The sequence below is a fragment of the Anaerococcus porci genome, assembly GCF_034090325.1.
Taxonomy (GTDB): domain Bacteria; phylum Bacillota; class Clostridia; order Tissierellales; family Peptoniphilaceae; genus Anaerococcus; species Anaerococcus porci.
This window is the reverse complement of sequence record NZ_JAXDSU010000043.1, coordinates 1-43,228: the sequence shown is the minus strand read 5'-3', so window position 1 is coordinate 43,228 and position 43,228 is coordinate 1. Positions and strand designations below refer to the sequence as shown.

Annotated in this window: 40 protein-coding genes; 5 read left to right on the top strand and 35 right to left on the bottom strand. The window is 30.6% G+C overall.

Translation table 11 applies throughout. The features are described 5' to 3' along the window. Positions 1–236 precede the first annotated feature (236 nt). The 16 genes from SOR60_RS04750 to SOR60_RS04675 all read right to left on the bottom strand — a co-directional run bounded on the left by SOR60_RS04750 (position 237) and on the right by SOR60_RS04675 (position 17,650). The gene (locus tag SOR60_RS04750) at positions 237–692 is read right to left on the bottom strand and encodes a redoxin domain-containing protein (protein ID WP_176269960.1); all 456 of its coding nucleotides are present in this window, start codon (positions 690–692) and stop codon (positions 237–239) included. A gap of 13 nt (positions 693–705) precedes the next feature. Then, on the bottom strand, positions 706–1,080 hold the full coding sequence (locus SOR60_RS04745) for a RidA family protein (protein WP_320595350.1): 375 nt from the start codon (positions 1,078–1,080) through the stop codon (positions 706–708). A gap of 101 nt (positions 1,081–1,181) precedes the next feature. Next, positions 1,182–2,282 (bottom strand): tetratricopeptide repeat protein, encoded by a 1,101-nt coding sequence (locus tag SOR60_RS04740; RefSeq protein WP_320595349.1) that lies wholly within the window; start codon positions 2,280–2,282, stop codon positions 1,182–1,184. After that, positions 2,283–2,996 carry a hypothetical protein gene (locus SOR60_RS04735; protein ID WP_320595348.1) on the bottom strand — a complete coding sequence of 238 codons (714 nt, stop codon included), beginning with the start codon at positions 2,994–2,996 and terminating at the stop codon, positions 2,283–2,285. Next, the gene (gene argS / locus SOR60_RS04730) at positions 2,996–4,702 is read right to left on the bottom strand and encodes an arginine--tRNA ligase (RefSeq protein ID WP_176269957.1); all 1,707 of its coding nucleotides are present in this window, start codon (positions 4,700–4,702) and stop codon (positions 2,996–2,998) included. Before argS ends, SOR60_RS04735 begins: the two co-directional genes overlap by 1 nt. 14 nt (positions 4,703–4,716) lie before the next feature. Next, positions 4,717–7,062 (bottom strand): endonuclease MutS2, encoded by a 2,346-nt coding sequence (locus tag SOR60_RS04725; protein ID WP_320595347.1) that lies wholly within the window; start codon positions 7,060–7,062, stop codon positions 4,717–4,719. Then, entirely contained in the window at positions 7,062–9,281 is a 2,220-nt protein-coding gene (locus SOR60_RS04720) for a peptidase U32 family protein (RefSeq protein WP_320595346.1), read from the bottom strand. The genes SOR60_RS04725 and SOR60_RS04720 overlap by 1 nt, the downstream gene beginning before the upstream one ends. Then, positions 9,281–9,802: a cell division protein ZapA gene (locus SOR60_RS04715; protein ID WP_320595345.1), complete on the bottom strand. Its 522-nt coding sequence runs from the start codon at positions 9,800–9,802 to the stop codon at positions 9,281–9,283. Before SOR60_RS04715 ends, SOR60_RS04720 begins: the two co-directional genes overlap by 1 nt. A gap of 8 nt (positions 9,803–9,810) precedes the next feature. Then, positions 9,811–12,189 (bottom strand): phenylalanine--tRNA ligase subunit beta, encoded by a 2,379-nt coding sequence (gene pheT, locus SOR60_RS04710; protein ID WP_320595344.1) that lies wholly within the window; start codon positions 12,187–12,189, stop codon positions 9,811–9,813. Between the two features lie 8 nt (positions 12,190–12,197). Continuing rightward, positions 12,198–13,220 (bottom strand): phenylalanine--tRNA ligase subunit alpha, encoded by a 1,023-nt coding sequence (gene pheS, locus SOR60_RS04705; RefSeq protein ID WP_320595343.1) that lies wholly within the window; start codon positions 13,218–13,220, stop codon positions 12,198–12,200. 219 nt (positions 13,221–13,439) lie between these two features. Next, positions 13,440–14,168 (bottom strand): TrmH family RNA methyltransferase, encoded by a 729-nt coding sequence (locus SOR60_RS04700; protein ID WP_320595342.1) that lies wholly within the window; start codon positions 14,166–14,168, stop codon positions 13,440–13,442. Then, entirely contained in the window at positions 14,168–14,521 is a 354-nt protein-coding gene (gene rplT, locus SOR60_RS04695) for a 50S ribosomal protein L20 (RefSeq protein WP_154540797.1), read from the bottom strand. Before rplT ends, SOR60_RS04700 begins: the two co-directional genes overlap by 1 nt. Before the next feature lie 12 nt (positions 14,522–14,533). Beyond that, the gene (gene rpmI, locus SOR60_RS04690) at positions 14,534–14,734 is read right to left on the bottom strand and encodes a 50S ribosomal protein L35 (protein WP_154540795.1); all 201 of its coding nucleotides are present in this window, start codon (positions 14,732–14,734) and stop codon (positions 14,534–14,536) included. A 9-nt stretch (positions 14,735–14,743) separates the two neighbouring features. Further along, positions 14,744–15,283 (bottom strand): translation initiation factor IF-3, encoded by a 540-nt coding sequence (gene infC, locus SOR60_RS04685; protein ID WP_154540827.1) that lies wholly within the window; start codon positions 15,281–15,283, stop codon positions 14,744–14,746. A 163-nt stretch (positions 15,284–15,446) separates the two neighbouring features. Beyond that, the gene (locus SOR60_RS04680; RefSeq protein ID WP_320595341.1) at positions 15,447–16,268 is read right to left on the bottom strand and encodes an alpha/beta hydrolase; all 822 of its coding nucleotides are present in this window, start codon (positions 16,266–16,268) and stop codon (positions 15,447–15,449) included. A 5-nt stretch (positions 16,269–16,273) separates the two neighbouring features. Beyond that, entirely contained in the window at positions 16,274–17,650 is a 1,377-nt protein-coding gene (locus SOR60_RS04675; protein WP_154540791.1) for an NAD(P)/FAD-dependent oxidoreductase, read from the bottom strand. A gap of 95 nt (positions 17,651–17,745) precedes the next feature. On the opposite strand from SOR60_RS04675, the gene SOR60_RS04670 reads away from it, so the two are divergent. From SOR60_RS04670 to SOR60_RS04655, 4 genes are all read left to right on the top strand, one after another. Next, positions 17,746–18,390 (top strand): SdpI family protein, encoded by a 645-nt coding sequence (locus SOR60_RS04670; protein ID WP_320595340.1) that lies wholly within the window; start codon positions 17,746–17,748, stop codon positions 18,388–18,390. A 73-nt stretch (positions 18,391–18,463) separates the two neighbouring features. Further along, positions 18,464–19,159 (top strand): AzlC family ABC transporter permease, encoded by a 696-nt coding sequence (locus tag SOR60_RS04665; RefSeq protein WP_176269949.1) that lies wholly within the window; start codon positions 18,464–18,466, stop codon positions 19,157–19,159. Beyond that, entirely contained in the window at positions 19,143–19,463 is a 321-nt protein-coding gene (locus tag SOR60_RS04660) for a branched-chain amino acid transporter permease (protein ID WP_154540785.1), read from the top strand. The genes SOR60_RS04665 and SOR60_RS04660 overlap by 17 nt, the downstream gene beginning before the upstream one ends. A 103-nt stretch (positions 19,464–19,566) precedes the next feature. After that, entirely contained in the window at positions 19,567–21,315 is a 1,749-nt protein-coding gene (locus tag SOR60_RS04655; protein ID WP_320595339.1) for a phosphoenolpyruvate carboxykinase, read from the top strand. Positions 21,316–21,381: 66 nt separating this feature from the next. Here SOR60_RS04655 and SOR60_RS04650 read toward each other — a convergent pair whose 3' ends face one another. Beyond that, entirely contained in the window at positions 21,382–22,623 is a 1,242-nt protein-coding gene (locus tag SOR60_RS04650; RefSeq protein ID WP_320595338.1) for an aminotransferase class I/II-fold pyridoxal phosphate-dependent enzyme, read from the bottom strand. Between the two features lie 106 nt (positions 22,624–22,729). On the opposite strand from SOR60_RS04650, the gene msrB reads away from it, so the two are divergent. Continuing rightward, positions 22,730–23,164 carry a peptide-methionine (R)-S-oxide reductase MsrB gene (gene msrB, locus SOR60_RS04645; protein WP_320595337.1) on the top strand — a complete coding sequence of 145 codons (435 nt, stop codon included), beginning with the start codon at positions 22,730–22,732 and terminating at the stop codon, positions 23,162–23,164. A 45-nt stretch (positions 23,165–23,209) separates the two neighbouring features. On the opposite strand, the gene iadA is transcribed toward msrB, so the two are convergent. The 18 genes from iadA to SOR60_RS04555 form a co-directional block, all read right to left on the bottom strand. Next, positions 23,210–24,340 (bottom strand): beta-aspartyl-peptidase, encoded by a 1,131-nt coding sequence (gene iadA, locus SOR60_RS04640; RefSeq protein ID WP_320595336.1) that lies wholly within the window; start codon positions 24,338–24,340, stop codon positions 23,210–23,212. Continuing rightward, positions 24,337–25,779: a Na+/H+ antiporter NhaC gene (nhaC, locus tag SOR60_RS04635; RefSeq protein WP_320595335.1), complete on the bottom strand. Its 1,443-nt coding sequence runs from the start codon at positions 25,777–25,779 to the stop codon at positions 24,337–24,339. The genes iadA and nhaC overlap by 4 nt, the downstream gene beginning before the upstream one ends. A gap of 335 nt (positions 25,780–26,114) precedes the next feature. Next, positions 26,115–27,290 carry an NAD(P)-dependent malic enzyme gene (locus SOR60_RS04630; RefSeq protein ID WP_320595334.1) on the bottom strand — a complete coding sequence of 392 codons (1,176 nt, stop codon included), beginning with the start codon at positions 27,288–27,290 and terminating at the stop codon, positions 26,115–26,117. 9 nt (positions 27,291–27,299) lie between these two features. Continuing rightward, entirely contained in the window at positions 27,300–28,658 is a 1,359-nt protein-coding gene (locus tag SOR60_RS04625; protein WP_320595333.1) for a class II fumarate hydratase, read from the bottom strand. Between the two features lie 14 nt (positions 28,659–28,672). Next, complete coding sequence (locus tag SOR60_RS04620) at positions 28,673–29,587, bottom strand: LysR family transcriptional regulator (RefSeq protein ID WP_320595332.1); 915 nt, start codon at positions 29,585–29,587, stop codon at positions 28,673–28,675. Positions 29,588–29,595: 8 nt separating this feature from the next. Further along, a complete protein-coding gene (locus SOR60_RS04615) occupies positions 29,596–30,312 on the bottom strand; it encodes an aspartate/glutamate racemase family protein (RefSeq protein ID WP_320595331.1) in 717 nt (238 codons plus the stop codon). 7 nt (positions 30,313–30,319) lie between these two features. Next, a complete protein-coding gene (locus tag SOR60_RS04610; RefSeq protein WP_320595330.1) occupies positions 30,320–31,618 on the bottom strand; it encodes a dicarboxylate/amino acid:cation symporter in 1,299 nt (432 codons plus the stop codon). A 14-nt stretch (positions 31,619–31,632) separates the two neighbouring features. Then, positions 31,633–33,051 (bottom strand): aspartate ammonia-lyase, encoded by a 1,419-nt coding sequence (locus tag SOR60_RS04605; protein WP_320595329.1) that lies wholly within the window; start codon positions 33,049–33,051, stop codon positions 31,633–31,635. A 905-nt stretch (positions 33,052–33,956) separates the two neighbouring features. Then, positions 33,957–34,478 (bottom strand): DUF2335 domain-containing protein, encoded by a 522-nt coding sequence (locus SOR60_RS04600; protein WP_320595328.1) that lies wholly within the window; start codon positions 34,476–34,478, stop codon positions 33,957–33,959. After that, entirely contained in the window at positions 34,453–34,668 is a 216-nt protein-coding gene (locus SOR60_RS04595) for a hypothetical protein (protein ID WP_320595327.1), read from the bottom strand. Before SOR60_RS04595 ends, SOR60_RS04600 begins: the two co-directional genes overlap by 26 nt. Before the next feature lie 117 nt (positions 34,669–34,785). Next, positions 34,786–34,956 carry a hypothetical protein gene (locus tag SOR60_RS04590; RefSeq protein WP_320595326.1) on the bottom strand — a complete coding sequence of 57 codons (171 nt, stop codon included), beginning with the start codon at positions 34,954–34,956 and terminating at the stop codon, positions 34,786–34,788. 124 nt (positions 34,957–35,080) lie between these two features. Next, positions 35,081–36,310, bottom strand: a complete 1,230-nt coding sequence (locus SOR60_RS04585; RefSeq protein WP_320595325.1) for a Fic family protein — start codon at positions 36,308–36,310, stop codon at positions 35,081–35,083. An 89-nt stretch (positions 36,311–36,399) separates the two neighbouring features. Continuing rightward, positions 36,400–37,161, bottom strand: a complete 762-nt coding sequence (locus SOR60_RS04580; RefSeq protein ID WP_320595324.1) for an endolysin-like domain-containing protein — start codon at positions 37,159–37,161, stop codon at positions 36,400–36,402. After that, positions 37,154–37,540 (bottom strand): hypothetical protein, encoded by a 387-nt coding sequence (locus SOR60_RS04575; protein WP_320595323.1) that lies wholly within the window; start codon positions 37,538–37,540, stop codon positions 37,154–37,156. Before SOR60_RS04575 ends, SOR60_RS04580 begins: the two co-directional genes overlap by 8 nt. Before the next feature lie 121 nt (positions 37,541–37,661). Continuing rightward, positions 37,662–38,006 carry a hypothetical protein gene (locus SOR60_RS04570; protein WP_320595322.1) on the bottom strand — a complete coding sequence of 115 codons (345 nt, stop codon included), beginning with the start codon at positions 38,004–38,006 and terminating at the stop codon, positions 37,662–37,664. A 51-nt stretch (positions 38,007–38,057) separates the two neighbouring features. After that, a complete protein-coding gene (locus SOR60_RS04565) occupies positions 38,058–38,504 on the bottom strand; it encodes a hypothetical protein (protein WP_320595351.1) in 447 nt (148 codons plus the stop codon). A 2-nt stretch (positions 38,505–38,506) separates the two neighbouring features. Beyond that, positions 38,507–40,429 (bottom strand): DUF859 family phage minor structural protein, encoded by a 1,923-nt coding sequence (locus tag SOR60_RS04560; RefSeq protein ID WP_320595321.1) that lies wholly within the window; start codon positions 40,427–40,429, stop codon positions 38,507–38,509. A gap of 9 nt (positions 40,430–40,438) precedes the next feature. Next, positions 40,439–43,228: glucosaminidase domain-containing protein (locus SOR60_RS04555; RefSeq protein ID WP_320595320.1), on the bottom strand; the 2,790-nt coding region annotated here is incomplete at its 5' end.

Sequence of the window (43,228 nt, the reverse complement as noted above, 5' to 3'; positions counted from 1 at the left end):
TTATTAACTTTTTTCAAGTTTCTTTTCTTTTGACTCTTCTTTCTCAGTGACGACTATTATAATATACATTTGATATTTTGTTTTGTCAAGTCTTTTTTTGTTTTTTTATTTTGACTTGCTCTTTCGCTTCTTTGCTTTTTTATTTTAGCAATTTGGCTTTTAATATAAAAAAAATATATCTATCTTTTTGACAGCTATATTAGTATATTATTTTTATTTTGTTTTGTCAAATATTTTTACAAATTTTTTATTACTTCTTCTATATCAGGTAATTCAGTTTGTGGATATTCTTTTGACCGCTTAACAATTCCTTCTTCATCTATAATGATATTAGCTCTTTTACTAGCAGAATTTTCTTCATTAAAAATACCATAAGCCTTTGCTACTTTTCCTAATGGGAAAAAGTCTGATGCAAGTCTTACCTTATCTATGTTAATAGCACTTGCCCATGCTTTTTTTGATGGTTGAGGATCTATAGATAAGCCTATTACTACAGTCTCTCCTTTTTCTTGAATTCTATCAAAATTTCTTTCAAGAGATCTCATTTGATCGGTACATACCGCTGTAAAAGCTAATGGATGAGAAGATAGGATTACTTTTTTACCTTTGAAATCTTCTAAGTTTACATCTTTTGCATTTTGATCCTTTATATTGAACAATGGTGCTTTTTCACCCTTTTTTATAATTGTCATATCTTAACACTTATTAAATTTCAGCTATGGCTTCAATTTCTAATAAACCATCTTTTGGAAGGTGAGCCACTTGAACACAGCTTCTTGCTGGTTTATGATCTCCAAAAAATTCTGCATATACTTCATTTACAGCAGCAAAATCATTGATGTCTGCTAAGAAGATATTTACTTTGACTATTTTTTCTATACTTGATCCACCTTCTTCGATTATATTTTTAATATTTTCTAGTGATCTTTTTGTAGCTTTCTTTATATCATCTGAAATTAACTCACCTGTTTCTGGAACTAGTGGAAGTTGTCCTGATGAATATACAAATCCATTTGTTACTATTCCTTGTGAATAAGCTCCTACTGCTGCTGGTGCGTTTTTAGTTTCAATTACTTTCATTTAATCCTCCTTAAATAAAAAACGATATCTTATCTATTAACATACTTTTATTTTATCTTTAAGGCAAGTAAAAAATCCCCAAGAATATTTGGGGATTTTCCTTAGTTTAGGTTAAATTGATCTTTTATTATTTGTAGATTACGACTTAACTCATCTGATAGGTCATCGTATGTTTCAAGATTATCTATATCTTCTTTTGCTTTTTTTAAATTTCCTAAATCTATATTTATTTGTATCCTATTATAGATCATTCTAGGATCTTCTGGATATTTTTTAAGACCACTGTTAATTATCTCTATTGCCTCTATTTTTTTATCTAAGGCATATAGGCTTATGGAATAGTCATTATAAAGTTGCCTAAATTCTCCACCCTTATCAAGGGAGTTTTCAAAAGCAAGACTAGAATTTTCATATTGTCCTATATTTTGATAACAAACTCCCAGATAATAATAGGCATCTGCTCTTTTTGTTTTTGATAATAATCTTGTAAGTATCCCCATAGCCTTTTCATAGTTTCCCTTTCCTATATAATAAAGAGCCTCTTCTATTTCGGCATTATCAAATATAGTTGATATTTTAGATCTTATTTCATCTTTTGCATCTAAATCTTCTGTTCTACGTAGGGCATTTTCATAATAACTTCTTGCTTTTATATATTCTCCAAGATTTTGGTAGATATTTCCTAATTCATAATATGATAATGGAAAATCTTCATCTTGTAAAATTATTTCTTGAAGTATTCTTAAAGCCTCTTTTATGAATTCATCCTTATATTTTGTATCTTCATATGCTTTAGGCCACAAAGCTCTTGCATAATTATAGGCATTATACTTATCAAAGGGATTTATAATATAGCCTCCCCTTAAGAGCAATAGAGCTTTTTCTGGTTTTTTATTTCCTATTTTTAAAGCTCTTTGGGCTGTATAAGCTCCTATTTTTTCTAAATAGTTTTCGAGAATTTTTATATAAGATTGCTTATACTTGAAATCAGGATCTATGGCAATATTTATTATAAGTCCATCAAGTATTATATTAAGTTTTATTCTATTTTCAAAGTCTCCACTTATAATATTTTCTGACATATCATCAGTATATAAAGCAAGTGGTGTTTTGTTTAATAATTCATATGAAGAATCTTTTTTCAAGTCAATATATGCAAGTTTGTCTGTAAAATCTAAAAAGTATTGATCTATTTTTTTCATTTAACCTCTCATAAATTTTCTTTGCCTGTATGAATGCTTATTTAAAAATTTAAATAAGTTTCCTTTAAATAATAAAAAGAAGGTATCCCATAGGGCCAGTAACATTATAAATATTGCCTCATTAGACATATTTAATACATTTAATCCTATTTGTTTTATTAAAACTCCTTCAATAAAAGTAAAGATTACTGCATAAACTCCCCATGTTAAAATATTATTTTTAACAAATCTAAAGGATTCCCCTATAATCGAAAATCCATAAACATTTTCTATATAAACTAATTCCAAAAAGGCTGATGTTATAATTTTAAACAAAAACAAAATCAAAATCCTAAGGCCTGGACTTAGTACTTGTGTTAGGTTATTTATAACAAACTCCATTATATAAATACAAAATACAGCACTCATAACTAGATAGAAAAAGTTTGAGATTGAATTTTCTATAGATTTCTTACCTGTGTTATTATATAAGACAATTGACCTTAAAGACTGAGCTATAAAGCATAAGATAGTAATCTCTATAAAATAGTTAATAAGTGATGAAAAAAGTGAAGATTCAAAAGATTGATCAAAAGAAACTATCCCCCTCATTCCTTCAAACATTGACCTTATTACTATAAAGATAAAAAGAATGTATGATCTTTTTAATTTTTTAACAGTCTCAGTAAAGGCATACTTTGAACATTCTAAAAAATCTTTTATTCTTCCCATCATTACATTTTCTCCACAGTTTTAATACCTAATAAACTTAAACCTACTTTAATCACTACCGATGTTGCGAGCGCTAGAGCAAGCCTTTGATTTTTAAGATTCTCATCATCCACCATTATTTTTGATGAATTGTAGAATTTATTGAAATTTTGAGATATTTCCATTATCTTTCTTGAAATAAGTGAAGGTTCATACCTATCTCTTGCCTTAACTATTGTGTCTTCAAAACTTCTTAGTGATTTAATTAAAATGAATTCTTCATCTGAGTTTAATAGAGAAAAATCCATAGAAGTCATTTCTTCTACTCCTGCTTTTCTTAAAACAGCTTTAGCACGAGCATAAGTATATTGAACATATGGACCAGTTTCTCCTTCAAAGTTTAAAAGTTCATCCCAATCAAAGACATAGTCTTTTATCCTATTGTTGTAAAGTTCTTGGAATTTAACAGCACCTATCCCAACTATTCTGGATGTCTTATCAATATCTTCTATATCAGTATCCCTGTTTTTCATAATCTCCTTAGTTTTATTTATTGCTTTATTTAATACATCTTCTAAGAAAACAACTTGACCTTTTCTAGTTGATAGGGTCTTATCTTTTAAACTTACCATACCAAAAGGGATATGCTTACAATCTTTATAAAAATCATATCCCATAAGCTCTAATATCTTCCATAATTGCCTAAAGTGTAGATTTTGTTGGGTTGCAACAACATATAAATTTTCATAAAAGTCATAAACTTTTTTTCTATTTATGGCTGTAGCAATATCACGAGTTATATAAGCAGAAGAACCATTGGATTTTATAATAATAGCTGGTGGCAAGTCATCTTCACCTAAGTCTATAATCTTTGCCCCATCTGATTCTACTAAAAGATTTTTCTCTTCTAATTCTTTTATAACAGCTGGTATAAATTCAGAATGATAAGATTCTCCATCGTAATTATCAAAGTCTATATCTAGTAACTTATAAACCCTATCAAATTCCTTAAAGGAGATTTCCTTAAACCAAGACCAAAGTCTTACCGATTCATCTTCTCCTTCTTCAAGTTTTTTAAACTCATCTCTAGCAACATCCATCATTTCTTCATTTAAAGCCGCCTCGTTATTATATCTTACATATAAGTTTAATAACTCTTTTATGGGATTTTCATTTAGCTTATCATCATCTCCCCAAAGTTTATAGGCTGCAATCATAGTTCCAAATTGAGTACCATAGTCTCCAATATAGTTACTTGCTACAGTCTTGTATCCTAGAAAATTAAATATATTCCTAATAGCATCTCCTATAACTGTTGACCTAATATGACCTATATGGAAAGGCTTTGCTATATTTACAGATGAAAAATCTAATACTATGGTCTTTCCTTTTCCCATATTAGACCTTCCATAATCTTCTTTTTTTTCTAAAATTTCATTTAAAACTTCATTTTGTATAAATTTCCTGTCAATATAAAAGTTAAGATAGGCATTTAGATTTTCTACCTTTTCAAAATAAGTCTTTTCTTCCTTTTCTAATTTTTCTTTAATCTCTTTTGCTATAAGAGCAGGATTTTTTCTTAAAGTTTTAGCCAACGAGAAGCACGGAAAAGAAAAATCTCCCATATCATCTCTAGGTGGTATTTCAATAAGCTTATATATTGCACTCTTTTCAATGCCTAAATCCATATCACATAGCTTATTTGCTATAATTTCTTTTAAATCTCTCATTTATCCTCCAGATTCTATTTGAATTTCACTACAGTAACACCAAATCCACCTTCTTTTTCATTACCCGGCCTGTATGAATCAATTCTTGTGTTATTCTTTAGATAATCATTTATACCTTTTCTTAAGGCTCCTGTCCCCTTGCCATGTATGATTTTTGCTTGATCAAGCCCTGCTAAAATTGCATCATCTAAGTACTTATCGAAGTTTCTTAAAGCTTCATCATATCTTTGCCCTCTTAAATCAAGAGTTGGTGATATATACATAGCCTTTTTCGTCTTATAGATTTTATTGATATTTTCCCTTATTTTATCCTTTGACCTAGTCTTGGTGACGTTTTTGATATTTGACTCCATTTTTAAAATACCCATCTGTACTTTTATATTACCCTTTTCATCTGGAGCTTCTATAACTTCAGCCTTTTCATTTAAGCCTTCTATAATTACTATATCTCCAACCTTTAAGGTTTCTGGGGCATTTTTGCTTAGTTTTGGTCCTATATTTTTCTCATCTCTTTCAATTCTTGATGATTTGTATTTATTTCTAATTTCATTTAAGGACCTATCAATGTTAGATGTATTAGCATTTCTAGATTTTTTAGCCATTTTCAGCATCTCTTGAGATGATTCATTCGCCGCCTCTATTATTTCATTTGCCTTATCTTCTGCATCTTTTATGATTTTTTCTTTTTGTTTTTCTATTTTTTTAGAAAGATCTAGAAGATTATTACGAGCTTGTTTAATCTTTTTCTTGTAACTTTCAATCTCTTTATTTTTCTTTTCAAGATCTTTTTTGTTTTTATCCAATTGTTCTAATATTGTATTGAAGTTTTTATTCTCATCAGACAGTAAAGACTTAGCATTAGCCAAAATCTCACTATCAAGTCCCAATCTTTTTGAAATTTCAAATGCATTAGATTTTCCAGGAGTTCCTATAATTAATTTATAGGTTGGAGATAGGGTTTCTATATCAAATTCAACCGATGCATTCATTACATCTTCACTTTCTAGAGCATAATATTTAAGCTCAGAATAATGAGTTGTTGCAAAAGTCATGGCCTTTTTATTTTTAAGAAAGTTTAAAATTGCTATAGCAAGAGCTGCACCTTCCGTAGGATCTGTTCCTGAACCTAGCTCATCTAATAATACTAATGATTTATCTGTAACATTTTCTGTTATTTTGACAATATTGGTTAAAGAAGCAGAAAATGTTGATAAACTCAATTCTATAGATTGGGTATCTCCTATATCTAAGAATATATCATCAAATATATTTACAAGGCTATCTTCATCACATGGTATAAAAAATCCCGACTGAGCCATAAGATTTACAAGACCTACTGTCTTTAAAGATACAGTTTTCCCACCTGTGTTTGGTCCAGTTATAATTAAGGTATTGTAACCATCTCCCATTTCTACATTTATAGGAACTACCTTTCCTTTCAATAGTGGGTGGATGGCATTTTTTAGCTTTAATTTTTTCTTATCAGTAAGATTTGGCTTACTATATTTATTGGCTAAGGCAAATTTTGCTTTAGCTTGTAAGAAGTCGATTCTTGCAATAAGTTTTTGATTTTCTAAAATCTCCACATCAAAGCCTTCTACAAATCTAGAAAGCCTATCAAGTATTCTTCTTATCTCATCATTTTCTTCTATTTCAAGGTTTGATAGGTCGTTATTTAATTCAACTATAGTATGTGGTTCTATAAAAAGTGTGTTTCCACTTGCTGACCTATCATGAATAATACCATTAAAAATTGATTTTTTATTAGTCTTTACTGGAAGAACGTATCTTCCATCTCTAATTGATACAACCTTGTCTTGAAGAGCATCATCAAATTTAGATGATGATATATAAAAAGAAAGCTTATTTTTTATTTCTTCTTCCTTTTTAGTCTTTCTTTTTCTTATTGACCTAAGATTTGATGAGGCATTATCTGCTATTTCATCTTCAGATATAATAGATCTTTCTATTTCATTTTTAAGAAAATCATCTGTAGATATCCTATTAAATAAGTCTTTTATATATGAATCTTCAATATTTTCACCATACTCTTTAAGATATGCACTAGACCTTAATAAATCAAGAACTTTAAGAAGTTCAACAGGCTCAAGAACCCCTTTTTTTCTTACATATCCTATGATTTTGTTAAAATCATAAAGTCCAAAAAGATCTATATTTCCATTTTCTACTATGACTTCAAGCATGGCTCCTGTTTGGTCTAGTTCCCTTTGAATTTTTTCCTTATCATTTATGGGTCTTGTATTTAAAATCATGTCAGATACAAGCTTACTTCTAGCATAATTTTTTATCATATCTAATATCTTATCAAATTCTAAGACTTCTAAAGTTTTTGTCTGCATTAAATAACACCTCTATCATAGCCTAGATTGTTAATCTTTGTATTCTTAATATTTATAATATCATCATTATTTCTTACTAAGTATAATAAGGATACTGAGTTTTCAAGTTTTTTCAAATCAATTTTTGTGATTTTTCTTGAATAAATCCTAGATATATAATCACTTCTTTTTATATCAAATAAATTACCATCTTCATCTTCTATTTGTGAATCATTAAAAATACATTTTTCACAACCATTTAAACCACATTTTTTAATGGATGAAAATGGACAATTTCTCATATTCATAAGTTCAATTGGTCCATAAGCTAATATCTCAGTCTTGTATCTTTTAGAGTTTTTATTAATATTTTCAAAAGAGTTTTCCACAGAAGATGATATCATTTCAGAAAATTTATCATAAAAGTCAAATGAGTAGGAATTAAACACATTTAAGTATCTACCTATCCTAATTTTCAACTTATTTTTTCTTAGGTCATCTATAAGAACAAAATCTTTGTAATTATTAAAAATCACTCCTTTAAATTCATTTTCTAATAAATAATTTATTAATTCTTTTTTATTATAGGACTTATCAGCATCTAATATATAATAAAGATTAAGTCCGGAAAAAGACTTATCAAATGCTCTTACATAAACATTATCAAAATCATCAAGTAAGCCTCTATCAATATTATTTGATAAGAGTTCTACATTTTTTTCTCTTTTAATTTCCCTATTTTCTTTTAAATTTCTCTTTTTAATGTTGGGATTTTTCTTATAATAAGGCTCTAATCTTTTATTATTTAAGATATAAATTGCATTTCTTCTAAGCTCATTTATATCCTTTTTTTTAATAAAGATATTATCATCTATACTTATATCTATATTTTTTACCTTATAGATGGTGTTTCCAAGCTTTGAAAGATTTTCTCTTATATCCTCCTCACTTAAGGAAACTTTATTAGCCCTTTCTATTTTACTCTTTCCAAGAAAATTTACCTTTATATCTTTATAGCTTAAGCTTATTTTAGGATATTCCCCTAATCTTCCTACAAAAGAAATATCAAGCGGAAGATTTTTATAGGAACTTAGTCCATCTTCTAAATTTTCTTTAAGAATTGATGAATTTAATAAACTTATATTTGAGCCTATTTTTGCATCCTTAAAATCTTTTAATTTTAAGACATCTCCATTATTTAAGTCACTTGTTAAGGTAAGTGGTAGGGTCTTGTTTTTATTTGTTACAACCTCAAGGATAGATCCCTTTCTTAGCTTTGAGTTTGACTTAAAAAACTTATCCTTTGATTTTTCAAAAACTTTTCCTATAACCCTATGTTTATTTTCATTACTTAAAGCAAGATAGTTTCTTTTTTGTCCAAAAATAAAACCCTTGGTATAAGATCTGTTTGATATATCTTCTATTTCGTCATTATTATATGTAGATTCTTCAAGCATACTTTTATAGTTTCTTACAGTATTATAGACATATTCATCTGTCTTCATACGACCTTCTATTTTCAAAGAATCTACTCCTGCTTTTACTAACTCTTCTATATTATCTATTGTATTTAAATCCTTCATTGAAAGATAGTAATCATATCCTAATACCTTGCCATTATTTATAAGCTTATATTTTTTTCTACAAATTCCAGCACACCTACCTCTGTTAGCAGACCTTCTACCTAAATAAGATGATAAAAGACACTCCCCAGAGTAAGATACACAAAGTGAGCCATGAACAAAAACTTCCGTATCTATGTCAAGCTTTGCTATTTTTTTTATCTCATCTATTGGGGTTTCTCTTGCTATAACTATCCTATCAAATCCTAAATCTTTAAGGGCTTTAGCACCATCATAATCTTTTATTGCCATTTGAGTTGAAGCATGAAATTCAATCTTTTTTTCTCCATCTCTTTTTATGTCTTTTATTAGAGAGTAAAATCCTATATCCTGGATTAATATTCCATCTGCGCCATACTCAATTAATTTTTCAAGATATGATAAAGCCTTGTCCATCTCTTCATCTTTTATTAGGGTATTTATAGTTATAAATACCTTCCTATCAAATAGATGAATCAGATCGATTACTTCCTTTATATTATCAATTGAAAAGTTTTTAGCATAGGCTCTCGCCCCAAAATCATCAAGAGCCAAGTAAAAGCTACAAGCCCCTGCGGCAAGACCTGCATACAGCATGGACATTTTACCAACAGGAGCTAATATTTCAGTATTTCTCATTATAAGTCCTTTTCAAGCTCCTTGACCTTCTTGTTAAGGTCAAGGTTATCATCTTGAAGTTTTTGTAAGTTTTCTCTTAATTTCTTAAGATTATTATCTTTAGACTTTATAATCTTATCCTTATTCTCAATTTCTTGCTTAATCTTATTAATAACTGAATTTAGATCGTCTATTTTTTTCATAGATTCCATAAAATCATCTTTAGATTTTTCAAAGTCAGCTTTAACTTTCTCATAATCCATAATTAAGGATTGGTAATCATCCCTTAACCTTGGATACTTTTCTATAGGCTCTTTAGCCTCATCTTTTAATTTTTTATGTTTTATTAAGAGATTATACATCTCATCTGTTATATTTAGGGCTGCAAGTAATAATTGATTTTCACGTGTAAGCTTATCATTGTCAACTTCTTTAATTTTTTTGTCAACATAAGCTGCTATTTGTTGTATTTGAGTCTTGTCTAATTCACTAGTTAAAGTGTAATCCATGCCAGCAATATTAACCTTGATTTTTTCTGCCACATTTTCTCCTAACTACGTAAAACAACGTCTTTTTCTTCCAAATCCTTTAAAAATTCTTTTTCAATTTTTTCAACTTCCTCATCTTTTAGTGTCCTATCGCTTTTACCGAAAGCCACCTTATATGAAATTGATTTTTTACCTTCTTCAATTTGTTCACCTTGGTAAATATCAAATATTTCTATACTTCTTACAAGACCTTTTGCTCTAGTTATTATTATATCCTCAATCTTCCTGCTTTCTACATTTATATCACAAATAAACGAATAGTCACGTAAACTTGATGGATACTTATCTAAAGGCTTGTATCTTATATCAGTAAGTCTTTTATCAGCAATTAATGAGAGATCTATCTCTAATGCTAAAGCAAGTCCTTTGATATTATAGGCTTCAAGACTTTCATAAGATATTTGACCCATTATTCCTATCTTTTTTCCATCAAAATAAATATTGGCACAACGTCCTGAATGGAAAGCTTTGACATTTTCTTCAGTTTTAAATTCAAAACCTCTAAATCCAGTTCTTGCCATGGCCTTTATAAAGAAATCCTTAAGATTATAAAAAGTGTAATTTCCGTAAAGTCCCATACTTAGGTATTGTCTTTCTGAAGGAAGTTTCTCATCTGTTTTTACAAAACTTGTACCAATTTCATAAAATCTTAAATCTTTTTGTTTATAAGATAGGTTTTTTGAGATTGTAGTGAGCATGTTTGCAAGTAAGGTAGTCCTCATTACAGAGTAGTCTTCTCCCAAAGGATTAATTATTTTTACAAAATCTCTAAGTTTTGAGTCCTCATTTATACCTAGCTTATCATATTCCTTTGGTGATATAAATGAGTATGTTGTGATTTCTGAAAATTGTTGACCAAAAAGATTGAGCTTTAAATCATCTTTTAATAATCTCATAGGAGATTTCTCTCCTCTTTGAAGTGATGAGTATAGTGGTTTTGAAATAACTTTTCCCATACCATATAGCCTTGCAATCTCTTCTATAAGATCAGCTTCTATAGAAATATCCATCCTAAAATGAGGGATTTTCGCTATTATTGTGTCTTCATCTAAATCCCTTACCTCAAATTCTAAGGATTTAAGATAACTTATAGCTTCATCCTTAGAAAATTCATGTCCTATTAAACTATTTAGTCTAGATATCCTAAGTTTAACTTCGTTTTCTTCGCTATTTTTATAACCTTCATCAAAGCTATCTTCAAGCACTTCTCCAAGTCCTAAATCTGTTATTAATTTCATTACTCTTTTTGATGCAAATTCAGAATTTTCTACTGAAATTTGTTTTTCAAATCTTGAACTCGCTTCACTTCTTAGATTTAAACTTTTAGATGACTTTCTAATATTATCTGAATCAAAGTTTGCAGATTCTAGTAGGATAGTCTTTGTGTTTTCTGTAATTTCGCTATCCATCGAACCCATAATTCCTGCAATACCTATAGCCTCTTTTCCGTCAGCTATAAGAAGTACATCTGAGTTAAGTTTTCTTTCTACACCATCTAATGTTTTTATGAGCTCTCCTTCTTTTGCATCTCTTACTATAATTTTTCTATCAGCAAGACTTTCAAGGTCATAAGCGTGAAGTGGTTGGCCTGTTTCAAGCATTACAAAATTTGTTATATCTACTATGTTATTTACAGGTCTCATACCAGCAAGCATTAATAAGTTTTTAAGCCATTGTGGAGATTCTCCTACTTTAACATTTTTTACAATTCTTCCTGTATATCTTTTACACTTATCTGATTTAATTTCAATTTTCTTAAAGTAATCTTCCTTTTTATCAGATACAGTAGGATAATCTATTGATGGATAGGATATCTCACTATTAAATGATGCTGCAGATTCTCTTGCCATTCCTATTATAGATAAACAGTCAGGTCTATTTGGAGTAATTTCATACTCAATTACTGGGGTGTTTGAATATAAAACTTCAATTGCAGGTGTTCCAGGCTTAAATTCAGAAGATAGTACAATAACTCCATCCTTTGATTTTTTTTCAATAAGAGAATCATCATATCCTATTTCCTTATATGAAGTAAGCATACCTTGGCTTGTTATTCCAAAGAAATCATGATCATCTATTTTTTGTCCATTAATAGTAGAACCAGATTTTATAACTATAAGATAGTCTCCTTCTTTAGTATTTTTAGCTGAAGTTACTATAGTGATTTCACTTCCTATATCTATAGTTAGAACTTGTAATTTATCTGCATTTGGATGCTTTACTTGTTTTAAAACTTTTCCTACTACAAGTCCTTCAAGTTTATCAGAAATGGTATATACACTTTCAACATGTGAACCTGTTTCTGATAGTCTATCTGTTATTGTCTTTAAATCTTTATCTAATTTTATATAATCTTTTTGCCAAATTAAAGGTACTAACATTTCTCCTCCTAGAATTGTTTAATAAATCTCTTGTCATTATCAAATAGTAATCTAATATCATCTAGTCCATACTTAACCATGGCAATTCTATCAACTCCAAGACCGAAGGCAAAACCAGTATATTTTTCACTATCTATTCCACAATTTTCTAATACATTTGGATGAACCATTCCTCCACCTAAAAGTTCCATTGACCATCCAGTATTTGAGCAAGCAGGACATCCCTTGCCACCGCATGATGGACAAGTTACATCAACTTCAAGTGATGGTTCTGTAAATGGAAAATGGTGAGGACGATAACGCATCTTCATGTCATCGCCAAACATTTCTTTTATAAATGTTTCAAGTGTTGATTTAAGATTTGCAAGAGATACATTCTCATCTACAACTAAACATTCCAATTGATGAAACATTGGTGAGTGAGTTGCATCGACTTCATCGTTTCTAAATACTCTTCCTGCTGATACCATCTTAATTGGAAGTTTTCCTTCATTCATAACACGAATTTGCATGCTAGATGTATGTGGGCGAAGAAGAGTATCTTCATCTATATAGAAAGTATCTGAAAGAGATCTTGAAGGGTGATTTTTAGGTGAGTTAAGATCATCAAATACATTTTTTACAGTATCAATTTCTGGCCCCTCTACTACATCAAATCCCATATTTTGAAATATTTCTTCAAGTTCAGCCATAGTTTGATTTATAACTGAAAAATGTCCAGTTTCATAGATGTCAAAATTTGCAGTTACATCTATCTTTTCTTCCTTTATCTTTTTTTCTAGAAGTTCTTTTTTAATTATTTCTTTTCTCTTTTCTAGTATTTTTTCAACTTCTCTACTAGTTTCATTTATAAGCTTTCCTGCCATTGGTTTTTCTTCGTTTGGAAGTTTGGAAATATTTTTCTTAAAAGCTGTAATCTTTCCCTTTTTTCCTAAATACTTAACCCTTAACTCTTCTAAGGATTTAAGGTCTGTTTTTTCTTCTATTGCCTTTGTAGCTTCTTCTACCAAGGCCTTTAATTCTTCTTTCATATAATCCTCCAATAATTTTTGGTACAAAAAAACTGCCCTATAAAAGGACAGACTAGCCTGCGGTACCACCTAATTTGGTTATAAATAACCCACTTAATAACTATAACGCGTAACCGTATCAACTACTTAGTTTCGTATCAAAGCTGGGCGGTGAATTACTATACCGTTACAAGGTGGCCTCTCATCATCTACCACTTGCTTTGCTTGGATAGTATAGCTTTAGTCCGCTTTGGCTAAATTATTCATTAATATTGATGCAGCAATAGCTGCATTTAGTGATTCAATCCCACCTTGCATCTTTATAGATATAAAATCATTTGTAAGATTTCTTAAATCATTTCCTATCCCATTGGCTTCATTTCCTATAGCAAGAATTATCTTGTTAAAATCCTTAAAACAATCAGAACTTTTCCCATCCATATCTGCCAAAATAAGCTTGTAATCATTTAACAAATCTTTTACTTCATTTATTGAATATTCTAAAAAATTCAACCTAAAAATAGATCCCATACTAGCTCTTATAGTCTTTTCATTATAGATATCAACACAATTATTTAATAATATTATATCCTTAAAACCAAAAGCCTCAGCACTTCTTATGATGGTACCAAGATTTCCTGGATCTTGTAAGTGATCTAATAATAGTACTTTTTTTGAAGAAATATGTTTAGGGGCCTTAATCTTTAGACAAGCTGAAACTCCTTCAGGATTTTCAAGACTTGAAAGTCTGTTAAAAAGACTATTAGAAAAAACTATTTTAGGATAGTCTGTTTGAAAATCTTTCATATCTTCATTTACGAATATAAACAAAAGCTCCATATCAGGAGGAATTTGTTCTACTATTTTTATAGATTCTACTACAAAGACCCCGTATTTTTTCCTATACCTTTTCTTTTTTAATTTATAAATATATTTATATTTTTCGTTAGAATCTGATTTTATAATCATTAAGCAGCTTGGTTAGCTAATTCTACTAATTTTGTAAATTCTTCAGGATTTGATACTGCTATTTCAGCTAGCATCTTTCTATTGATTTCAATGTTAGCTTTCTTAAGATTACCCATCAACTTTGAATAGCTTGTTCCATTTGCTCTAGCAGCAGCGTTGATTCTAGCAATCCATAATTTTCTGAAATCTCTTTTTCTTCTTTTTCTTCCAATATAAGCATATTGTAAAGATTTCATCACAGCTTGGTTAGCAGTTTTGAAAAGTAATGATTTTGAACCGAAGTAACCTTTAGCTTGTTTTAAAACTTTTTTATGTCTTTTTTTTGCATTTATTGCTCTTTTAACTCTTGCCATTTAATCCCCCTATTAGATGTTTAATAATACCTTGATGTTCTTTTGATCACCCTTAGATGCAATTGTAGATTTTCTTAATCTTCTTTTTCTTGCTGGTGATTTTTTAGCTGTAAGGTGTCCTTTATAAGCCTTATATCTTTTTATTTTTCCACTGCCTGTAACTTTAAATCTTTTAGCAGCTGCTCTTTTAGTTTTGATTTTGTTTTTAGCCATGTTAGCCTCCTATTTTTCTTCATTATTAGGTGAGATGAATAGTACAAGTGATCTACCTTCCATTTGAGGTTTCTTATCAATTTTAGCACTATCTCCAACCATTTCTATAAATTTATCTAATAAATCATAGCCTAAGTTTTTATGACCCAATTCTCTACCCTTAAACCTAACAGAAACCTTAACTTTATCTCCATTGTCAAGGAATTTCTTTGATTGATTTGCCTTTGTTGCTAAATCATGATCTTCGATATTAAGGCTAAATCTTGTTTCTTTAGTTTGAATAGTTTTTTGCTTTTTCTTGTTTTCTTTAGCTTTTTTCTCTTGTTCGTACTTATATTTACCATAGTCCATGATTCTTGCAACTGGTGGCTTAGCATTTGGTGACATTAATACTAGATCCAAATGTTTATCAAAAGCCCTATCTAAGGCTTCATTTTTAGATACTACACCAATTTGTTCTCCATCTTCATCAATTAGTCTAAGCTTATTGTCTCTTATTTCTTCATTAATTTTTAAATCTTTTATAATGTTCCCTCCGAATATATGCATAAAAAAATGGGTACTAAAAGTACCCATAATAAAGCAATAATATATTAGAAATTTCTTCTAATAGAGATTGTAACCTGAAGACACAATTGTCGGCAGGTGAGTATTGGGTACTTCTTTAACTCTCTTTTGTTATGATACAAGATTCTTATTTTATTGTCAAATTTTATTTTTCAAAAAATTCATACATCATTTCAAACAAGAGCATTCTTTGATCATAATTTGTAAATGAATGATCAGTATTTTCAAGAACATGGTAGTTTGAATTTTTAAAACACCTATTTAGTTTGATATTAGACTCATCCAAAACAACATCATCAAGATCTCCCCTTATAATTTGAACTTCACCTTTATATAAACTTGCTTTTTTATATATGTCATAATCCATTATATCAAAAAGAAAATTCTTATGAATTCTAAGTCCTCCAACATCCAAATCTTTTATACTAACTAGTTTCTTTACCTTTTCTATATCGCTTAAATCTTTATCTCTATTTTTCTCATCAATATAATCATAAAGATTTAGGGCAGTTTTTTTCAAAAGCTCAAGATTGTTCATATCACTTGCTGGAGCAAGTAGGCTCATCTTTTTTGGTTTTAGTTCATCTGCTAGGAGAATACTTATAACACCACCCATAGAATGACCTATAAAGTAAATATTGCTATCATCCACAAAGTCTAAGTTTTTAGTAAAATCATAAATAATTCTTGCCTCATCAAGCTCTCTTGTTAGTGTCATATCATAAAATGAACCATCACTTTCTCCAGTACCTGAAAAGTCAAATCTTATACAAACATATCCCCTTTTTGTTAAATATCTTGAATTTAAAATCCTAAACCAATGTGATCCATTCCTATCTCCAGAAAAACCATGGTAGAAAATAGCTGTTTTATATTTTTTACTTGAATCAAAGTCATCTGGTGTATTAACAACTCCCCTTAAAACTATTCCATCTTTCTTTTCTATATGCCTATAAAGGTATTTCATTTAAACTAATCTCTTTCATTTAATATTCTTGCCATAAGAACCCCTGATGCTGAAGCTTGGGAAAGCGAGTGTGTAACTCCTGACCCATCTCCAAGACAAAATAGGTTCTCTTTACTTGTTTCGAAATTTTCATCAACTTCAACTACTGAATTATAGAACTTAACCTCTATTCCATAAAGTAAAGTATCATCATTTGCCATACCTGGAGCAATCTTATCTAGAGCATAAATCATTTCTATTATGTCGTCTAATTGCCTTTTTGGCATAACTAGAGATAAATCTCCTGCCGTTGCATTTAAGGTTGGTTTTAAGAATGATTTTTTCATTCTTCTTTCTGATGATCTTCTTCCTTTGATAAGATCACCAAATCTTTGCATTAAAACTCCCCCACCTAGCATATTTGAAACTCTAGCTATTGATTCACCATATTCATTTGAATCCTTAAATGGTTCTGTGAATTTATTAGTAACTAATAGGGCAAAGTTTGTATTTTCAGTTCTTAAGGCAGGATCTGCATAGGAGTGACCATTAACTGTAATAATTCCATTTGTATTTTCTGTAACAACTTCTCCATATGGATTCATGCAAAATGTCCTTACAAGGTCATTATATTGCTTAGTTTGATAAACTATCTTTGCCTCATAAACTTGATCTGTTATGTGTTTGAAAACTTCTGCTGGAACTTCAACACGAACCCCTATATCAACCCTATTTTTCATTAAATTTACATCAAACTCTTGGCAAGTATCTGATATCCACTTAGAACCTGATCTTCCTGCTGCAAGAACTAGATACTTACATTTAATAGTTTCTGTTTTATTCGTATGAACATAGTAGAATCCATCTTTAAATTCAACTTCTTCTACCATAGTCATAAATTCAAAGTTTATTTTATCTTTAACTTGATTATAAATTTTTTGTAAGATTTCCCTATTTCTTTCTGTACCAAAATGACGAACCTTTGCTGTAAGAAGATGGAGATCATTTCTTAAACATTCACTTTTTAAGTTAGTATTGTCAGTAGAATATAATTTAGCATCCCCCTTATCAAAGCTCATAAGGACTGAGTCAACATACTCCATTAAATCATAGGCCTTTTTTTCGCCTATGTAGTTATGTAAGTCACCACCAAAATTAGTAGTTATATTATATTTTCCATCAGAAAGAGTACCTGCACCGCCAAAGCCATACATTATATTGCAAGGCTTACATCCTATACAATAATCTACCTTACCTTCTGTAATTGGGCATTTTCTTTGGTCTACTTTCCTACCTCCATCTATTATTAAAACAGACTTATTTGTGCCAAGCTTATTAAACTCATAAGCCATAAAAGCACCAGCAGCACCACTTCCTACTACAACTACATCAAATTCTCTCATAATCTTCCTTTCTTTTTATATAAGATATTCATACTCTAATATTGTATACTTTTATTTAAAAAATAGCTATAATTATATTATAAAAGGAGGAATTTATGAAAGAAAATAGGAAAAATTTATTACTATCATTTATTTTATTTCTTATATCAATAATTCTTGCAATTATTTATTATGATAGGTTGCCTGTAAGAATTCCTGTTCACTATGATTTTGACTGGCAGGTTGATATTTATGCCAAAAAAATTAATGCTCTATTGTTTATAGTTATATTTATGGTTCTAGTCTACCTTGCTCTTTATTTTATATTAACCCTAGATCCTAAAAGAAATGAACATGATGAGTCCTACAAACATATAAGCTTGTTAACAATTCCTATACTTAATCTTCTTATAATTGGCCTAACTATAAGAAAAACTTTTGACCCATCTTTAAATGTAGGAAGGATAATCGTAGCGGTTATAGCTGTTTTTATAGCTATAAGTGGAGTTTTCATGCCAAGAATAAAGAGAAACTATACTCTTGGAATAAGAACACCATGGGCCTTAGAAAATGACTATGTTTGGAAAAAAACTCAAAAGCTTTCTGGACTCTTACTTTTTATAAATGGAGTTTTTAGCCTGATAATTTTAGGATTTTCAGTAAAGATTGCCTTTATACTACTAACAAGCCTTTTTATTTTAACAATTATAGTTTCATTTATATATTCTTATCTAATTTATAATAACTTAGCAAATAAATAGCAAATCACTTATAATTGTGATATAATTATATAAATTTATAAAAATATTTATATAAGAGAGGAATAAAGAAAGAATGAAAATCGCATTTAAAAAGGCCTTTCCTTATACAGTACCAATTCTTTTAGGTTACTTATTTTTAGGAATAGCCTTTGGTTTACTAGCTAGTGAAGTAGGTTTATCCGCCATACAAACAGGCCTTATTTCAGCTGTAATATATGCTGGAAGTTTGCAATATGCCCTTATACCGATTTTTGCAAATCCAATTTCTTTAATATCGATAGCTATATTTAGCTTGTCTATAAACATAAGATATCTCTTTTATGGTCTTACACTTATAAGACCTTTTAAAAAGACAAAACACAAACTTTTCTTTATACACGGCCTAAGTGATGAAGCTTTTGCCCTTATAACAAGCCTTAAAACACCAAAAAATGTAAAAAGAGAAGATTTTATCCTTGCTATTGAAATTTTAAGCTATATATATTGGGTTTTTGCATGTTTTCTTGGAGGACTTTTTGGAGACTTTTTTGATATTAATACAAAAGGACTAGATTTTGTCTTAATAGCCATGTTTATGGCACTTTTTGTTGGAAATATAAAAGAGCCTAAAAAGGTAATACCTTCAATTATTGGTATTATTATTCCTTTTATATGCTTATTAATATTTGGAAGTGGTAGTTTTATGATCCCATCAATAGTTATAATTGTTATAGTTCTTCTTTTTTTCAGAAAGCAAATCGAGGAAAACAACTATGCAAAATTTTATTAAAATACTCATAACAGCAAGCCTAGTTACCTTTGTAATAAGGGCTGTTCCCTTTTTTCTTCTTAAAAATAAGGAGGTCCCTGATATAATAGATTATCTTGGAGAATATCTTCCTGCATCTATAATGGGGCTGTTGGTAGTATATGCCTTAAAAGATACAAATCTTTCATCTCCATTTTATGGGATACCAGAAATCATCGCATCTATTGTTGTAATTTTGCTGCATTTATGGAAAAAAAACCTACTCTTATCAATTGCAGCTGGAACTTTTGTTTATATGTTTTTAATTCAAACGGTATTTATTTAATTTTGCAGGATTTATCCTGCTTTTTTTTATTCTTGTTTTTCACTCTACTTTGTTATATAATTAATAAAAATTATCAATAAAAATAGAAAAGAATGGAGATAATATGAGTAAAGAATTTTCAATAACAGGAAATAAGGTCATACTTAATTTTTCTGAGCAATTTTTCAATGATGTGGATGAACTATTAGATAGTAAATCTTTTCTCGATTTAACTAAGTCATTTATATCCTATCATAAAAATGAATCATCTAGAGTTTATGCATACATAGAGCAATTTTTTATTAATTCATCTGTAGAAAATCTAGCAATAGAGTTAGTAGATATATTAAAGCTTCTTACAGTTATGAATATAGAAGAAATATCATCAAAGATTAATAAATATCATAAGCTTGATGAACAAAAAGAAGGTGTTTTAAAAATAGTTGAAGAATATTATGACTATTGGAGAAATCTGGAAAGATATTCAATAATTGAGCAAAAAAAAGACTCTCGAGGGGTTGGAGTTGTAAATTTTGTTGAGCTTAATGAAAAACTAAAAAATCTGATTCTTCAGTCATATAGAAGAATTGAAATGAATATAACAGGTGCTTGGCCAAAGGTTTATAGACAAGTTCCAGCTGCCTGTGATGCTTCAATTATGATTAGGTATTTTAATAAGGACTTGCCAGAAATTTATAATAATTTAAATAAGATTCCTTTTATCACCCAAGTTATGATAGAAACTCCTTATATTACCTATACTAAGTCTAATAAAAGGGATGGTGTGTTTGAAGAAGTATATAAAAATCCAATCTTGGATACTAATATAAATTATCCTCACTTTTTCTGCTATCCAGCTAAGGTTGGTGATAACCTAATATACATTTATTTTCACAGAGACTTGCTTACTCATGGGGTTTCTGCATCAAATCTCTTTGAGCTTGCAGAAGTAAAGGATATAGAAAATGAAAAACCAGATGCAATATATATCTATGGACCAAAAGATAAGGGAGATAGGAAAAATTCTTTCTACTATGATAAGGAAAATGAACTTTATGTAGGATATATCGCTTATTCAGATAAGATTGATTATTTTGGATACCTTAAAAAAATGGTTTTAACTTTAAACAATGTTATCAACATCAAAAAGGGCTATTTGCCAATTCATGGTGCAGGGCTTTCTGTAGTTTTACAAAACAACAAAACTGTAAATATAGTTATATTAGGAGATTCAGGAGCTGGAAAAAGTGAATCTATAGAAGCTTTCAGAACTCTCGCAAAAGATTATATTAAAGAGCTTACTATAGTATTTGATGATATGGGTTCTTTTAGAATTGAAAATGGAAAAGTATATGCTTATGGTACAGAAATTGGTGCTTTTGTAAGACTTGACGACCTAGATGCAGGCTATGCATTCAAACAAATCGATAGGTCAGTTTTCATGAATCCTGATAAGGTAAACTCAAGACTTATAATGCCTGTTGCAAGTTTTGATGAAATAAATAAGGGATATGAAGTTGATTTTTTCCTTTATGCCGATAACTACTCAGCAGTTTTGGAAAATGCTAAGTCAATCGAATTACTTGACAAAAAATCTGAAGCTTTAAGAGTATTTAAAAGAGGAGGAAGACTTGCTAAAGGAACTACAACTGAAACAGGACTTGTACAAACCTATTTTGCAAATCCATTTGGACCTGTTCAAAAAAGAGAAGAATGTGATAAACTTCTAGATTTATACTTTGATACACTATATAAAAATAAGGTAAAAGTAGGTACTATAAAAACTCAATTGGGACTAGAAAATATGCAATTTATAGGACCAAGAGCTGCTGCTGTAGAACTATTTGAGCTTATTAAAGAAATTGAAGACTAATAAAAAAGTGGATGTTACAAAGATTAATTCATTCTTTAACATCCACTTTTCTAATACATATAAAATTTATTTATTTATAAAATCAATCGTATCCTTTATAAGCTTTGGACTTATCCTACACTTATCCTCACTTACAGCACAAACTGCAAATCTTAGGCCTTGTTTATTTGCTACTATGTATATATCATTTTCCTTAAGCTTTTCTGCGATTTCCTCTGATCTATCACATGGAATAGATATGAAAAAACCACCAAAATAAGGAAGTGTAATAAGCCCTACTTCTTTAGAAGCTTCCATAAAAGCATCGGCTCTTTTTTGAAGTTTAATCCTATATTTCTCAAGCTCATCCTTATAAGATTTAGATTTTTCCTTATCTTTTTCAATTTCTGTAAGAAGGGTCATAGCAACGTGAGTTATATTTGACCAAGTTGCCCTATTTGAATGTTTCATTGAGTTAAATACAGAATCTGCTATTTCCTTTTTCTTAGATACAATTATGCAAGCTCCTGCTCTAAGACCATAGGCTGTATATGATTTACTCATAGAATATGCAACTGTAGTAAGTATATTTTCTGGTAAGTATGAAAATTTCTCAAAAAATTTCTTTTGAGAGCCATCTCCTGCAAATTCTATATAGGCTACATCTAGAAGAATTGTTATATACTTTCCTTCTTTTGCCCTATCTTTAATAATATCTATAATCTTATCCCACATTGAATCATCAATAGTAAAACCTGTAGGATTGTTAGCCGGTGAGTTAAATACACAAACTACCCTATCTCTTTTATCAAGAGCATAATCAAGGGCTAGCTTAAAGGCTTCAATATTAAAATTAAAGTCCTTATCTAAAAATTCATATGTCTTAAACTTTCTATTGAATTCTTCGCACATAGTCATATAGGCAGGCCAATACCAATTAGGACAGATTACATAATCACCTTCACCTAGAAGTGACCAAAATACATGTCTTACTGCACCTGTACCACCTACTGTAGAAATAGACCTAATAAATCCTTCTGGTCTATAGTTTCCAAAACATTTAGATATAACACCTTCTAAAAAGTCCTTATCGCCCTCTATTGCTCCATAACTTGCTATAGATCTCTTATCCATATTTTTTAAAGTATCGTATACACTATCAAAAGCAATCAGTTTTCCATCATCATCTATAAGGGCTCCTATAGTTGAATTAATAATCTTTTCTCTTCCCTTTTCCTCTATAGCTTTTTTTGCTTCACCGCCAACTTTAAAGATTGAATCTTCAAGGTTTGGCCATCTTGCATGATCAGCCAATATATTTTTTTCCATAATTTTCTCCCTATATCTTTATAATATTGTATCAGAATTTATTATAATTTTAAAGTAATACTTGGATAAATTTTTATTTTTAAGTAAAATATACAAGGAGGATATTATGGATAAAGATTTAAAAAAAGAAAGATTAAAAGAGCTTGATAAGCTATCTTATGAAGTTACACAAAATTCACTTACAGAGAAGCCTTTTTCTAGTAAATATAATAATTTTTTTGAAGATGGAATATATGTAGATAAGGTTTCTGGTGAAGTTTTATTCTCATCAAGGGATAAGTTCAATGCTGGATGTGGTTGGCCTTCATTTACCAAACCACTTGAAGATAATATAGATGAATTTGAGGATTTATCTCATGGTATGGTAAGAACTGAAGTTAAGTCAAAAGATGGAGAAAGCCATCTAGGTCATGTATTTTCTGATGGACCAAAAGAGACTGGTGGGCTAAGATATTGCATAAATGGAGCAAGTCTTATATTTATCTCCAAAGATGAACTTGAAGAAAAAGGATATGGCAAATATTTAACTTTATTTGAATAAAAATAGCAAGGCAGTCTAGATCAAAATCTATCTGCCTTGCTATTTTTATTCATAGGTTCCTTTTCTTACAATTTTTTTATCTTTCATCATAAATAAGCCATTTGAAATCACTGTATTTATATCTAAATTTTCATCAAGAAGTAGGAGATTAGCTTTATAATCTTTTTTTATTTTTCCTACTTCCCTATCAAGTTTTAAAGCCTTGGCTACATTTATAGTAAAAGGCTTTATGGCTTCTTTTAATTTTTCTCCTGACTTTACTATCTCTTTTATAGCAATAATCCCTGTATTAACTGGAGTATAGCCTATATCTAAAAGATTTCCATCATCATCATAAGTTGACCAAGACCCATATCCATCAGATGAGTAGGTTATTTTTTCTAAAACCCCCTTATCTTTTGCTTTCTTATAAGCATATGCATCATTTAGGTAATCCTTACCCATTCCAGAGGTGAGATCAATATAGCCACCCCTTTTAGCAAAGTCTAAGGCATCTTCAAAAAGTGAAGGGTCTCTATTAACGTGGGTTGGTCTAAATACAGATGTGGGAAGGTTTGAATATTTTAAAGCATCATCTATTAGTTTAAAATTAAACTTACCCCCTCCCATATGGATTGTAACATGACCTGATTTTCCTGAAATCATTCCAGCAACCCTAGCATCAGCTCCTATTCTTTGAAGTTCTTTATAATCAAGGCTAGAATCCCTATGATCATTTACTGCAATCTTGACTCCTATGAGTTGATCAATAAATATAATATCTTTTTTTATAGAACCTGTTATAGTCGGACTAGGATAAGCATAAGATCCTGTTAAACTATAAGTCTTTATTCCTTCCTTAGTTAAAGCTAGAGATTTAGCAACTAAGTTTTCTACACTTCTAGTTTCTGAATCAGTTCCTAGAAGACCGACTACTGTTGTAATACCAGCTTCTATAAGTTTTGATAAAGAAATTTCGGGAACTTTTGTATTAAATCCCCCTTCTCCACCACCACCTGTAATGTGAATATGTTGGTCAATAAGTCCTGGAATAACTATCATTTCTTTTCCGTCATATATGCAATCTACAGGATATTTCTTATCATCCTCACTAATATCTAAAATCTTATCATTGGCAATATAGATATTTGTAAGAGACTTATTTCCCACAATTTTTATATTTTTAATTAAAATCATTTGCTTTCTCTTTCTATTTTCAAAAATTCTTCCTTTTCCTTATCACTTATTTTTGTTATACCAATTCCAGTAAAGGCAAGTATTATAGCCATCATTATTCCTGTGTAATTTAATATAGCCCATGGAAGATAGGCTAAGGTTTCAACCCCTAAGGTAGCAGTCATATATGCTCCTGCTGCAGACCATGGTATAAGTGGAACTAAAACTGTACCTGAATCTTCTAAAGTTCTTGAAAGATTTTTAGGATGAAGATTTCTTTCAAGATAAATTTTTCTAAATAATTCTCCTGGTATAAGAATTGAAAGATAAGAATTTCCTGTAACAAAAGCAACTGTAAAACAAGATGCTATAGTTGATAAGATAACTCCAAAAGTAGACTTGACTCTCTTAAGTATTGCATCTAAAACTACATCAAGCATGCCAGATGTTGACATGACACCTGCAAATCCCATTGAACAAAACACCAAAACTGTAGTGGTTGTCATAGAAACAGCCCCACCTCGATTTATAAGGGTTTGAATATCATCAATGATATTAGCTTGAAAACCTGTCATTTCAATATTAAATCCATTTATCATAGAAATAAATCCATCCTTAAGACTGAAACCTTGGACAAAAACACCTATTACAACTGAAACTAAAGAGTTTACTACCATGGTTGGAAGTGTTGGATACTTAAGTATAGATCCTACAAGCATAATAATAACTGGTAAGATAAGTAAAATATTCCAATTATAAATTCCAGAAAGTTGATTTTGAATTAGGGCTACAGACTCACTACTTGTGACAGTTACATCAGCCCTAAGTCCTACAATAAGATAAACTATAATTGAAATTATTGATGCGGGAATTGTAGTATAAAGCATATGTTTTATATGTTCATAAAGATTTGAACCTGCAGCAAGTGGAGCTAGATTTGTAGTATCTGAAAAAGGTGATAACTTATCACCAAAATAACTTCCTGCAACTACTGCTCCTGCAGTTATAGGTAAGGACATATTAAGTCCTTGAGCAATTCCCATAATAGCAACACCAACTGTTCCTGCTGAACCCCAAGAGGTTCCTGTAACAGTTGATAGGACTGCTGTAATTAAAAAGGCACTTAAATATAAGAATCTAGGATTCATAATTTGTACCCCATAATAAATTATCATAGGTACAGTTCCTGAAAACATCCATGCCCCTATAAGAAATCCTACTGACCATAGAATCAGAGTTGCTGGGAGGGCTCTTGAAATCTTTTCTATAATTCCAACTTGAAGTTCTTCCCAAGTATATCCCAATTTCATTGCAATAATGCTTGCAAAAATAGTACAAAGTAAAATTATTGGCTCTGCCCTAAGTTTTAATATACCAACACCAATAGTTAAAAGAACAATCATTACAACTAAAGGTGACATAGCCTGTATAGTACTAGGTTTCTTTTTCTCTTTTTTCATATTATTCTCCATTTTTATATTTTATTTACATAATAATACAATAAAGAATGATAAAAAGTCAAGCAAAGAATTTATTAAAGTAAATTGTTAAATTAGTGGTTGTAGTCAAACTTTCCCTATTAGTATATAGAAAATTAAATGGGACTGTTGCAGAATGAATTAATCGTTCAAAATCATTACAAACTCCTCCACGACAATTTACCTACTTAAGTGGCAAGATATTCTCAAATTGTCTATGAGTAACTTTTAATGATGCAACGTTAGAAATTCATAATTTTGCAACAGCCCCATTAAATCTAAATATATAGCTTTATTTATCTTAAAAATATAAATGCTTATTTTTGACTTATACCTTCTTCTTTAGCACAATCTGCAACAGCTTTTGCCACTACATCAGCAACTCTCATATCAAATGGAGATGGTATAACGTAATCATCCTTAAGCTCTTCATCTGATATTAAACTTGCTATAGCCCTTGCCGCTGTAATTTTCATTTTCTCAGTTATGGCGCTAGCATGAACTGATAGGGCACCTTTAAAAAGACCTGGAAAAGCTAGAACGTTGTTTACTTGATTAGGATAATCACTTCTACCTGTTCCTACTACCCTTGCTCCTGCTTCTTTTGCATCTTCATAGGTAATTTCTGGATCTGGATTTGCCATAGCAAGTATTATAGGATTATCTCTCATGGATTTTACCATTTCCTTACTTATCTTATTTGGTACTGATACTCCTACAAATATATCAGCATTTCTCATAGCCTCTTCCAAACTATAGTCTTTATTTTCCTTGTTAGTTTCTCTAGCAAGTTTATTATATAAATCTTTTGAATATTCTTCGCTTTCTTTTAATATTCCTTTTGAGTTAAAGGCAAAAATATCATTTATTCCAAAATCATTTAACATTCTTACTATAGATGAGCCTGCAGCTCCTACTCCTGAAATTACTACATTACAATCTTCAGGTTTTTTTCCTACAAGTTTTAGGGAATTTATTAAAGCAGCAATTGTAACTATTGCTGTACCATGTTGGTCATCGTGGAAAACTGGTATATCTAGCTCTTCTTTTAGTCTGGTTTCAATTTCTATACATCTTGGAGATGAAATATCTTCAAGGTTTATACCACCAAAAGTAGGTGAAACTTGTTTTACAAATTTAATTATCTCTTCCGTATCATTTGTATTTATAACAAGTGGAACTGCATTTAGACCACCAAATTTTTTAAATAAACAAGCCTTTCCTTCCATTACTGGTAAGGCTGCTGCTGCGCCTATATCTCCTAAACCAAGAACAGCAGATCCGTCTGATATTATTGCAATTGTATTTGCTTTTCCTGTATATACATATGCATCTTCTTCATTTTCATGTATTTTTTTGCAAGGTTCAGCTACTCCTGGAGAATATACTAAGGATAAGTCGTCCTTATCTTCTAGTTTTGTTTTTAATTCTGTTGATATTTTTCCTTGAATTTTTTTGTGTAATTCAAGTGCTCTCTCTTTTAAGTTGTCCATTTTTTCTCCTTATACCATTTTCTCAGGTTTTACTATCTTATCAAATTCTTCATCACTTAAATAAGCTAGTTCTTTATTTGCCTCTTTTAAAGTAAGATTCTTACTAAAGGCATATTTTGCAATCTCACTTGCCTTATCATAGCCTATTTTAGGTGAAAGACTTGTTACAAGCATAAGTGATTTATCAAGATTTTCATTTATTTTTCCTTCATTTGCCACAAGATTCCTTAGAAGTTTTTCTCTAAAACAATGGATAGATTTTGAAAGAAGTGTAATAGAGTTATCCATTGAATGAATTATAAGAGGCATATAGGCATTTAATTGTAGTTGACCTTGGGTATTTGCCATAGAAATTGCTAGATCGTTTGCCAAAACTTTTATACATATCATGGTAATAGACTCAACTTGGGTTGGATTTACCTTACCAGGCATAATAGATGAACCTGGCTCGTTAGATGGTATTATAAGTTCACCTATACCACACCTTGGTCCACATGATAAAAATCTTATATCATTTGCAATCTTATAAAGATCTGTTGCCAATGCTTTTATAGCTCCGTGAACATTTACAAGACTTGATTTTGATGAAAGTTGGAAGAATTTATTTTCATCTGATTTAAGATCCATATCATATATTTTTGAAAGCTCTTTTGCCATCTCCTCTCCAAATTCTTTTTTGGCATTTATTCCAGTTCCTACAGCTGTACCTCCTATAGCGAGATACTTAAGTTCTTCTTTTACTTCCCTTAAAACTTTTAAATTTCTTTGTAGACATACCTTCCAAGCTGAAATTTCTTGAGATAGTTTTATAGGAGTTGCATCTTGTAGATGAGTTCTCCCAGTTTTTATTAACTTATCGTTTTTTTTGATTAAATCATCAAAGCAGTCAATAGTTTTTGAAACCTCTATTATGAGTTTTTCCGATAAATTTTTTAAGGTTGAAAGATGCATGGCTGTTGGAAAAACATCATTTGAACTTTGGCTCATGTTTACATGGTCATTGGGGTGAATAAGTTTTTCATCTTCATTAGCAACGTGGCTTATTACTTCATTTACATTCATATTTGTTTGAGTACCAGATCCTGTTTGCCATACCGTAAGTGGAAATTCATCATCAAATTCTCCACTTAAAATTCTATCACAGGCTTTAACAATCAAGTCTCTTCTCTTATCATCTAATTTTTTCTCAAGATTATTTACAATGGCTGCTGACCTTTTTATTGTAACTATGGCCATTATCTGAGAGTGTGGAATTTTTTCAACACCTTGAGGAAAATTTTCTAGAGATCTTTCTGTCTGTGCTCCCCAATAGTGATTGGATGGAACATTAACTATACCTAGAGAATCTTCTTCTTGTCTGTATTTCATTTCTTTACCTCAATTCAAAATTCTTCTTTAGCATAAGCTTTTAACATGTTTATAAATATTTTAGCAATTGGTCTTAACTTATGATTAGCTGAATAGTTTATCATAGTTGTCCTTGAAGATAAACCCTCCTTTAATTTAAAATAAATAACCTCTTTATAGTCTTCTTTTAGCATGGATTCTGGAAGAATTGCAAGACCTATATTTTCTCTTACACACTTTTGGGCTATAAAAATAGAATCTGTTTCAAGGATTGTCTTTAGGGTGTTTTCTGTAAACTCATCAAGCTCCTGGTATTGGAGCAGTAAATTTTGCCCTTTTTTCATTCTTATTATTTTTTGACCCATAAGTAATTTTGCATCTATTGAATGGATTTTTTTATTGTCATTTAAATTAATCTTTGAAATCAAAGGATTATCCTTTGAGATTGCAACATATACATTTTCCCTATAAAGGTTAATACTTTTTAAATCTTCATATTCATTAGTTTCATAGGTTATGGCAAAATCACATTCACCATTTAAGGCTAAGTTATTTAAGTCACTCGTCTTTGCCTCAACTAAGTTTACCCTTATACCTGGATAATTTTCATTGAAATCTTTTAAGACCTTGGATAGGAAATAGTAACTTTGATAATCAGTTGATCCCACTTTAATATTTCCTATCTTAAGCTTATTTACCTCTTCAATTTTTAATAGTGTATCTTCTTTTAATTTTTCTATTTCTTCAAGGGACTTTTTATAAATCTCACCTGCTTCAGTCAGTCTTATTGGCTTATAATCCCTATTAAAAATCTCAATCCCAAGCCTATTCTCAAGCCTTATTATATACTGACTTAAGGCTGATTGGGATATATAAATTTTCTCAGAAGCCTTTGTTATAGAACCATACTCTAAAATCGTGGATATATATTCTAAGTCCCTATCTGACATAATATCTCCTATATTTCTATATTTTTCTGAAGCTTAAGCCCTAGCCTTAAACTTTCCTTTACTAATTCTTTTTCACTATCTATAAGTGGATACTTATCTCTTTTTTCATCCTCACTATTTATAAAACTTGCCTCAGTACAACCTATAATGATATAGTCTGCTCCCTCTTCCATCATTTTTTCTAAAGTTTTGTGATATCTTTCAAAATTGACAGTACCATTTTCCTTAACATCCTTATAAATACAAGTATTAACCATCTCCTGAAGCTCATTTGATGATTTTAATACCTTTTGCTTGGATTTTTTAATCACTTCATTAAATAAGCCAGACTTTATACTTCCTTCTGTTGCAAAAAGTCCTATTGTCTTATCCTTGCCAAGTTCTTTAAGTTTTTTTTCTACAAGCTCAATCATATTTATAATTGGCTTTTTTGTAAGTTTTTGTAAATCATCATAGAAAAAATGTGCTGTATTACAAGTTATTACATAAAAATCAGGATTAAGTTTATCCACACTTTCTATATCTTCTTTTAAATATTCAAACGGATTCTCCTTAGATTTTTTTAAAATAAAAGATGTCCTATCTGGTATAGTCGCATGGTTTAAAACAATGTAGTTTAGGTATTCTTGGTCAGAATCTGGTCTGTAAGCCTTATTTAAATCATTAAGAAAATTGGTTGTAGCCAATGTTCCCATGCCTCCCAATATTACAAAAAAATCTCTCATAAAGCACCTATAAACCTACTTCTTCCATCATTGGTTTTTCGTCTGATAAATATCTTTCTTTATCAAGTAATTTCTCTTGTGTTGCTGATATAAATGTTGAAACAACGTCACCTGTTACATTTAGAGCAGTTCTAAACATATCTACTATTCTTTCAACACTCATAATAAGGCTTACGCCCTCAACCGGAAGTCCTACTGATGATAAAACCATTGAAAGCATAATCATACCACTTCCTGGAACTCCTGCTGTACCAATTGATGATAAAACAGCAGTTAAAACAACTGTTACAAGGTTACCGAAAGTTAAGTCTATACCATAAGCATTTGCTATAAATATAACCGCACAACCTTGATAAATTGCTGTACCATTCATGTTTATAGTAGCACCTAATGGGATTGTAAATGATGATATCTCACGAGGTATACCAAGAGTATCACATGATGATAAAGTTAGCGGTATGGTTGCATTTGATGATGCTGATGAGAAGGCAAAAGTATAAACTGGAAATACCTTCTTTAAAAAATGCATCGGGCTTGACTTTGATGTAAGAACTATAAGTGGTAAGTAGGCAAGAAGTATTACTATCACCATTGAACCTAAAACTGACGCTAAGAAAGTTAGTAGTGGTCCTACTATTCCAAGTCCTATGTCTGTAAAAGTTCTTGCTATAAGAGCAAATACACCAATAGGTGCTGCCTTCATTACAAGAGCAGTTACCTTCATCATAAAGTCATTTCCTGCTTCCATTAAATCTTCTAATGGTTTTAACTCTTCTCCAAATCTTCCTACTATTATACCTGTAATAAATGCCCAAAATATTACTTGAAGCATATTACCATTTGCAAGTGCTTCTATTGGGTTTTTAGGAATTATATTTACTATAGTTTCAATTAGGGTTGGTGCCTTTTCAGCATCAGCTGCAGGGGTTGATGAATTTGCAGCTTCTACAAGATTCATTCCGATACCTGGTTTTAACATTTTTGCTAAAAATAAAGCAACTGCTACAGACAATGCTGTTGTAATCAAATATAAAACTAAGGTTCTTATAGCCACCCTACCAAATTGGGAAATATCCCTCATTTGCATTACGCCTGTACCTATTGAGAAGAATACAAGTGGTACTACAAGCATTTGTAATAATCTAACAAAGCCTTGTCCAAATAGGTAAAATACCCCATCTATTAAAACTGATTGTTTAAAAAATCCATCAGGAATTATATAATGTAGTCCTATACCTACCACAAGTCCTATGAGCATAGATAAAAGTATTTTTTTAGTGGGGTTCATTTTCTTTTTTTCAGTCATATCATCCTCCAAAATTATTTTTCATTTAATTGATCCTCTTCCAAGATTCCAGGTGTAATCATTTTCTTAAAGTCAAGCATCTTATCAAGTTGATCTTCAGAAATAAGTCCTTCTTCTAATACAAGCGCTCTTATAGTTTTACCTGTATCTTGAGCTTTGTGGGCTAGTTCACTTGATTTTTCATAACCTATATGAGGTGCGAGGGCTGTTACAAGTCCTATACATTTTTCTACCTCATCTTGAAGTTTTTCTTTATTGGCTGTAATGCCATCAATGCAATTTACTCTAAGTGTATAGATTGCTCCTTTTAAGGCTCTTAAAGATTCGAAAAGTTTGTAAAATATAACCGGTTCAAAGGCATTTAATTCAAGTTGACCTGCTTCTACTGCCATTGTTACAGTAGTGTCATTACCTATAACTGCAAAAGCAACTTGATTTACCACCTCTGGTATAACTGGATTTACCTTACCTGGCATAATAGATGAACCTGCTTGTCTTACAGGTAGGTTTATATCACCTATACCAGTTTGAGGACCTGATGACATAAGTCTTAAGTCATTTGAAATCTTTGAAAGAGATGCGGCAAAAGTCTTGAGAATTGATGATGAAAAAAGAAAAGAATCAAGATTTTGTGTACCATCTACTAAGTCTTCTGCTTGTTTTAAATCAAGTCCTGTAATCTCTTTTAAAACACCTACAATTTCTTTAACATAAGTACTATCTGCATTAAGACCTGTTCCTATTGCAGTAGCACCAAGATTTACTGAAGATAAGATTTCTATTGCACTATCCATCCTCTTATAGTCTCTTTTTATAGCACATTTATAAGCGTTAAATTCTTGCCCTAAACTAATTGGAACAGCATCTTGTAATTGAGTACGACCCATCTTATAAACATCTTTAAATTCTTCAGACTTTTTTTCTAAAGATGCTAAAAGATTTTCACACTCATCTTTTAATTCAATAAAATATCTAATAAGTGCAATTTTTCCACTTGTTGGAATAACATCATTAGTAGATTGACCCTTGTTGACATCATCATTTGGATGAACCATGTCATATACACCAAGTCTTCCTCCAAGTTTTTCATTTGCAATGTTTGCAATAATTTCATTAGCATTCATATTATAGCTTGTTCCAGCACCGCCTTGAATAGGATCAACTATAAAATTATCTCTATATTCTCCATCTAAAAGCTTGTCGCACGCATACAAAATAGCATCCTTTTGCTCAGTTGTTATCAAATCAAGCTTTTCATTTTCTATAGCACAAGCTTTTTTCACTTCAATTAAAGCATCTAAAAACTTATCATCAGCTTTAAGCCCTGTTATAGGAAAATTTTCTTCTGCTCTTTTGGAATTGGCACCATAATAAGCATTTTCTAAAATATCCATCTCACCTACTGAATCATGTTCTCTACGAAACCTAGTCATTTTATCCTCCATTCGATTATAATAAATAAGACCTAATGTTTACAAATATTATTATATTGTAAACGTTTTTACATGTAAAATTATAACTTTATCATATAATCCATAAGCTTAAACTTATATACCTTGATTTGAGAATGTTAAAGACTTGCAAATTTCTAAAATTTTATAAAACTTTTAGAAAGATATTTAAAAAATTCAAATAAAACATTTTTTATTTGATAAGTATTTACTTGTTTACTTTTATCAAATAAATTATAAGAAAATTTAATTTTCAAAAATTATGCTGTTGAAAATAGATATTAAATACTATAAAATTTTAAATAAAAAAAGAAATGTCTATAAAACATCTCTCTTTTTTTAATATGGTGCAGGATAGAAGTATAAAACCTATAAGTGATTAACAGGTTTCTATGGTTGGATAACTACAAAAAAACTACAACTATTTTATTAAAAAATGTACGTTGGTAACCTATTAGTAACCAAACAATAATTATTTTTAGTTAACTTACAGCTATGAACATAAAATTTTATACAATTACCTCTACTTATCGCTGGTTGTATTTTTTGTTAAGAAAATATAGCATAAACATCTTATAAACGAGTAAAACAAAGCAATACGTTTTATTTTAGCCTATAAGCCAATCAAACAATCAAGTATACCAATAGTATTACTTTAAAAATAACTTTAAGTTTTTTATATACAAATAACCACAAAAAAAAGACACTTCCCATAAGTGTCTAAATAAATTATTATAAATAAAAAAGTGAGACATAATGCCTCACTCCACTTAAACGGGCGTACTTATAATTACGCTTAACATCTCTGTCCAAAATAAGTGTAAACAGTGTTATCTGTACTTGCAATATACATTTTCTTTTGTTAGTATCTATCATTATCAAAATACTTAATTAATTTTATTATAATTAGAATTATCTTTTTTATTACTTTTTATAAAAACTACTATTAGACCAGCTAATGGCGTGAGTAATGTAACTAATCCAGCCACACTTTTATCATTATAAATCAAAAATGCACCTATAAATATAGCCAATACACAAACTATTAGTCCAGCATATGTTCCTCTTTTATTAGCTTTAAAGTTTTCTTCAATTGCATACTGTTCCATACTTATACTATGTTCTTGGTCTTTTTCTGCTAATTTTAAAATTCTATCTGGAAAAGAGCTATCAATATTCCCATAACCTTTTAAAATATCTGGATGAGGCAATGGGCCTGCAAACATCTGTTCCATTTGCTCCATATGCTGAACTGATAATGTAGAGTTTTCCTCAATCAACTCCATAACTTCTTTAGGATTTTTCATAAAAGAACTACTAATTATATTAATTTCATCATCAGTTAGACTTTCTAAACCATTTATGCTTTTTTCTATATCTTCATTATTTATAATCTCTTTTTCCGTCATTAATAAATTTCCTCAAAGAATTTCCTACTTTTGTAAATCCTGTTTTATATGAATATGTTTCTATTTGGCCTAAACGGTCTACATCATTGTATTTATTTAACAAACCAAACATATCAAAAGATTTCAAATAACCTAAACTAAAATACTTAGTTCTATCAATTTTAAAATCTTGTTTATTTAAAACCTTCATTAAATATCCCTCCTACTCCTCCAACATGGATATTAATCACTATTATTATACCAATAAAAGTAATTACTTTTCAAATTAAAAAAGACCACCAGCCAAAAGCCAGTGGTCATTTTACAATTACTTAATCAAATCTCGTTTATATTCATCTTTCTTTACAAAAAGATTCCACCCCTCTAAGGTATTAATACTCAAATCTCTACAAGGCTTATCCAATAAACCAAGTTCAATATATTTTTTGGAAATAATCTCAGTCAAATCTTCTTTTAACTTCTTATCCACAAAAAACATATTCAATGACCTTTCAAGGTTTATCAAATTGTAAGACCTAAATTATTTAAAATATTATCCATTCTTAAACTCCTTTTAAATTTAAACACTTTAAGCGACTACATATGTAATCGCTTATTAATTTCTAATATAAATTTTTTAATAAATATCTTTCACTTATTTTATAAGATAGAGGTCGTTTATTCACAACATCTATATAATCTAGTTCTGCTAATTTTTTCAAAGTTTCTTTAATTCTATTTTCTGGAAATCTCTCGCGACTTAGCATTTTTATTATTTCTTTTCTACTGAAAGGTGGATTTGATAAAAATAATGCACTTGGCAGAAAACCCACTAATGTTACCTTTTCTATTTCTTTTGGTATATTATTATCATTTTCTATCTTTTCAATCAAACTATCTATTTTATCATTCTTATCAATAAGATTTTCAATCATTTCTTCTTGGCCTTTAATGAGCATATTCAAAAAAGTGTCCACAAAGAAGTTTAATTCACCTTTATTAATTGAGTTATTAGTTTTATCAAAAGCCTTATAGTATTTTGCTTTTTCTAAATAAGATCCCCTAGATAAAGATAATGCAGTTAAATAAGAATATTGATTTTCTAAATATATACTTGATAAAAACCTACCAGTCCTACCGTTTCCATCATAAAAAGGATGAACATATTCAAAATAATAATGACAAATAGCAACCTTTAATAATAAAGGTATCTTCTCATTATTCAAAAAAAATAGCATTTCTTCTAAGTCTTTTATTATATTATCTTCTCCATCAATACCACTGTGTATTATTTCTCCACTAACAGTTCCTTGCTTTTTAACATGAACAGAATCTTTTCGAAAAATTTTACCATCAGGTAAATCTTCTTTTGAAACTTCCCCATCAATAATTTTATCGTATATCTTCCTAATATCTTTGCAACTTTCAGGCAAGCTTAATTTCTTTTCAATTAACAGTAGATAAGAATTTATAGTGCTGTTGAATCTTTCTTTTTTATTGTCTTCTTTTGCTAGCATTCTATTTGTAGAATAAATAATCTCCTCTTTAGTCGAATTTACTCCCTCTAGTTCATTACTACTCTGTAATTCACTAGCTATAGCATCAATAAGCAAATATTGACCTACATCAGGTGGAAGTTTTTTTTTAAGATCCATAAGCACGTAATCATTTTTTCTTATTTTATCCATCTTATTTTCACTCTTTATATTTGGAATAAAATATAGAGGATATTCTTCTCCCCTTGACTTAATTTTTAGATTCGTAATCAAAGATATCTCGTTATTTATTCTTTTTTGATATACTTCTTCCCGCTTATTCTTATTTTTATAATAAATTTTATACAAATAATCCATATTTATCACTCTTAATTAAAATATTATATAATATTTTACCATATTGCAGATAAATTTCCATATAAATTAAAAATAAGACTTCTTTTTACTTAAAACACTATCCAAGGTGTCGTATCTCCACTTAATTTCCTGTAGGCAACATATCTTCTAGCTCCGCTCCAAGCAATATAGCTTATCCACCTGTATCCGTCGCCCTCATACACGCTGTCATAATTTATTCTTTCACCTTTGCCATATTGTGCAACTATTGCAGAGTTTGTACTTGCATCTGCTCTGACATTGCATATGGCTTGGGTAACTCCATACCAGTTTTCGTTTTTAATAAATTTCTTGTCGTTTGAAGATGATTGCTTAATTTTAGGTTTAGGACTAGATACCTCAAGTTTGTCATTTCCTACATATCTAAGCACACAATTCCAAGGGTAGTTTCTGTATCTTCTTACCAAGATTTCTCCACCCGTTTGGTCTCCTGTTTGTCTACCTACAATTCCGCCTCTTTCGTCTATGCTTGCTTCTGCTGTTTGGTAATTGCCTATATACATTGCTGTATGGTATTTGTGGTTTAAGAGTACATCTCCCCTTTTCATTCCGTTTGCGTTATATAGATTAACTTGATTTGTAACATCTTTAAATCCACATTTTAAAAAGACATTGTACATATTGCCTGTGTAAGTTGCTCCTTTACTCTTTACAGGTACACCTGCATATTGGTAAGCACTTATAACTAAACTAGAGCAATCATAATCACTCCAAGTGTTTAGGCTACCCCATCTGTTATATTGGCTGTATCCGTGTCTATTGTCGTTTGCTACATTAATCATATATTTTACAGCTGTTTCAATTTTACTCATTTTCCCCTCCTTTTTGTTTTGTAACTTCGTCTTCTATACTTTGATTTATATAAGAGTTAAAATCTCCATAAGCCTTTTCTAAAATTTCCCTAGATTCTTTATCTAGTATCTTATTAATCTTACTTTTTGTTTTGTTCCATGCTTCTTCTTGTTTGTCTCTATCAAATTTCCCTGCTTTTTTAAGATCTCCAACAAACTCTTGATTAGTCGCAGATACGCATTTTGTAATTATATCTAATAGCTTGTAGCTTGCTTCTCTTACTTTTATATTTTCAATTTTTTCTATCTTTTCTTTGCTTAAGTTACTTAAATATACAAATACATTTGTTAAAACTAATATTCCTACGCTTACTAAAATTTTTATTAAAATATCATTCATTTTTTGCTCCTTGTGAGGTTCCTTGTTAAATTGTATCGTCTATTTTCCAACACTTTATCCACATCATGTTATTTAATGTATTGATTCATGTGTACTTAAAAAGGACTAGAGAAATCTAGTCCTAAGCACTTTTATCCATGTCCTCTGCTATATCGTCAATTTTATTGTTTAGAATCGTAACGTCTTTTTGTATTTGGTTTACCCCTTGCTTAATCTCAGCAAGGGCAGTTTGAGACGACGAACTATGCACCTCCAACTTATTATTAAGCCCACATAATTCTTGATTAGTCTTTTCAGCCCCAACAGCAAATTTCTCACTAATCTCAGCAAGCTTATTGTTACTATCCCTTTGAATAGCCCTATCTTCCTTGCGTTCTTCCCTTTTAATCCTGGTATCATCCATATAGGTTTTCAAAAAAATTCCCGCAATGACAATTAAAGGACCATTCTTAACTAATGCACTCAAAAGTACACCTAACTCCATAGGGTTCCCCCTTTCCTTACCTTAAACAAAAAACTACTTCTTATCTTCACTAACTCTAGGAGTCATCTTAATCATCATAACTTGCTCATCACTAAGTAAGTTTAACTTCTTGGCCATATCAAGATAAGACTCCTCAATCTTCCTTTCTGCCCAGCAGAACATACAATACTGAAAGAACCACTTATTCTCCATCATCACCCCTCCTTCCTTTAATATCCCTAAAATCTTTAAGATTAAAAAATCATAATCACTAAGCTTCATTTTTTCATTAGGTAAGAGCATATCAACCATATATTCGCTCATATTTACCCCCTCAACCCATTTATCACCATCAAACTTAGGTTTGATATATCTTTCATTAGGTTTTATAAGAGTATATTTAAAATCATGCTCTACATTGGTATCAATCTCCAAGCTCCCAATAAAAAAACCCATATCATCCAAGATATAGGCTAACTTAAAATTTACTTTATCAAACACATCTACCAATCAGCATCACCTGCCCTATAAATCATATCAATCTCAAACGCATCTCCAACGCTTGGGCTATAAGAATTACCCTTTTGCCCAATCCAAGTAATACCTCCACCAGAAGTGATACCCAAACCTACAATTACATACCCTCCATTTTGTGCCAAAATAGGTAGCATAACCTTAGGTCCCCAACTAGCAGGCACACTGCCCCAAACACTCCACCTATTAGTTGGATTAGCACCACTTATCTTAACCTTCCCCCACAAATGCACATGGCCAAGAGGATCCCTAGTAGCTTTAATATATCCACTAAGACCATTCAAAGATACATCAAAAGGCTTATTTTGACTAGAATTGTATGGAACTAGCTTATCCTTAATAGCAATATTATTCATAAAAGCAACATTACCATTAAAGAACAAATCTTTTCCCCAAGTCCCAAACCAATTAGTTCTTACACCTTTTATTATGAAATCTAATCTTGATCCAAAATCTCCACAAAACTCAGCTTTCTTCTCTCCATCTCCATCAACTTTAATAATTCCATCAACTTCAAGACCCTTGTCAATCTCAGGAACCTTCCCAATCCCTACAACTGCTTTATTTGCTCCAATTACTAAAGATTGACTAGTTGCAGGTATAGTTGACAAGGCCTGGTGTCTTTTAAATTTATCAGCTATGGATAGCCTCACATCATAGGCCTTAAAGTCATCAAAACCTCCACCAAGGGAAATCGTCGAATTAAATTTTCCATTTCCAACTGTAGCTGCATATACATTTCTCCAGGAATTTGAATCTTTTTCTGCCACATCTACTTTTACGGATAAAGGATTTTTATTATCTATTACTGTAGATGTTATGGCCATCCTTGCACTTGCGTATTTGCTATTAGATTGGTTTCTGTAGGCATTAAAAAAAGATATGTTAGGCAAGTTATAAGGATTTAAATTAATAGTCCTTGTTGTGCTTGCACTCATATCTCTACTGTCGTTTACTGTTATTTTTACACTTTGACTTCCCGTTAAATTAATGTCTTTAATTATAGCATCTTGGCCAGAAATATTATAGGGTCCTATACTTACATTCACACTCTTAATGCTAGCCCCATATTCCCCAGTTCCACTTGTTTTTATCCTCAAATCTGTTAGGTGTTGGTAAAATGGACTAGATCCTATTATATTAATTTTATTTTGGTTAGCTTCTGTAATGTTTACACTATCAATGCTTGGACCTGCTGAACTTGGTACATTTAAAGTTAAATTTTTTGAAGATGTACCTATTCTTGTATTTCCATCATATGTTTCTAGGGTAAAAGTAAGGTTCATGTTTTTTAAATTCTTCATGTAATTTGTCATCACATTTGTGGAATTTGACCAATTCACAGAGTTAGAAGATGTTTTATCTACAATTGTTTCACTATTTCCAGAATAAGATACTTTTACAGTATGGGTAAAAGAAGAAACTTTTTTATCAATAGCAATTTTAACATCATTTCCTGCATAAATGCTTGTTATATTAGTTCCTGAAGAATTTTGCAAGGAAAAGGAAGATGCTCTAGGAATTTTAGATAAGGAAAAATTTCCAGAAACATATCCTGTTGCCGAAGTCGACCAAAGACTAGCAGAAAATGAAAAGGACTTAGACCCATCTTCATTATGTTTTACTGTAGTAGTACCAGAAGCTAATTGCTGACTTCCTCCACCCCTTAAATCAAAATCTCTTCCTGTCTGATTATGAACAGTTGATCCATTTATTACTACACTTGTTTTACCTGTATGATAATTATTCCAAAATCCATAACCTCCAACACCCTGTATGTATAAATTATAATATACAGTAGATGTATTATTAGCTATATTTTGGCTTTGTTGTCTTATTTCTAAATGTATGGTTCCTGTACCATTATTAATCGTCTTGCTATATGTTGCCATTCACACCTCCTAGATATTAGGACTTATTACAGTAAATTTATTTCCATTTAAATCCACCTTATTTGCCAAATGGTAACCAAATTCAAAGGCTCCTGAAACTTTTAAGTTTGGTGTTTCTGTTTGGTTGTTTGCAAATCTTGCAACTACTTTCGTACCGTCTGTAATCTCCAAGGCATTATTAATAAGTCTTAACCTTACTTGTTCACCTTCTTTTCCAATTAAAACTCCCTCTTCTCCAAAATGTAGGTAGGTATTAATAGCTTCTAGAGATAATTTCCCTGCTCCTACATTGACTTCAATTATACTTAGCCTATCTTCTAGACTTAAGGCGTTAGAATCAATGGCTGTTTTTAATTGGTCAAGGTAGGCTTGTTGTTTCATAAGATCTATTTTGTTTTGGTTAAGTTCTTCCGCTGTTGGATACATTGCAAAATGTACTTGCAAGTCCTGTAGACTTTCTTCGCTAGCTTTTTCTGATATTGCGTCATCTACATCTGCATAACAAGGAGACCACTCAATAGCAGGAATATCACCTCTTGTAAGAGTTGCCCATTCAATCGATACCTTATTACTATTCTTATTCTCCCCATTACCGTTAGTGTGTGTATATAACCTTAAAGTCGGTGGGTTTGCTTGTTCATAAGTTTGTCCATTGTATAATATTTTATCTTCCCAGTTAAACGTAGATGTATATATCGCGTATTCTTGAGATTTAGATAGCTTAGTCCACCAATCAAGCTCAATCATTCCTCCAGAGTTAAATACCATAAGTTTATCATCTTTTTCCAACTTTATCTTACAAGTAAAAGTCATAGTTTCACCAGTTTCTGGCGTTTCACATAAAGTCCAGTGCCCAGACCTATACTCTACATTATCTACAATAGGCACATTAGACTTTCTCAAAAGATTTTGACCTATCTTACCAGTCTTTCCATCTCGACCAGGAGGACCAGCTACACCTTGCTTTCCAGCTTCTCCCTTATCCCCTTTATTACCTTTAACCAATTGCCAAGTATATTTACTAGGGTCAGTAGAGTCAGACTTAGTATAGTCTGTATAAGTACCAATATAAGCCTTATCACCAGCTTGAGAAGTTGAAAATCCACTTGTGCCTGTAGAATTATTAGCCCATGCCGTGTGAAAATATGGTGTTTTACCATCAGCCCCAGCCTTCCCTGGTATTCCCTGACTTCCGTCCTTACCAGGCTTTCCATCATCTCCAACATACTTAGACCATTCATATTTACTAGGATTTATGGAATCAGTTTTTTCAAAATCTGTATAAAATCCTATATACTTCTTTCCATTAGTTGCTGTTAATGTAAATCCTACAGCACCATCAGAGCTATCCGCATAAGCAAAATGCATGTATGATGTTTTACCATCAGCCCCAGCTTTACCTGGCATACCATCCTTACCATCTCGACCAGGAGGACCAGGAGTAAGTTCAATAAGCTCTAAATCTCTTTTAGTAACAGTATCTTCCCACCTGTCCCCCTTCCAAATTCTTTTAAACTTTGTTTCTCCTTCTTCCCATTGCCACACATCTCCCCACATTAAAATTTCTCTATTTGGTTCTTCTTTTTGCTTGTAAATTCCTATAGATAAATTTTTAATGGTATAAGATGCTGTAGCAACTGCCAAGTCATCAAGCATTGCTGAGCATACAAAAGTTGCTTCTAATTCAATATCACTTCTACTAAGTTCAATAAAATGTTCATTAAAATCCTTATGATTTTCATTCCAATCTTCATCTTTAATTACTAATTTATCAGGATATTTGGAAATTCTCTCCCAAATATATCCATCAACATTTGCCGACTGGTCTATTCCTGCCTTTGTAAGCTTTGCAATTAAATTTGTATCAACTATATCATCTTTAAAAACATTTCCTGAAGATGATTCAAGACTCATTAGATAAGGTTGGTTTTCAAAGGAATATTTAAAATCTTGTATATTACTTTGTAAATTTAAAAGTCTTTCAGCTATTCCACTTGTTTTTGGCACAAAATTAGCAAAAACAGCACGATCTATATAATCATTTGTGCTTGAAGTAGTTACATCAACTAACCTTGCTTCTAAATAAAGGGCTGGCGAATAATCGTGGTCAATAATTCTAACCCTATCCCCAATATCAATTTCTTTGGGAATTTTATCAGGATTTACATCATAAGAAATTTCAGGCTCATTATTTTTCTTTAATTGATTTAAACATTCATCAAAGAGTGTTTTTTGACTTGTAGCTTCTGATTCATAAACTCTTGATAAGTACCTACCCTTAGTATTTGGCTTTGACCAAATTGCATTAGCTTCCCTATCACAGACCCTACCATCCTTATCTACAAAATATCTTCCATCATCATACTTGTAGCCTTTTAAATTTGTTTCCTTTTCAACTTCTTTATTTTCTGTAACAGTTTCAAGAACTTCCTTTGTTTTATTTTTTGTTGGAGCAGCAGGTCTTGTATACCTTTCAGACCCTTTCATTATATTAGCTATTTTATTGTGCCAATTTGGGTCGGTTGCGTATTGGTGTACTCCATTATTATTTCTCATTTTGTATAATGTTGTTTGCTTGTAAGAAGAGTTATAATAATTTTTTGCAATCCATTTTGCACCATTAATTATTCCAGATGCAAGCCCAGAGTTTGAAAAGTTTTTAGCATTATTTGGATCATTGTCAAAAGCCCCGATTCCAAAATAATTATTATATCTTTTTGCTATATTAGACCTACCCCAGCCAGATTCTAATGCAGCATGGGCTAAAATATATCTCGCATCTAATCCTGATTGTTTTTG

Bases quoted from the DNA above. Each gene is read 5' to 3' on its own strand.
- SOR60_RS04750 (WP_176269960.1), bottom strand. From the start codon at position 692: ATGACAATTATAAAAAAGGGTGAAAAAGCACCATTGTTCAATATAAAG.
- SOR60_RS04745 (WP_320595350.1), bottom strand. From the start codon at position 1,080: ATGAAAGTAATTGAAACTAAAAACGCACCAGCAGCAGTAGGAGCTTAT.
- SOR60_RS04740 (WP_320595349.1), bottom strand. From the start codon at position 2,282: ATGAAAAAAATAGATCAATACTTTTTAGATTTTACAGACAAACTTGCA.
- SOR60_RS04735 (WP_320595348.1), bottom strand. From the start codon at position 2,996: ATGATGGGAAGAATAAAAGATTTTTTAGAATGTTCAAAGTATGCCTTT.
- argS (WP_176269957.1), bottom strand. From the start codon at position 4,702: ATGAGAGATTTAAAAGAAATTATAGCAAATAAGCTATGTGATATGGAT.
- SOR60_RS04725 (WP_320595347.1), bottom strand. From the start codon at position 7,062: ATGCAGACAAAAACTTTAGAAGTCTTAGAATTTGATAAGATATTAGAT.
- SOR60_RS04720 (WP_320595346.1), bottom strand. From the start codon at position 9,281: ATGAGAAATACTGAAATATTAGCTCCTGTTGGTAAAATGTCCATGCTG.
- pheT (WP_320595344.1), bottom strand. From the start codon at position 12,189: ATGTTAGTACCTTTAATTTGGCAAAAAGATTATATAAAATTAGATAAA.
- pheS (WP_320595343.1), bottom strand. From the start codon at position 13,220: ATGAAAGAAGAATTAAAGGCCTTGGTAGAAGAAGCTACAAAGGCAATA.
- SOR60_RS04700 (WP_320595342.1), bottom strand. From the start codon at position 14,168: ATGATTATAAAATCAGATTCTAACGAAAAATATAAATATATTTATAAA.
- rplT (WP_154540797.1), bottom strand. From the start codon at position 14,521: ATGGCAAGAGTTAAAAGAGCAATAAATGCAAAAAAAAGACATAAAAAA.
- rpmI (WP_154540795.1), bottom strand. From the start codon at position 14,734: ATGGCTAAAAACAAAATCAAAACTAAAAGAGCAGCTGCTAAAAGATTT.
- infC (WP_154540827.1), bottom strand. From the start codon at position 15,283: ATGCATATATTCGGAGGGAACATTATAAAAGATTTAAAAATTAATGAA.
- SOR60_RS04680 (WP_320595341.1), bottom strand. From the start codon at position 16,268: ATGAAATACCTTTATAGGCATATAGAAAAGAAAGATGGAATAGTTTTA.
- SOR60_RS04675 (WP_154540791.1), bottom strand. From the start codon at position 17,650: ATGAGAGAATTTGATGTAGTTGTAGTAGGAAGTGGTGCTGCTGGTGCT.
- SOR60_RS04670 (WP_320595340.1), top strand. From the start codon at position 17,746: ATGAAAGAAAATAGGAAAAATTTATTACTATCATTTATTTTATTTCTT.
- SOR60_RS04665 (WP_176269949.1), top strand. From the start codon at position 18,464: ATGAAAATCGCATTTAAAAAGGCCTTTCCTTATACAGTACCAATTCTT.
- SOR60_RS04660 (WP_154540785.1), top strand. From the start codon at position 19,143: ATGCAAAATTTTATTAAAATACTCATAACAGCAAGCCTAGTTACCTTT.
- SOR60_RS04655 (WP_320595339.1), top strand. From the start codon at position 19,567: ATGAGTAAAGAATTTTCAATAACAGGAAATAAGGTCATACTTAATTTT.
- SOR60_RS04650 (WP_320595338.1), bottom strand. From the start codon at position 22,623: ATGGAAAAAAATATATTGGCTGATCATGCAAGATGGCCAAACCTTGAA.
- msrB (WP_320595337.1), top strand. From the start codon at position 22,730: ATGGATAAAGATTTAAAAAAAGAAAGATTAAAAGAGCTTGATAAGCTA.
- iadA (WP_320595336.1), bottom strand. From the start codon at position 24,340: ATGATTTTAATTAAAAATATAAAAATTGTGGGAAATAAGTCTCTTACA.
- nhaC (WP_320595335.1), bottom strand. From the start codon at position 25,779: ATGAAAAAAGAGAAAAAGAAACCTAGTACTATACAGGCTATGTCACCT.
- SOR60_RS04630 (WP_320595334.1), bottom strand. From the start codon at position 27,290: ATGGACAACTTAAAAGAGAGAGCACTTGAATTACACAAAAAAATTCAA.
- SOR60_RS04625 (WP_320595333.1), bottom strand. From the start codon at position 28,658: ATGAAATACAGACAAGAAGAAGATTCTCTAGGTATAGTTAATGTTCCA.
- SOR60_RS04620 (WP_320595332.1), bottom strand. From the start codon at position 29,587: ATGTCAGATAGGGACTTAGAATATATATCCACGATTTTAGAGTATGGT.
- SOR60_RS04615 (WP_320595331.1), bottom strand. From the start codon at position 30,312: ATGAGAGATTTTTTTGTAATATTGGGAGGCATGGGAACATTGGCTACA.
- SOR60_RS04610 (WP_320595330.1), bottom strand. From the start codon at position 31,618: ATGACTGAAAAAAAGAAAATGAACCCCACTAAAAAAATACTTTTATCT.
- SOR60_RS04605 (WP_320595329.1), bottom strand. From the start codon at position 33,051: ATGACTAGGTTTCGTAGAGAACATGATTCAGTAGGTGAGATGGATATT.
- SOR60_RS04600 (WP_320595328.1), bottom strand. From the start codon at position 34,478: ATGACGGAAAAAGAGATTATAAATAATGAAGATATAGAAAAAAGCATA.
- SOR60_RS04595 (WP_320595327.1), bottom strand. From the start codon at position 34,668: ATGAAGGTTTTAAATAAACAAGATTTTAAAATTGATAGAACTAAGTAT.
- SOR60_RS04590 (WP_320595326.1), bottom strand. From the start codon at position 34,956: ATGTTTTTTGTGGATAAGAAGTTAAAAGAAGATTTGACTGAGATTATT.
- SOR60_RS04585 (WP_320595325.1), bottom strand. From the start codon at position 36,310: ATGGATTATTTGTATAAAATTTATTATAAAAATAAGAATAAGCGGGAA.
- SOR60_RS04580 (WP_320595324.1), bottom strand. From the start codon at position 37,161: ATGAGTAAAATTGAAACAGCTGTAAAATATATGATTAATGTAGCAAAC.
- SOR60_RS04575 (WP_320595323.1), bottom strand. From the start codon at position 37,540: ATGAATGATATTTTAATAAAAATTTTAGTAAGCGTAGGAATATTAGTT.
- SOR60_RS04560 (WP_320595321.1), bottom strand. From the start codon at position 40,429: ATGGCAACATATAGCAAGACGATTAATAATGGTACAGGAACCATACAT.